The organism is Cellulomonas persica, assembly GCF_007989825.1.
Classification (GTDB): domain Bacteria; phylum Actinomycetota; class Actinomycetes; order Actinomycetales; family Cellulomonadaceae; genus Cellulomonas; species Cellulomonas persica.
On record NZ_BJUA01000008.1, the window covers coordinates 57016 to 113117 of the forward strand.

55 protein-coding genes (2 of these 55 only partly in view) are annotated in these 56102 nt (G+C 74.2%); 38 read left to right on the forward strand and 17 right to left on the reverse strand.

The features are described 5' to 3' along the window. Positions 1 to 128 carry the start of a hypothetical protein gene (locus CPE01_RS09440; protein ID WP_146806402.1) on the reverse strand. 787 nt of this gene lie to the left of the window's left edge, so the window shows 128 of its 915 coding nt (coding positions 1-128); it begins with the start codon at positions 126 to 128; the stop codon falls past the left edge of the window. Between the two features lie 51 nt (positions 129 to 179). Beyond that, positions 180 to 944: an ROK family protein gene (locus CPE01_RS09445; RefSeq protein WP_146806403.1), complete on the reverse strand. Its 765-nt coding sequence runs from the start codon at positions 942 to 944 to the stop codon at positions 180 to 182. Between the two features lie 185 nt (positions 945 to 1129). On the opposite strand from CPE01_RS09445, the gene truA reads away from it, so the two are divergent. Both truA and CPE01_RS09455 read left to right on the forward strand, forming a co-directional pair. Then, positions 1130 to 2023: a tRNA pseudouridine(38-40) synthase TruA gene (gene truA, locus CPE01_RS09450; RefSeq protein ID WP_146806404.1), complete on the forward strand. Its 894-nt coding sequence runs from the start codon at positions 1130 to 1132 to the stop codon at positions 2021 to 2023. 148 nt (positions 2024 to 2171) lie between these two features. Beyond that, positions 2172 to 4901, forward strand: a complete 2730-nt coding sequence (locus CPE01_RS09455; RefSeq protein ID WP_146806405.1) for a cation-translocating P-type ATPase — start codon at positions 2172 to 2174, stop codon at positions 4899 to 4901. Between the two features lie 48 nt (positions 4902 to 4949). Here the strand turns inward: CPE01_RS09455 and CPE01_RS09460 are convergent, their stop codons facing one another. Both CPE01_RS09460 and CPE01_RS09465 read right to left on the reverse strand, forming a co-directional pair. Next, on the reverse strand, positions 4950 to 5789 hold the full coding sequence (locus tag CPE01_RS09460) for a CAP domain-containing protein (RefSeq protein WP_186811485.1): 840 nt from the start codon (positions 5787 to 5789) through the stop codon (positions 4950 to 4952). Between the two features lie 118 nt (positions 5790 to 5907). Continuing rightward, positions 5908 to 6342, reverse strand: a complete 435-nt coding sequence (locus CPE01_RS09465; RefSeq protein WP_146806407.1) for a DUF5709 domain-containing protein — start codon at positions 6340 to 6342, stop codon at positions 5908 to 5910. Between the two features lie 103 nt (positions 6343 to 6445). Between CPE01_RS09465 and CPE01_RS09470 the strand changes: the two genes are divergently transcribed. Continuing rightward, the gene (locus tag CPE01_RS09470; protein WP_146806408.1) at positions 6446 to 8128 is read left to right on the forward strand and encodes an ABC-F family ATP-binding cassette domain-containing protein; all 1683 of its coding nucleotides are present in this window, start codon (positions 6446 to 6448) and stop codon (positions 8126 to 8128) included. Between the two features lie 21 nt (positions 8129 to 8149). Here the strand turns inward: CPE01_RS09470 and CPE01_RS09475 are convergent, their stop codons facing one another. Continuing rightward, positions 8150 to 8785, reverse strand: coding sequence for a LysE/ArgO family amino acid transporter (locus CPE01_RS09475; protein ID WP_222592895.1), 636 nt, complete (start codon positions 8783 to 8785; stop codon positions 8150 to 8152). 44 nt (positions 8786 to 8829) lie between these two features. On the opposite strand from CPE01_RS09475, the gene CPE01_RS09480 reads away from it, so the two are divergent. From CPE01_RS09480 to CPE01_RS09505, 6 genes are all read left to right on the forward strand, one after another. After that, complete coding sequence (locus CPE01_RS09480) at positions 8830 to 9717, forward strand: LysR family transcriptional regulator ArgP (RefSeq protein WP_146806409.1); 888 nt, start codon at positions 8830 to 8832, stop codon at positions 9715 to 9717. Between the two features lie 306 nt (positions 9718 to 10023). Next, positions 10024 to 10473, forward strand: coding sequence for a 50S ribosomal protein L13 (gene rplM / locus CPE01_RS09485; protein ID WP_146806410.1), 450 nt, complete (start codon positions 10024 to 10026; stop codon positions 10471 to 10473). Between the two features lie 33 nt (positions 10474 to 10506). Next, complete coding sequence (gene rpsI, locus CPE01_RS09490; RefSeq protein WP_146806411.1) at positions 10507 to 10992, forward strand: 30S ribosomal protein S9; 486 nt, start codon at positions 10507 to 10509, stop codon at positions 10990 to 10992. Positions 10993 to 11160: 168 nt separating this feature from the next. Next, entirely contained in the window at positions 11161 to 12507 is a 1347-nt protein-coding gene (gene glmM / locus CPE01_RS09495; protein ID WP_146806412.1) for a phosphoglucosamine mutase, read from the forward strand. Continuing rightward, a complete protein-coding gene (locus CPE01_RS09500) occupies positions 12504 to 13154 on the forward strand; it encodes a peptide deformylase (RefSeq protein WP_146806413.1) in 651 nt (216 codons plus the stop codon). The genes glmM and CPE01_RS09500 overlap by 4 nt, the downstream gene beginning before the upstream one ends. A gap of 222 nt (positions 13155 to 13376) precedes the next feature. Next, positions 13377 to 14090 carry a DedA family protein gene (locus CPE01_RS09505; protein ID WP_146806414.1) on the forward strand — a complete coding sequence of 238 codons (714 nt, stop codon included), beginning with the start codon at positions 13377 to 13379 and terminating at the stop codon, positions 14088 to 14090. 22 nt (positions 14091 to 14112) lie between these two features. On the opposite strand, the gene coaA is transcribed toward CPE01_RS09505, so the two are convergent. Continuing rightward, a complete protein-coding gene (gene coaA / locus CPE01_RS09510; protein WP_146806415.1) occupies positions 14113 to 15078 on the reverse strand; it encodes a type I pantothenate kinase in 966 nt (321 codons plus the stop codon). 104 nt (positions 15079 to 15182) lie between these two features. Here coaA and glmS point away from each other — a divergent pair, with 104 nt between their 5' ends. From glmS to CPE01_RS09540, 6 genes are all read left to right on the forward strand, one after another. After that, complete coding sequence (gene glmS, locus CPE01_RS09515; protein ID WP_146806416.1) at positions 15183 to 17039, forward strand: glutamine--fructose-6-phosphate transaminase (isomerizing); 1857 nt, start codon at positions 15183 to 15185, stop codon at positions 17037 to 17039. 3 nt (positions 17040 to 17042) lie between these two features. Continuing rightward, positions 17043 to 17378 carry a nucleoside triphosphate pyrophosphohydrolase family protein gene (locus tag CPE01_RS09520; RefSeq protein WP_146806417.1) on the forward strand — a complete coding sequence of 112 codons (336 nt, stop codon included), beginning with the start codon at positions 17043 to 17045 and terminating at the stop codon, positions 17376 to 17378. Next, a complete protein-coding gene (locus CPE01_RS09525) occupies positions 17375 to 17728 on the forward strand; it encodes a holo-ACP synthase (RefSeq protein ID WP_146806418.1) in 354 nt (117 codons plus the stop codon). The genes CPE01_RS09520 and CPE01_RS09525 overlap by 4 nt, the downstream gene beginning before the upstream one ends. 71 nt (positions 17729 to 17799) lie before the next feature. After that, positions 17800 to 18492 carry a TetR/AcrR family transcriptional regulator gene (locus tag CPE01_RS09530; RefSeq protein ID WP_222592896.1) on the forward strand — a complete coding sequence of 231 codons (693 nt, stop codon included), beginning with the start codon at positions 17800 to 17802 and terminating at the stop codon, positions 18490 to 18492. A 51-nt stretch (positions 18493 to 18543) separates the two neighbouring features. Continuing rightward, complete coding sequence (locus tag CPE01_RS09535) at positions 18544 to 19473, forward strand: ABC transporter ATP-binding protein (RefSeq protein ID WP_146806419.1); 930 nt, start codon at positions 18544 to 18546, stop codon at positions 19471 to 19473. Continuing rightward, the gene (locus CPE01_RS09540; RefSeq protein WP_146806420.1) at positions 19470 to 21125 is read left to right on the forward strand and encodes an ABC transporter permease; all 1656 of its coding nucleotides are present in this window, start codon (positions 19470 to 19472) and stop codon (positions 21123 to 21125) included. The genes CPE01_RS09535 and CPE01_RS09540 overlap by 4 nt, the downstream gene beginning before the upstream one ends. Before the next feature lie 148 nt (positions 21126 to 21273). Here CPE01_RS09540 and CPE01_RS09545 read toward each other — a convergent pair whose 3' ends face one another. The 6 genes from CPE01_RS09545 to CPE01_RS09570 all read right to left on the reverse strand — a co-directional run bounded on the left by CPE01_RS09545 (position 21274) and on the right by CPE01_RS09570 (position 28502). Continuing rightward, entirely contained in the window at positions 21274 to 22680 is a 1407-nt protein-coding gene (locus CPE01_RS09545) for a hypothetical protein (protein WP_146806421.1), read from the reverse strand. A 106-nt stretch (positions 22681 to 22786) separates the two neighbouring features. Beyond that, positions 22787 to 24163, reverse strand: a complete 1377-nt coding sequence (locus CPE01_RS09550; RefSeq protein ID WP_186811486.1) for a hypothetical protein — start codon at positions 24161 to 24163, stop codon at positions 22787 to 22789. Positions 24164 to 24354: 191 nt separating this feature from the next. Next, positions 24355 to 26553, reverse strand: coding sequence for a DEAD/DEAH box helicase (locus CPE01_RS09555; RefSeq protein WP_222592897.1), 2199 nt, complete (start codon positions 26551 to 26553; stop codon positions 24355 to 24357). A 10-nt stretch (positions 26554 to 26563) separates the two neighbouring features. Next, the gene (locus CPE01_RS09560; protein WP_307723689.1) at positions 26564 to 26983 is read right to left on the reverse strand and encodes an HNH endonuclease; all 420 of its coding nucleotides are present in this window, start codon (positions 26981 to 26983) and stop codon (positions 26564 to 26566) included. A 56-nt stretch (positions 26984 to 27039) separates the two neighbouring features. Next, positions 27040 to 28026, reverse strand: a complete 987-nt coding sequence (locus CPE01_RS09565; RefSeq protein WP_146806423.1) for an LLM class F420-dependent oxidoreductase — start codon at positions 28024 to 28026, stop codon at positions 27040 to 27042. Between the two features lie 44 nt (positions 28027 to 28070). Beyond that, positions 28071 to 28502, reverse strand: coding sequence for a hypothetical protein (locus CPE01_RS09570; protein WP_146806424.1), 432 nt, complete (start codon positions 28500 to 28502; stop codon positions 28071 to 28073). A gap of 233 nt (positions 28503 to 28735) precedes the next feature. Here CPE01_RS09570 and CPE01_RS09575 point away from each other — a divergent pair, with 233 nt between their 5' ends. The 7 genes from CPE01_RS09575 (at position 28736) to CPE01_RS09605 (ending at position 34971) form a co-directional block, all read left to right on the forward strand. Then, positions 28736 to 30292 (forward strand): bifunctional ADP-dependent NAD(P)H-hydrate dehydratase/NAD(P)H-hydrate epimerase, encoded by a 1557-nt coding sequence (locus CPE01_RS09575; protein ID WP_146806425.1) that lies wholly within the window; start codon positions 28736 to 28738, stop codon positions 30290 to 30292. Next, the gene (locus tag CPE01_RS09580; RefSeq protein WP_186811487.1) at positions 30289 to 30936 is read left to right on the forward strand and encodes a nucleoside/nucleotide kinase family protein; all 648 of its coding nucleotides are present in this window, start codon (positions 30289 to 30291) and stop codon (positions 30934 to 30936) included. The genes CPE01_RS09575 and CPE01_RS09580 overlap by 4 nt, the downstream gene beginning before the upstream one ends. An 88-nt stretch (positions 30937 to 31024) precedes the next feature. After that, positions 31025 to 32233 carry an alanine racemase gene (gene alr, locus CPE01_RS09585; RefSeq protein ID WP_146806426.1) on the forward strand — a complete coding sequence of 403 codons (1209 nt, stop codon included), beginning with the start codon at positions 31025 to 31027 and terminating at the stop codon, positions 32231 to 32233. After that, positions 32230 to 32889 (forward strand): tRNA (adenosine(37)-N6)-threonylcarbamoyltransferase complex ATPase subunit type 1 TsaE, encoded by a 660-nt coding sequence (gene tsaE / locus CPE01_RS09590; protein ID WP_146806427.1) that lies wholly within the window; start codon positions 32230 to 32232, stop codon positions 32887 to 32889. Before alr ends, tsaE begins: the two co-directional genes overlap by 4 nt. Before the next feature lie 5 nt (positions 32890 to 32894). Then, positions 32895 to 33581 carry a tRNA (adenosine(37)-N6)-threonylcarbamoyltransferase complex dimerization subunit type 1 TsaB gene (gene tsaB, locus CPE01_RS09595; protein ID WP_146806428.1) on the forward strand — a complete coding sequence of 229 codons (687 nt, stop codon included), beginning with the start codon at positions 32895 to 32897 and terminating at the stop codon, positions 33579 to 33581. Further along, positions 33578 to 34081, forward strand: a complete 504-nt coding sequence (gene rimI / locus CPE01_RS09600) for a ribosomal protein S18-alanine N-acetyltransferase (RefSeq protein WP_146806429.1) — start codon at positions 33578 to 33580, stop codon at positions 34079 to 34081. Before tsaB ends, rimI begins: the two co-directional genes overlap by 4 nt. Continuing rightward, complete coding sequence (locus CPE01_RS09605) at positions 34078 to 34971, forward strand: sulfurtransferase (RefSeq protein ID WP_146806430.1); 894 nt, start codon at positions 34078 to 34080, stop codon at positions 34969 to 34971. Before rimI ends, CPE01_RS09605 begins: the two co-directional genes overlap by 4 nt. 76 nt (positions 34972 to 35047) lie before the next feature. On the opposite strand, the gene CPE01_RS09610 is transcribed toward CPE01_RS09605, so the two are convergent. Then, positions 35048 to 35689: a malonic semialdehyde reductase gene (locus tag CPE01_RS09610; protein WP_146806431.1), complete on the reverse strand. Its 642-nt coding sequence runs from the start codon at positions 35687 to 35689 to the stop codon at positions 35048 to 35050. A 115-nt stretch (positions 35690 to 35804) separates the two neighbouring features. Here CPE01_RS09610 and tsaD point away from each other — a divergent pair, with 115 nt between their 5' ends. From tsaD to CPE01_RS09645, 7 genes are all read left to right on the forward strand, one after another. After that, positions 35805 to 36851, forward strand: coding sequence for a tRNA (adenosine(37)-N6)-threonylcarbamoyltransferase complex transferase subunit TsaD (gene tsaD / locus CPE01_RS09615; RefSeq protein ID WP_146806432.1), 1047 nt, complete (start codon positions 35805 to 35807; stop codon positions 36849 to 36851). A 210-nt stretch (positions 36852 to 37061) separates the two neighbouring features. Beyond that, on the forward strand, positions 37062 to 40325 hold the full coding sequence (locus CPE01_RS09620) for a [FeFe] hydrogenase, group A (protein WP_246783845.1): 3264 nt from the start codon (positions 37062 to 37064) through the stop codon (positions 40323 to 40325). Positions 40326 to 40363: 38 nt separating this feature from the next. Further along, on the forward strand, positions 40364 to 41434 hold the full coding sequence (locus tag CPE01_RS09625) for an ABC transporter substrate-binding protein (protein WP_246783846.1): 1071 nt from the start codon (positions 40364 to 40366) through the stop codon (positions 41432 to 41434). Between the two features lie 12 nt (positions 41435 to 41446). Then, on the forward strand, positions 41447 to 42298 hold the full coding sequence (locus CPE01_RS09630; RefSeq protein WP_222592898.1) for an ABC transporter permease: 852 nt from the start codon (positions 41447 to 41449) through the stop codon (positions 42296 to 42298). After that, entirely contained in the window at positions 42295 to 42936 is a 642-nt protein-coding gene (locus CPE01_RS09635) for an ATP-binding cassette domain-containing protein (protein ID WP_146806434.1), read from the forward strand. The genes CPE01_RS09630 and CPE01_RS09635 overlap by 4 nt, the downstream gene beginning before the upstream one ends. A 135-nt stretch (positions 42937 to 43071) precedes the next feature. Further along, on the forward strand, positions 43072 to 43473 hold the full coding sequence (locus CPE01_RS09640; RefSeq protein WP_146806435.1) for a hypothetical protein: 402 nt from the start codon (positions 43072 to 43074) through the stop codon (positions 43471 to 43473). Next, entirely contained in the window at positions 43470 to 44333 is an 864-nt protein-coding gene (locus CPE01_RS09645) for a hypothetical protein (protein ID WP_146806436.1), read from the forward strand. Before CPE01_RS09640 ends, CPE01_RS09645 begins: the two co-directional genes overlap by 4 nt. A gap of 59 nt (positions 44334 to 44392) precedes the next feature. Here the strand turns inward: CPE01_RS09645 and CPE01_RS09650 are convergent, their stop codons facing one another. Then, positions 44393 to 45073 (reverse strand): HAD family hydrolase, encoded by a 681-nt coding sequence (locus CPE01_RS09650; RefSeq protein WP_146806437.1) that lies wholly within the window; start codon positions 45071 to 45073, stop codon positions 44393 to 44395. Between the two features lie 39 nt (positions 45074 to 45112). On the opposite strand from CPE01_RS09650, the gene CPE01_RS09655 reads away from it, so the two are divergent. From CPE01_RS09655 to CPE01_RS09670, 4 genes are all read left to right on the forward strand, one after another. Further along, positions 45113 to 45727: an FMN-binding negative transcriptional regulator gene (locus CPE01_RS09655; protein ID WP_146806438.1), complete on the forward strand. Its 615-nt coding sequence runs from the start codon at positions 45113 to 45115 to the stop codon at positions 45725 to 45727. A gap of 124 nt (positions 45728 to 45851) precedes the next feature. Continuing rightward, positions 45852 to 46244: an ArsR/SmtB family transcription factor gene (locus CPE01_RS09660; protein WP_146806503.1), complete on the forward strand. Its 393-nt coding sequence runs from the start codon at positions 45852 to 45854 to the stop codon at positions 46242 to 46244. Between the two features lie 9 nt (positions 46245 to 46253). After that, positions 46254 to 46742, forward strand: a complete 489-nt coding sequence (locus CPE01_RS09665; RefSeq protein ID WP_146806439.1) for an SRPBCC family protein — start codon at positions 46254 to 46256, stop codon at positions 46740 to 46742. Positions 46743 to 46895: 153 nt separating this feature from the next. Next, on the forward strand, positions 46896 to 47483 hold the full coding sequence (locus tag CPE01_RS09670; RefSeq protein ID WP_146806440.1) for a hypothetical protein: 588 nt from the start codon (positions 46896 to 46898) through the stop codon (positions 47481 to 47483). A 27-nt stretch (positions 47484 to 47510) separates the two neighbouring features. On the opposite strand, the gene CPE01_RS09675 is transcribed toward CPE01_RS09670, so the two are convergent. Together CPE01_RS09675 and CPE01_RS09680 are read right to left on the reverse strand one after the other, a co-directional pair. Beyond that, positions 47511 to 48647: a glutamate--cysteine ligase gene (locus CPE01_RS09675; RefSeq protein WP_146806441.1), complete on the reverse strand. Its 1137-nt coding sequence runs from the start codon at positions 48645 to 48647 to the stop codon at positions 47511 to 47513. Further along, positions 48647 to 49858: a THUMP-like domain-containing protein gene (locus tag CPE01_RS09680; protein ID WP_146806442.1), complete on the reverse strand. Its 1212-nt coding sequence runs from the start codon at positions 49856 to 49858 to the stop codon at positions 48647 to 48649. The genes CPE01_RS09675 and CPE01_RS09680 overlap by 1 nt, the downstream gene beginning before the upstream one ends. 244 nt (positions 49859 to 50102) lie before the next feature. On the opposite strand from CPE01_RS09680, the gene groES reads away from it, so the two are divergent. Then, on the forward strand, positions 50103 to 50399 hold the full coding sequence (gene groES, locus CPE01_RS09685) for a co-chaperone GroES (RefSeq protein WP_146806443.1): 297 nt from the start codon (positions 50103 to 50105) through the stop codon (positions 50397 to 50399). Positions 50400 to 50606: 207 nt separating this feature from the next. Here the strand turns inward: groES and CPE01_RS09690 are convergent, their stop codons facing one another. Further along, positions 50607 to 50912 (reverse strand): WhiB family transcriptional regulator, encoded by a 306-nt coding sequence (locus CPE01_RS09690; protein ID WP_146806444.1) that lies wholly within the window; start codon positions 50910 to 50912, stop codon positions 50607 to 50609. Positions 50913 to 51294: 382 nt separating this feature from the next. On the opposite strand from CPE01_RS09690, the gene CPE01_RS09695 reads away from it, so the two are divergent. From CPE01_RS09695 to CPE01_RS16425, 4 genes are all read left to right on the forward strand, one after another. Continuing rightward, positions 51295 to 52302 (forward strand): MerR family transcriptional regulator, encoded by a 1008-nt coding sequence (locus CPE01_RS09695; protein ID WP_146806445.1) that lies wholly within the window; start codon positions 51295 to 51297, stop codon positions 52300 to 52302. A 203-nt stretch (positions 52303 to 52505) separates the two neighbouring features. Further along, on the forward strand, positions 52506 to 53177 hold the full coding sequence (locus CPE01_RS09700) for a response regulator transcription factor (RefSeq protein WP_146806446.1): 672 nt from the start codon (positions 52506 to 52508) through the stop codon (positions 53175 to 53177). A 132-nt stretch (positions 53178 to 53309) separates the two neighbouring features. Continuing rightward, positions 53310 to 54827 (forward strand): IMP dehydrogenase, encoded by a 1518-nt coding sequence (gene guaB / locus CPE01_RS09705; protein ID WP_146806447.1) that lies wholly within the window; start codon positions 53310 to 53312, stop codon positions 54825 to 54827. Between the two features lie 249 nt (positions 54828 to 55076). After that, positions 55077 to 56102: the 5' portion of a CE1 family esterase gene (locus tag CPE01_RS16425; protein ID WP_222592899.1), read on the forward strand. The gene runs 246 nt beyond the window's last position; the window shows 1026 of its 1272 coding nt (coding positions 1-1026); it begins with the start codon at positions 55077 to 55079; the stop codon falls past the right edge of the window.

The following is a 56102-nucleotide window of genomic DNA, read 5'->3' on the forward strand; positions in this document are numbered from 1 at the left end:
AACGCCTCGGCCGCGACCCCGCGCAACCAGTCCGCGTCGGCGCGGGTGAGGGGAGCGAGCGCGTCGTCGGGTGCGTCACCGCTCTGAGCAGGGGTGTCGTCGTCACGTCGTCGGGAGAACCAGCCCATGGCGAGACACCGTAACGCCCCGCCGCCCGCCGTCGGACATCACAGCGCGCGTCAGGGTCGCGTCAGCGTCCAGGCGCGCACCCCGCCGACGATCCCCGCCTGGTTCGGTACGACGACGACGTCGTCCCCGAGCCGCTCGAGCACTGTGGGCGTCACGTGGCGGGCGTTGCCCCCGCCCAGGTACAGGCGGTCCCAGTGGAACACCGGTCGGAAGCCTTCGACGACGCGCTGCACGCGCCGCGACCACAGCGCGTTGCCGAGCCGTCGGCGCTCCGGCTGCCCGATGAACTCGTCGTAGGTGACCAGTCGCCGCACGGGCGCGTGCGACAGCTCGAGGTGCGGGGCGATGGACCCGCCGTCGAACAGCGCCGAGCCGAGCCCGGTGCCGAGCGTGAGCACCAGCTCGAGCCCCGTCCCGGAGACCACGCCCGCGCCGTGCACCTCGGCGTCGTTCAGCACGATCGTCGGCAGCCCGAGCCCGTCCTCGAGCATCGCGCGCACGTCGCAGCCCGACCACGCGACGACGAGGTCGGGGTCGACCGCGGTGCGCGGCCCGTGCCGCGTGACGTAGTGCGGCGTCGCGACGACCACGCCGTGCCGGATCATCCCCGGCATCCCGACCGTCAGGCGGTCCGCGCGCGGCAGGTCCGCCGCGATACCCGCGATCGTGTCGACGAGCCGCTGGGGCGGCAGCGGGTACGGCGTGGGCACGCGCACCGCGGGCGCGTGCAACGTCCCGGCGGCGTCGAGCACCGACGCCTTGATGCCTCCCCCGCCGCAGTCCACGGCGAGCGTGTACGGATCGGTCCCAGGCACACCGCCACGCTAGACGACACCGCGCCCCGACGAGGCGGCGCATCCGGGCGGCAGGTCAGCGCGTCGTCACCGCGGGGAGTCGAGCTTCTTGGCAGCGGTGCCCGATCCGGCAGTCCCCGGAGGCGGCGTCCTCGGAGCGAGGTCGCGCGCGTCTGGGTGCGCGGGAGGGCCGGTAGCGTGGTGGGGTGACTGCCGTGCGCCTGCGTCTGGACCTCGCGTACGACGGGAGCGACTTCGCCGGGTGGGCGCGGCAGCCCGCGCTGCGCACCGTGCAGGGCACGCTCGAGGACGGGCTCGCGACGGTCCTGCGCACCGGACCGCGCGGGGTGGCGGCACCGCGGCTCGTCGTCGCGGGACGCACCGACGCCGGGGTGCACGCACGCGGGCAGGTCGCTCACGTGGACGTGGACGACGAGGCGCTCGCGGCGGCGCGCGGACGCAGCGAGCGCGACCCGCTCGACGCGCTGGTCACGCGCCTGGCGGGGGTGCTCCCGCCGGACCTCGTCGTGCACCGCGTGACGCTCGCGCCGGCGGGGTTCGACGCGCGGTTCTCCGCGCTGCGCCGCCGGTACACCTATCGCATCTGCGACGACGCCGCGGCGCGAGACCCCCTGACGCGCAGCCACGTGCTGTGGCACACCCGCGCGCTGGATGTCGACGCGATGCACGGGGCGGCCGCGCCGCTCGTCGGGCTGCACGACTTCGCGGCGTACTGCAAGCCGCGCCCGGAGGCGACGACGATCCGCACCCTCGAGCGCTTCGAGTGGGCCCGGCCGACGGACGGCGCCGACGCCGGCCTGGTCGTCGCGACCGTGCAGGCCGACGCGTTCTGCCACTCGATGGTCCGCTCGCTCGTCGGCGCGAGCCTCGCCGTGGGCGAGGGACGGCGAGCGGTGACGTGGCCCGCGGAGCTGCTCGAGGCGCGACGCCGGGACGCGGCCGCGCACGTCGTCGCGGCGCACGGGCTGACGCTCGAGGCGGTCGAGTACCCGCCCGACGACGAGCTCGAGGCGCGCGCCGGGCAGACGCGTGCGCGCCGCGGTGCCGACGAGGTGGCGCCGGCGGCCGGCTGCTGCTGACTCGCGGGGCGTGGCGGTCGACGCCGCACGCGGCCAGGATGAGGGATGAGTCACCTTCGGGTGTGCTGAGCCCGTCGTCCCACGTCCGACGCGCGACGGCGGGAGGGCCTGAAGGTGGACCGGTACCCGCACGTCGAGAGGTCACGCCATGACGGACGCGCCCGAGCTCGTCGCCCACGCCGAGACCCCGGACACGGTGCTCGCGACCCTCGGGACCACGCCCGACGGGCTCACGCAGGCGGAGGCCGAGCGTCGCCTCGCGCAGGTCGGGCCGAACCGGCTGCCGGAGCCGCCGCGCAAGAACGCCGTGGTGCGGTTCCTCGTGCACTTCGACGACGTGCTCATCTACATCCTGCTGGCCGCTGCGGTGCTCAAGGCGATCCTGGGCGACTGGGTCGACTTCGCGGTGATCCTCGCGGTCGCGGTCGCCAACGCGGTCGTCGGGTTCGTGCAGGAGGGGCGCGCGGACAAGGCGCTCGCGGGCATCGCGACGATGCTCTCGCTCGAGGCGGACGTGCGGCGCGACGGCGAGTGGCGCACGGTCGCCGCCGACGACCTGGTCCCCGGCGACGTGGTGCGTGTGCGGTCGGGCGACCGCGTGCCGGCGGACGCGCGGCTCGTCGAGGCGACGACGCTGCAGGTCGAGGAGGCCGCGCTCACGGGCGAGTCGGTGCCCGCCGACAAGGACGTCGAGCCCGTCGGCGCGGACGCGGGGGTCGGCGACCGGTCCTCGATGCTGTTCTCGGGGACGATCGTCACGACGGGCCGCGGGATCGCGGTCGTCACCGCCACGGCCGGGGCCACGGAGATCGGGCGCATCCAGCAGCTCGTCGCGGAGGTCGACCACCTCGACACCCCGCTCACGCGTCAGCTCGCGCGGCTCGGCAAGCAGCTGAGCTGGCTCATCCTGGCCATGGCCGCGGCGATGCTCGTGATCGGGCGCGTGATCCACAGCTTCGCGCTCGACGAGCTCGTGTCCGCGGCGATCGGGTTCGCGGTCGCCGCGGTCCCGGAGGGGCTGCCCGCGCTCGTGACCGTGACGCTCGCACTCGGCGTGCAGCAGATGGCCCGACGCAACGCGATCACGCGCAAGCTCACGTCCGTCGAGGGGCTCGGCTCGGTCACCACCGTCTGCTCGGACAAGACCGGCACGCTCACCCGCAACGAGATGACGGTGCGCACGGTCGTCACGCCAGAGGCCACGTACGACGTGGAGGGCCTCGGGTACGAGCCCGTCGGCGCGGTGCGCGTGCACGACGACGACGGGCCCGGGGCAGTGGTCGCGCTCGACGACCGCGCGGACCTGGCCGCGCTCGTCGCCGCGGGTGTCCTGTGCAACGACGCGCGTGCCGTGCACACCGACGGGCACTGGGGGATCGTCGGGCAGCCCACGGAGGGTGCGGTCGTGGTGCTCGGCGACAAGCTGGGCCACCGCGCGGCGGCCGAGCGGCTCGCGCAGGTCCCGTTCGAGTCGTCGACGAAGTTCGCCGCGACGCTCGACAAGCTGGGCGACGGCACGCGCGCCGTGCACGTGCTCGGCGCCCCCGACCGCCTGCTCGACCGTTGCACGACGCAGCGCGACGACTACGGCTCGGCGCCCCTGGACACCGCGTACTGGGAGCGGCAGATCGACGAGCTCGGTGGGCAGGGGCTGCGTGTGCTCGCCGCGGCCCGGCGCGACGCGACGGACGAGTCCGCGCTGACCGGCGACGACGTCGGCACCGAGCTCGAGCTGCTCGGCCTGTTCGGGATCGTCGACCCGCCGCGTCCCGAGGCGGTCGAGGCGATCGCCGACTGCCACCGCGCGGGCATCCGGGTCAAGATGATCACGGGCGACCACGCCGGCACCGCGCTGGCGATCGCGCGCGAGCTCGGCATCGTCGGCGGGCACGTCGCGGGGGTCGCCGACGAGGAGCGCGACGACGTCGACGTCCTCACGGGCGCCGAGCTCGAGGCCATGAGCAACGAGCAGCTGCGTCGGCGCGTGCGCGGCGTCGACGTGTTCGCGCGCACGTCGCCCGAGCACAAGATCCGGATCGTGCGCGCGCTGCAGTCGCACCGCGAGGTCGTCGCGATGACCGGCGACGGCGTCAACGACGCTCCCGCGCTCACGCGCGCGGACATCGGCATCGCGATGGGCATCAAGGGCACCGAGGCCACCAAGGAGGCCGCGGACATCGTCCTCGCGGACGACAACTTCGCGACGATCGAGCGCGCGGTCGAGGAGGGGCGGCGGATCTACGACAACATCCGCAAGTCCGTGGCGTTCCTGCTCCCGACGAACGGTGCGCAGTCGCTCGTCATCCTCGTCGCGGTGCTCCTGGGCCTGGCGCTGCCGCTGACGCCCGTGCAGATCCTGTGGGTCAACCTCATCACCGCGGTCACCCTGTCGCTCGCGCTCGCGGGCGAGCCCGCCGAGCCCGACATCATGAGCCGCCCGCCGCGCGCACCGGACGCGCACGTGGTCTCGCCGCGCTCGCTCGCGCTGATCCTCGTCGCGTCGGTGGTGATCGGCGCCTCGACCCTGGCGGTGTTCGTGCTCGAGAAGGAGCAGTTCGGGGTGACCGACGAGCGCGCGCAGACCTCCGCGGTCGCGATGCTCGCGCTCGGGCAGCTCGCGTACCTGCTCAACTGCCGGTTCCTGGGCACGACGAGCCTGACGTGGCGCGTCCTCGTCGGGAACCGGCTGGTGTGGCTCTCGGCCGGTGCGCTGCTCGTGCTGCAGCTCGTCTTCACGTATGCGCCGTTCATGCACGACTGGTTCGGGTCCGCGCCCATCGCGCCGCGCGACTGGGGGATCACCGTCGTCGGCGCGGTGATCGTGTTCCTGCTCGTCGAGGCCGCGAAGTCGGTGACCCGCCGCGCCCTGCCCGAGTGACTCGTCCTGCCGGATCGACACCCGGCCGGGCGGTCGGCGAGGAACCGGTCAGCCGAGGAACACCTGCGCGCACAGCGGGCCGTGCTCGCCGGTGACGCACCCGACGCCGATCGAGGTGTACCCGGGCCGCAGGATGTTCTCGCGGTGGCCGGTCGAGGCGAGCCAGCCCTCGACGGCGGCCTGCGCGTCCGGGTAGCCGAGCGCGAGGTTCTCGCCCACCGCGCCGGCGGCGCAGGACTTGACCACCGGGTCGAGCGGGTCGTGCTCGAAGCGGTCCTCGGCGACGAGGACGGCCGCCCGGCTCACCGCCTGCTCGGTCGCGCACGGCGACACCGCCAGCTCGGCCAGGCCCGCCTCGCGGCGCGCGGCGTTCGTGAGCTCGACCACCGCCTCGGCGTACGCGGTGTCGGCGGACGGCTCGTCGGGCTCGTCGGCGCGGGAGGTCGGCGCCGTCGTCGGTGCGCTCGTGGGCGCGGCCGGGTGCGCCGAGGTCGGTTCGGCGGCGGGTGACGTGGCGGCGCGCGCGGCGTCCTGCGCCGGGGCGGTCGCGGACGCGTCGGCGTCCGACGAGGGGGACGCGGACGGTGCCGGGTCCGCGGTGGTGCTCGGCTCGCCACGTCCAGCCGACCGGCTCGCCGTGCGGTCCGGACCGCGTCCGGCCGCGTCGCCGGTCGGACGGTCCCCGACGAGCTCGACGACGGCGGCGCCGATGTCGACCTCGTCGTGGCTCGGGCCGAGCAGCAGAGGAACGCCGAGCGCGGCCGCCACCGCGAGGGTGAGCGTGGCGGTCGCCTCGGCGAGCAGACGTCGACGCGTCGCGCGGGCACGCCGCCACCGGCGGTGTCGACGCAGGTCACGGCGGCGAGGGTCGCGAGCGGAAACCGGCACGAACCGGACGTTATCGGATCGTGACCTGGCGGGGGAACCTCTCGCGAGCCGCTCGTCCGGGTGCCTGCGGGTGTCCGCGGGTGTCTCCGGACGGGTCGGACGGGTCAGGTGGGTGCGGTCAGTCCTCGTCGCGGTACGACTGGTCGACGTACACCTCGTCGACCAGGTGCATCGCGGCCTCCTCGGCGCTGGCCGCGCCGCCCGAGACGCCCTCGTCGCGCGCGAACGCATCCGTCCCGCCCGCCTCGACGGCGTCGTCGTCGGCGCTCAGCCGGCCCGCGCGGTCCTGCTCGCGGTCACCCGCGACGCGCGGCGCGGCCTCCCAGATCTCGGGCTCCTCCTGCGTGATCCGCTGGTCGATCGTCTCGCGGTGCTTCTCCTCCCACGCGGTCTCGCCGTAGTGCGAGCGGTTGTCGCGCTCGGGCGGGGAGTAGCCCTCGTCGAGGAGGTCGTCGACGCCGCGGTCGACCAGCGTGTCCTCGCGCGGGAGCTGGTCGGTGTCCCCGTCGGAACCCGTGGCCGGGTCGAAGCTGGTGGCAGGCGTGTCGCTCATGTCACGACGATGTCACCGTGCGGGCGAGCCCGCCACCCCCGGGCGCCGGCCGCAGCGGCAAAGGCCTTGGTCGCGCCGACGTGCGGCCCGCACACTGGCCTGCATGGGCCACCTGGACGTGATGGGGGTCGGGTACGTGCTGCCCGACGGTCGACCGCTGCTGGACGACGTGACGTTCCGCGTCGCCGACGGCGCCCGCGTCGCGCTCATCGGGCCGAACGGCGTGGGCAAGTCGACGCTGCTGCGGATCATCACGGACGACGAGCAGGCGCACGCCGGCTCGGTGGCGCGCAGCGGCGGGCTCGGCGTCATGCGCCAGGACGTCGGTCGCATCGACGACGACCGCAGCATCCGTGACCTGCTCGCCTCGCTCGCCCCGGCGGCGGTGGCCGCAGCGGCGGCCGAGCTCACCGCCGCCGAGCTCGCGATGATGCAGGTCGACGACGAGCCCGCGCAGATGCGGTACGCGCAGGCGCTCGTCGACTGGGCGGACGTCGGGGGGTACGAGGCCGAGGCAGGGTGGGACCAGGTCACCGACGCGGTGCTGTCGATCCCGTTCGAGCGCGCGCAGTACCGCGAGGTGCGCACGCTGTCCGGCGGCGAGCAGAAGCGGCTGGTCCTGGAGGCGCTGCTGCGCGGTCCCGACGAGGTGCTGCTGCTCGACGAGCCCGACAACGCGCTCGACGTCCCGACCAAGCGCTGGCTCGAGGACCAGCTCGTCGCGTCGTCGAAGACGGTGCTGCTCGTGAGCCACGACCGTGAGCTGCTCTCGACGGTCGCCACGCACGTGGCCACGCTCGAGCCGTCACCCGCGGGAGCCTCCGTGTGGGTGCACGGCGGTTCGTTCGCGACGTACCACCAGGCGCGCGAGGACCGGCGCAGCCGGGCCGACGAGCTGCTGCGCCGCTGGGAGGAGGAGCACGCCAAGCTCAAGACGCTCGTGCTCACCCTCAAGCAGCGCGCGACGTTCAACGACGGCATGGCCTCGCGCTACCAGGCCGCGCAGACGCGCCTGCGCAAGTTCGAGGAGGCCGGGCCGCCCGCGGTGCGCGTGCGCGAGCAGTCGGTGCGGATGCGCCTGCGCGGCGGGCGCACGGCCAAGCGCGCGGTCGTGGCGCGCGGGCTCGAGCTCACGGGGCTCATGAAGCCGTTCGACCTCGAGGTCTTCTACGGCGAGCGCGTCGCGGTGCTCGGCTCGAACGGCTCGGGCAAGTCGCACTTCCTGCGGCTGCTGGCTGCGGGCGGCTCCGACCCGGGCCCCGAGCACGAGCCCGCCGACGACGTCGTCGTCGAGCCCGTGGCGCACACCGGCTCGGTGGTGCTCGGCTCGCGCGTGCGGCCCGGGTGGTTCGCGCAGAACCGCACGCACCTGGACCTCGTCGGGCAGACCCTGCTGGAGGTCCTGCACCGCGGGGACGGGCACCGCACCGGTCTGGGCCGTGAGCAGGCGAGCCGCGCGCTCGACCGCTACGAGCTCGTCGGCCAGGCCGAGCAGCGCTACGAGACGCTCTCGGGCGGGCAGCAGGCGCGGTTCCAGATCCTGCTGCTCGAGCTGGGCGGCGCGACGTTGCTGCTGCTCGACGAGCCCACGGACAACCTCGACCTGCACTCGGCCGAGGCGCTCGAGGAGGGTCTCGCGGCGTTCGAGGGGACCGTGCTGGCGGTGACGCACGACCGCTGGTTCACGCGCACGTTCGACCGGTTCCTGGTCTTCGGCTCCGACGGCACCGTGCGCGAGACGCCTGAGCCCGTGTGGGACGTCGCGCGCGTCGAGCGCGTGCGCTGACGCGTCCGCTCCGTACCGGGGTCACGCGACGACGAGCGTGACCGCGAGGGCCGCCATGACCGCGGCGACGGCGAGGTCGAGCACCTGCCACGCGCGCGGCCGGGCGAACAGGGGAGCGAGCCTGGTCGCGCCGAACCCCAGCGCGGTGAACCACGCGGTGCTCGCGAGGACGGCGCCCGCGCCGAACGCCCACGCGGCGGCCTGCTGGTGCGCGAGCGACCCGAGCAGCACCACGGTGTCGAGGTACACGTGCGGGTTCAGGAACGTCAGCGCGAGGCAGGTCAGGACGACCGCGCGCCGCGACGCGCGCTCGGTGCCGGACGCGGTGCCCGCGGGGTCGAGGCGCTCGGGGCGGCGGGCGCGGCGCACCGCCGCGACCGCGAGGTAGGCGAGGAACGCCGCGCCGAACCACCTGGCCGCGGTCAGCGCGGCCGGGCGCGACGCGACGAGCGGGCCGAGCCCGGCGATCCCCGCGGTCACGAGCACCAGGTCGCCCGCGGTGCACAGCACGACGACCGCGGCGACGTGCTCGCGCCGGATGCCCTGCCGCAGCACGAACGCGTTCTGCGCGCCGATGGCGACGATGAGGCCGAGGCACGCGAGGAAGCCCGCGACGAGGGAGGGGAGCACGACGAGGACGCTAGGCGCGCTCGTCATACCGCGTCCATCTCAGGTTTCTGCAGGAGCATTAGCCTTGCTTCATGAACTTCGACCGCGAGCAGCTGCGTGCGCTGTCCGCCGTGCTCGACGAGGGCACGTTCGAGGCCGCCGCCGCACGGCTGCACGTCACGCCGTCGGCGGTGAGCCAGCGCATCCGCGGGCTCGAGCAGCAGGTCGGGCGCGTCCTCGTGGTCCGCGCACGTCCGTGCCGGCCCACCGAGCCGGGCGCGGTGCTGGCCCGGCTCGCGTCGCAGCTCGCCGTGCTCGAGCACGACGCGACCGCCCTGCTGGGCGACGGAGGCCCCGAGGCGAGCTCGCCGACGCGCCTGGCGGTCGCGGTCAACGCCGACTCGTTGTCGAGCTGGTTCCCCGCCGCGCTCGTCGGCCTGCCCGACGGCGTCGTCGTCGACCTGCGACGCGAGGACCAGGACCGCACGGCCGAGCTCCTGCGCGACGGCACCGTGACCGCGGCGGTCACCGCCGACGCGCATGCCGTGCAGGGGTGCCGCGTCCGCCCGCTCGGCGCCATGCGCTACCTCGCGGTCGCCGCACCGCGCGTGCGCGAGCGCTGGTTCGCCGACGGCGTCGACGCGGCCGCGCTCGACCGGGCACCCGCGATCGCGTTCAACCGGCAGGACGCGCTGCAGCACCGGTTCGCGCAGCGCCTCGCCGGGCGCGCGGTGCACCCTCCCGTGCACCACGTGCCGTCGAACAGCGCGTTCGTCGCGACGCTCGTCGCGGGGCTCGGCTGGGGGATGGTGCCCGAGGCCGCCGCGGCCGGCCCGCTGGCTGCCGGCACGCTCGTCGAGCTCGCCCCCGAGCCGTGGCTCGACGTGCCGCTGTACTGGCAGCACTGGGCGCTGCGGACCGCCACGCTCGACGACCTCACGGAGCGCGTGGTGCGAGCAGCGGCCGCTGCGCTGCGGTGATGTGTGCGGGGGTGATGCGCGCGGGCGGGCTCCCGCGGAGCTCCAGGTGGCCGGAGCACCGGGGTGCGGGCTGCCGATGTGACGAAGACCTGTTTTGACCCCTGCCGACGCGCGCAGGTAGTCTGTTGAGTCGTTGTGCGTCCCTGTCGTGCGCCCGTGGCTTCTCACCACGCGGACCGATGGTAGGCCCGGTGCGTTCCCACTCTCCGGTCCGCGGATGCGCCACCGACAGCATCGACCGGTTCGGCGCGCCTGCGCGCTGGCCTCCGGTCGCCACAACGGCAACACGAGACGAAGGCAACGACCGTGCGTACGTACACCCCGAAGCCGGGCGAGATCGAGCGGAACTGGTACGTCATCGACGCGACCGATGTCGTCCTGGGCCGTCTGGCCACCCACGTGGCCACGCTGCTCCGCGGCAAGCACAAGGCCACCTTCGCGCCTCACGTCGACGGCGGTGACTTCGTCATCGTCATCAACGCGGAGAAGGTCGCCCTCACGGGCAACAAGCGCGAGAACAAGCTCGCGTACCGCCACTCCGGCTACCCGGGCGGTCTGCGGGCCACCCCGTACACGGAGCTCCTGGCCAAGCACCCCGAGCGCGCGATCGAGAAGGCCGTCCGCGGCATGCTCCCCAAGAGCTCGCTCGCCCGTCAGCAGCTCGGCAAGCTCAAGGTCTACGCGGGTGCCACGCACCCGCACCAGGCGCAGCAGCCGAAGCCGTTCGAGATCACCCAGGTCGCGCAGCAGGCCTGAGGCCGGCGCGAGTAGAGACGACAGGACATCCACGTGGCAGAGACGACGGTCGACATCGACCTCGAGGACGAGACGCCCACCAGCTACACCTCTGAGACGTCGGCCCCCACGGGCCGCGGACAGAGCATCACCGCCCCCGGTCAGGCCCTCGGCCGCCGCAAGGAGGCGATCGCCCGCGTTCGCCTGGTGCCCGGCACCGGCGAGTGGAAGATCAACGGCCGCACCCTCGAGGACTACTTCCCGAACAAGGTGCACCAGCAGCTCGTGAACTCCCCGCTCAAGGTCGTGGACGTCGAGGGTCGCTTCGACGTCATCGTCCGCGTGACGGGTGGCGGCGTGTCCGGCCAGGCCGGCGCGGTGCGCCTGGGCATCGCCCGCGCGCTCAACGCGATCGACGCCGAGCACAACCGTCCGGCGCTCAAGAAGGCCGGCTTCCTCACGCGTGACGCGCGTGTGGTCGAGCGCAAGAAGGCCGGTCTCAAGAAGGCCCGCAAGGCGCCCCAGTACTCGAAGCGCTGATCCAGCGCCAGCCCGATGGCCCCGCCGGTCACCCGACCGGAGGGGCCATCGGCATGTGCGGGCCGCGACGAGCCGTCCGCACCGCGGCCTGACCGGCCGCCCCCGGACACCCGGAGACGGGGTGCCCGGGCCAGTAACGTTGCACGCGCGACGACGAAGGGGTCTGACATGGGTCAGCTGTTCGGTACCGACGGGGTGCGCGGGCTCGCGAACCGCGACGTCACGGCGGAGCTCGCGCTCGACCTCGCGGTCGCCGCCGCCCACGTCCTCGGCTCGCTCGGCGAGTTCGAGGGCCACCGGCCACGTGCGGTCGTGGGACGCGACTCGCGGGCGTCGGGCGAGTTCCTCGCCGCGGCCATCTCCGCGGGGCTCGCCTCCGCAGGCGTCGACGTGCACAACGTCGGCGTGCTGCCCACGCCCGCGGTCGCCTACCTGACCGCGACCATGGGCGTCGACATCGGCGTCGTGCTCTCCGCGTCGCACAACCCCATGCCGGACAACGGCATCAAGTTCCTCGCGCGCGGCGGGCACAAGCTCGACGACGACCTCGAGGCGGCCATCGAGGCGCGCATCGGTGAGGACTGGGACCGGCCCGTCGGCGGCGCCGTGGGTCGCATCCGCGTCGACACGGGTGGCGCGGGCGACGCGTACGTCCAGCACCTCGTCGGCAGCATCTCGACGCCGCTCAAGGGCCTGCGGATCGCGGTCGACTGCGCGAACGGCGCGGCGAGCGAGGTCGGCCCGGTCGCGCTGCGCGAGGCAGGTGCGGACGTCGTCGTCATCAACGCCTCGCCCGACGGCCGCAACATCAACGAGCAGTGCGGCTCGACCCACCCCGAGCAGTTGCAGGCGTTCGTCGTGGCCTCGGGTGCGGATCTCGGTGTCGCGTTCGACGGCGACGCGGACCGCTGCCTCGCGGTCGACAGCTTCGGCACGCTCGTCGACGGCGACCAGATCATGGGCGTGCTCGCGGTCGCGCTGCGCGACCAGGGCGGGCTCGCCGAGGACACGCTCGTCGCGACCGTGATGAGCAACCTCGGTCTGCGGCTCGGCATGGACTCGGTCGGCATCCGCACGCTCGACACCGCGGTCGGCGACCGCTATGTGCTCGAGGCCATGCGCGCCGGCGGGTACACGCTCGGCGGCGAGCAGTCGGGCCACATCATCATGTCCAAGCACGCGACCACGGGTGACGGCGTGCTCACCGCGCTGCACCTGGCCTCGCGCGTCGCGCAGACCGGCACGCCGCTGCACGAGCTCGCCTCGATCGTGCAGCGCCTGCCGCAGACGCTCATCAACGTCCCGGGCGTGGACAAGAGCCGCACCGACGACGAGGCGCTCGCGGCCGCCGTCGCCGCGGCCGAGCAGCGCCTCGGACGCACGGGCCGCGTGCTGCTGCGCCCCAGCGGCACGGAGCCGCTCGTGCGCGTCATGGTCGAGGCCGCGACGCAGGACGACGCCGACGCGGTGGCCGGCGAGCTGGCGGACGTCGTCCGGGACCGGCTGGCCCTGTGACCACGCTCGACGCCCAGCTCCGCGACGAGGTGCTGCGGCTGCTCGAGCGCACCGGTGAGCGCCCGGCGCCGATCGTGCGCGCCGGGCACCCCGTGCTGCGCGCGGTCGCGCACCCGTACGACGGCCAGCTCCAGGCCGACGAGCTCGCGGCACTGCTCGACGTCATGCACCGGACCATGCGCGCCGCGCCCGGCGTGGGTCTCGCGGCACCGCAGATCGGCCTGCCGCTCGCGCTCGCCGTCGTCGAGGACGCCGGCGTGCCCGACGAGCGCGTCGCCGAGGTGCGCGAGCGCGCGCCGCTGCCGTTCCGCGTCCTGGTGAACCCGTCCTACGAGCCCGTGGGCGATGCGCTGTCGTCGTTCTACGAGGGGTGCCTGTCGGTGCCCGGCTACCAGGCGGTCGTCGCACGGCACCGGCAGGTGCGGCTCACGGGCGCCGACGAGACCGGCGCCGCGCTCGACGAGGTGGTCACGGGCTGGTCCGCGCGGATCGTGCAGCACGAGACCGACCACCTGCGCGGGACGCTGTACCTGGACCGGGCCGAGCTGCGCTCGCTCGCGGCCGCCGACGAGGTGGGTCTGCGCTGGGCGAGCGAGCCGCGTCCCGAGGCGGCATCCGCCGCGCTCGGCTTCACGCTCCCCACCTGAGCCCTCGCCCGACCGCCCGGCAGGGTGGCTGCGGTGCGCCGGCCTGCGGGTACGGAACTGCGGGCGTCCGGCGCGCGTTGGGACTGGGCAGGGCTCGCGTCGTCGGGGTGAACCGGGGGCGTCTCAGGGTGGTCACGGGTGCCGCCGCGGTCCGCGGCCACGTACGGTGGACCACGGGGCGATGCCCGTGGTCAGCGGACAGCCTCGGACGGACGGAGCGAGATGGGCTTGGAGCAGTGGGCGCTCGATCTCGCGGGATCGCCGTGGGTCTACCTGGCGATGTACCTGTTCGCGGCCATCGACGGCTTCTTCCCGCCGATCCCCAGCGAGTCGGTGGTGATCGCGCTGGCCGCGCTGGCGGTCGGTCCCGGCGGTGAGCCGAACCTCTGGCTCCTGGTCCCGGTCGCCGCGGCGGGGGCGTTCACGGGCGACCAGCTCGCGTACACGATCGGCACGCGCGTCAAGGTGCACGAGCTGCGCCTGTTCCGCTCCGGCAAGGCGCAGGCCGCGCTCGCGTGGGCCGAACGCGCGCTCGAACGCCGGGGTGCGTCGTTCATCATCGCCGCGCGCTACATCCCCGTGGGCCGCGTCGCGGTCAACATGACCGCGGGTGCCGTCCGCTACCCGCGCCGCCGGTTCACGCTGCTGGCGGGGATCGCGGCCGTGACGTGGGCCTGCTACTCGACCGCGATCGGGGTCAGCGCGGGCGCCGCGCTCCGCGACCACTCGCCGCTGTGGGGCGTGGTCGTCGGGGTCGTCGGTGGTGTGGTCATCGGGATCGTCGTCGACTGGCTGCTGCGCCGCTGGATGGGTGGCGACGCGCCGGACGAGGCGACGACCGTGGCGAGCACCGCGCCCGGCGACGAGGACGAGGTGACCGGACGGGCGTCGTCGGCACCCGATCACGAGCCCGGCACGCGGGTCCCGCCCGCCTGAGGCCCGCTCGCCTGACGCTCCGCTACAGCTTGCGCAGGCGCACGCGCTGGACGCTGTGGTCCGAGCCCTTCGTGAGCACGAGCGTCGCGCGACTGCGCGTCGGCAGGATGTTCTGCTCGAGGTTCGGCGCGTTGATGGAGTCCCAGATGGACTCGGCACGCTCGACGGCTTCGTCGTCGGACAGCGACGCGTACCGGTGGAAGTACGAGGCCGGGTCCGCGAACGCGGTCCGCCGCAGGCTCAGGAACCGGTCGACGTACCACTGCCGCACGTCGCGCGGCTTGGCGTCGACGTAGATCGAGAAGTCGAAGAAGTCGCTCACCGCGAGGCTCGACGTGCCCTCCGCGGACGGGCGCGCGGGCTGCAGCACGTTGAGCCCCTCGACGATCAGCACGTCGGGCCGCCGCACCACGGTCTGCTCGCCGGGCACGATGTCGTACGTGAGGTGGGAGTAGACGGGCGCGCTGACCTCGGGCCGGCCCGCCTTGACCTTGGACACGAAGCGCAGCAGCGCGCGCCGGTCGTACGACTCCGGGAAGCCCTTGCGCTGCATGAGGCCGCGGCGCTCGAGCTCCGCGTTCGGGTAGAGGAAGCCGTCGGTGGTCACGAGCTGCACGCGCGGCGTCGCGGGCCAGCGTGCGAGCAGCTCGCGCAGGAGGCGTGCCGTGGTGGACTTGCCGACCGCGACCGACCCCGCGACGCCGATGACGAACGGCGTCGGGGTGATGTCCTCGCGCAGGAAGGTCGAGGACGCGGCGTGCAGGCCGCGCGTCGCCTCGATGTACAGGTCGAGCAGGCGCGAGATGGGGCGGTAGATCGCGTCGACCTCCGCGAGGTCGATCGGGTCGCCGATGCCGGCGAGGCGGTCGACGTCCGCGTCGGTCAGCGGCAGGGGGGTGGACGCCGACAGGCGGCGCCACGCCTCGCGGTCGAGGTCGACGTAGGGCGTGGCGGGCGCCAGGGACGGCGTCGACGACGACGGGAGCACAGGTCGATTGTGCCGGACGAGGGCGCCGCGCACGTGACGCGGGCGACGCCCGAGTCGTCTCTTTCGCGGCCGGTGTCCCGACGCCGGCGGATAGACTCGCCGCCATGTGTGGAATCGTCGGCTACGTGGGTAGCCAGGTCGCCAGCGCCCGCCCGCTCGACGTGGTCCTGGAGGGACTGCGTCGACTCGAGTACCGCGGGTACGACTCGGCAGGCGTGGCGCTCGTCGGCCCGTCGCACGACCTCGCGACCGCCAAGAAGGCCGGCAAGCTCGCCAACCTCGTCGAGGAGATCGACGCGCACCCGCTGCCGGACGCGACCGCCGCGATCGGCCACACCCGCTGGGCGACGCACGGCGGACCCACCGACCTCAACGCGCACCCGCACGTCGCGGGCAAGCTCGCGGTGATCCACAACGGCATCGTCGAGAACTTCGCGATCCTCAAGGCCGAGCTCCTCGCCGAGGGCGTCGAGTTCCTCTCGGAGACGGACACCGAGGTCGCGGCCCAGCTCATCGCGCGCGCCTACGGGCAGACGGGCGACCTCACGGCGGCGATGGCGCACGTCGCGCGCACGCTCGAGGGCACGTTCACGCTGCTGGCCGTGCACGCCGACGACCCGGACACGGTGGTCGGTGCACGGCACGACTCGCCGCTCGTCGTCGGCCTGGGTGAGGGTGAGAACTTCCTGGGCTCGGACGTCGCGGCGTTCATCGCGCACACGCGCGAGGCCCTCGAGCTCGGCCAGGACCAGGTCGTGACGATCACGCCGGAGTCGGTCGAGGTCACGGACTTCGACGGCAAGCCCGCGCAGGCCCGCCGCTACACGGTCGACTGGGACGCCGCCGCCGCCGAGAAGGGCGGCTACCCGTCCTTCATGGACAAGGAGATCCACGACCAGCCGCACGCCGTCGCGGACACGCTGCTGGGCCGCACCGACGTCAGCGGTCGCCTCGTCCTCGACGAGGTCCGGATCGACGAGTCGCTGCTGCGTGCGGTCGACAAGATCGTCGTGATCGCGTGCGGCACGGCCGCGTACGCGGGCCACGTCGCCAAGTACGCGATCGAGCACTGGTGCCGCATCCCGGTCGAGGTCGAGCTCGCGCACGAGTTCCGCTACCGCGACCCGGTGGTCGACGAGCGCACGCTCGTCGTCGCGGTCTCGCAGTCCGGCGAGACCATGGACACCCTCATGGCCGTGCGCCACGCGCGCGAGCAGGGCGCCAAGGTCCTCGCGATCGTCAACACGCACGGCTCGACGATCCCGCGCGAGTCCGACGCGGTGCTCTACACGCACGCCGGCCCGGAGATCGCGGTCGCCTCGACCAAGGCGTTCCTCGCGCAGATCACGGCCGCGTACCTGCTGGGCCTCTACCTCGCGCAGCTGCGCGGAAACATGTACGCCGACGAGGTGAAGTCGATCCTCGACGAGCTGCGCGCGATCCCCGACAAGATCCAGCAGGTCCTCGACCGTGCCGGCCGCGTCCGCGAGATCGCGCGGTGGATGGCCGACACGCAGTCGGTGCTGTTCCTCGGACGGCACGTGGGCTTCCCGGTCGCGATGGAGGGTGCGCTCAAGCTCAAGGAGCTCGCGTACATCCACGCCGAGGGCTTCGCGGCGGGCGAGCTCAAGCACGGCCCGATCGCGCTCATCGAGCCCGGTCAGCCCGTGTTCGTCGTCGTGCCGTCCCCGCGCGGCCGTCACTCGTTGCACTCGAAGGTCGTCTCGAACATCCAGGAGATCCGCGCCCGCGGCGCGCGCACCCTGGTGATCGCGGAGGACGGCGACGAGGCGGTGCGTCCGTTCGCCGACGAGGTGTTCTACGTCCCGCAGGCGCCCACGCTGCTCGCGCCGCTGCTCGCGGTGGTGCCGCTGCAGGTCTTCGCGTGCGAGCTCGCGACCGCCAAGGGCCTCGACGTCGACCAGCCGCGCAACCTGGCGAAGTCCGTCACGGTCGAGTGACCGGTGGAGCTCGCCGACGCGCAGCGTGAGGTCGAGACCATCAGCCGCGTCTACGCGCGGCTGCACGGGATCGAGCGCACGGACGACTGGGCGGTGCTCAAGCTGGGCGAGGAGGTCGGCGAGCTGACGCGCGCCTACCTCGCGGCGACGGGTCGCTCACGCCACCAGGGCGACCCCGCCGAGCTCGCCGACGCCCTGCGCGACGAGGTCGCGGACGCGCTCGGCATGCTCATGATCGTCGCGCACCGCCTCGGCGTGGACCTCGACGAGGCCGTCGAGCGCAAGTGGCTGCGCTGGAAGCACCTGGTCGAGGAGCAGGACCTGGAGCCGCAGCCGTGATCGTCGGGGTCGGCATCGACGTCGTCGACGTCGCGCGGTTCGTCGCGACGCTGCACCGGGTCCCGGCGCTGCGCGAGCGGCTGTTCACGCCCGACGAGCGCCGCATGCCCGAGACGTCGCTCGCGGCGCGGTTCGCCGCGAAGGAGGCCATCGCCAAGGCGCTGGGCGCCCCGCCGGGAATGTCCTGGCAGGACGCGACCGTGCGCCGCGTCGTCGGTGCGCAGCCCGTCGTCGAGGTGACCGGCACGGTGCTCGCGCGGGCCGCCGAGCTCGGCGTCACGCGCTGGCACCTGTCGATCTCGCACGACGCGGGCATCGCCTCCGCGATGGTCGTCGCCGAGCGCGACTGACGCGAGGACTGCTCGGGGTCGATGGTCCCGAGGCGTTGTGCGCGGCTGGTTGCGCGTATAGCGTGCTGGTTGTGCGTACAGCATCGATGCCGGTCGACCGGCCGTCGAGCGAGCTCACCGCGTGGGCGAGGATTCGCGACGCGGCGATCGAGTGCTTCGCCGAGCAGGGGTTTGACGCGTCGTTCAAGGCCATCGCCGAGCGCGCGGGCGTCTCGCCGGCGCTGATCACCCACCACTTCCGGTCCAAGGCCGCGCTGCGCGAGCAGTGCGACGCCGAGGTGCTGCGCCGGTACGAAGCGCTGAAGACGAGCAGCCTCGGCGACCCCAGCGGGTTCCTCTTCGCGAACCTGACCGACCCGGGACCGGCGGCCGCGCTCGTCGTGTACATGCTGCGTGCCGTCCATGCCGGCGGCCCCGCGGCGCAGCGCTTCCTCGAGCACCTCGTCGAGAAGGCGCGGGAGGTGATGAGAGCGGCCGTGGAGTCGGGGCTGGTGCGCCCCTCGCGGGACGAGGAAGCCCGTGTGCGGTACCTCGTCCACCAGACGATGGGGGGGTTGCTGCTGCAGTTCCTCACGCTTCCCGAGTCCACCCCCAGCGCGTTCGTCCTGACGATGAGCAAGGGCAGCCGCGACCACGTCCTGCCGACCTTGGAGCTGTTCACGGAGGGTCTGCTGACCTCCCGGCGGATGCTCGACGACTACCTGCTGTACGTGGGCGACCCGCCCGGCGACGAGCAGGACCAGTCCGAGCCGCCGAGCGCGTGACGGCCACCGCCGTCCGCGTCACCACCCCGTCACCACGTCCAAGGACCACCCATGCCCACCACCAGCTCCATGGCCCTGCAGATCGAGGGCCTCCACAAGAGCTTCGGCCCCGTCCACGCGCTGCGCGGGCTGGACCTCGTCGTCCCGACCGGTCAGGTCACCGGCTTCCTCGGTCCGAACGGGGCCGGCAAGACGACCGCCATCCGCGTCCTGCTCGGCCTCCTGAAAGCCGACGCAGGCACCGTCACCGTCCTCGACGGCGACCCGTGGACGGACGCCGTCCGCCTGCACCGCCGCATCGCCTACGTCCCCGGGGACGTCACCCTGTGGCCGAACCTCACGGGCGGCGAGGCGATCGACATCCTCTGCCGCATCTCCGGACCGCTCGACCCCCGGCGCAAGCAGGCGATGCTCGAGCGCTTCGAGCTGGATCCCACCAAGAAGGCCCGCACGTACTCCAAGGGCAACCGGCAGAAGGTCGCGCTCGTCGCCGCCCTGGCGTCCGACGCCGAGCTGCTGCTGCTGGACGAACCCACGAGCGGTCTCGACCCGCTCATGGAGGCAGCGTTCACCGAGTCGATCCGCGAGGTGAAGGCGCAGGGTCGGTCCGTCCTGCTGTCCAGCCACATCTTCGCGGAGGTCGAGAAGCTCGCCGACCGGGTCACGATCATCCGCGAGGGCGCCACGGTCGAGTCCGGGACGATCGCAGAGCTGCGTCACCTCACGCGTACCCAGGTCACGGCGGTGCTCGACCGCGGCGTCGACGGGCTCGCAGGGCTGCCGGGGGTCCACGACCTGACGGTCGTCGACCGGCACGTCACCTTCGCGGTCGACGAGTCCGCGCTCCCGGCCGCGCTGGCCCGCGTCGCCGAGCTCGGCCCGCGTTCGCTCGTCGCCAACCCCCCGTCGCTGGAGGAGCTGTTCCTGCGCCACTACGGCGACGAGCTCGCGGCCCTCGCCGGCGACGGCGGTGCACGATGAGCGCTCCGACGACGCTCGGGCAGCGCCGCGCCGTGGCGTCGGCTCCTCGTCGCGCGTCCGACGCCCTCGCCGGCCTCGGGCCGATGGTGCGTCTCGTCCTGCGACGCAACCGGGTCCGGCTGGCGGTCTGGCTCGTCGCGCTCGTCGCGATGCTCGCCTACATCGCCTCCTACTACCAGGAGCTCTTCCCCACGCAGGAGGCGCTCGACGACTTCGCCGCCGTCTCCAACACCCCGGGCATCAAGGCGCTGACGGGCCTGTCCCCGGCCGCAGACACCCTGGGCGGCGCGGTCTGGACGAAGGGGTGGATGACCATCGCGCTGGCCCTGGCGATCGGCGTGGTCTTCCTCACGACGCGCAACGGTCGCGCCGACGAGGAAGCGGGCCGCACCGAGCTGCTGCGCTCGCGCATGCTGGGCCTGCACGCGCACACGGTGTCGTCGTGGCTCGTCCTCGCGGCGCTCTGCCTCCTCGTCGGGGCGGGAGTCGCGCTGGTGTCCGCCGTCGAGGGGCTCGACCCCGACGGGACCGGGATCGCCGGATCGCTCGTGCTCGGCGCGTCCGTCACGGGCGTCGGGCTGTTCGGGCTCGGCGTGGCGGCGGCGGCCGGGCAGGTCGCGTCCACCGCCCGGGGTGCGAACGCGCTCGGCTCGGTCGTCATCGTGGGCTGCTACGTCCTGCGCATGATCGGCGACCTCGGCAGCGGCGCGCTGACCTGGGCCTCGCCGATCGGCTGGGGTCAGAGGATGGAACCGTTCGCCGGCAACCGGTGGTGGCCGTTCGTGCTGCTCGTCGCCCTGACGGCCGCCTTGCTGGCAGGCGCCCTCGTCGTCGAGAGCAGGCGGGACCACGGTGCAGGGCTGGTCGCGGCCCGCCCCGGCCGCGGCTGGGCGCCGCGCCGGCTCGCCTCCCCTCTGGGGCTGGGCCTGCGTCTGCAGCGCGGCCCGATCATCGGATGGACCGGTGCCGTCGTCCTCGCGGCGTTGCTGTTCGGCTCCGTCGTCGAGGCGATGACCGACCTCGTGGACGACGTGGGCGGGGAGGCGGGGAGCTTCCTGCGTGGCGCCGGTGTCCCGGCTCTGCTCGCGATGCTCGCGAGCATGATCGCCCTGGTCACGGCGATCTTCGCGATCCAGTCGGCGGTCTCGCTCCGGACGGACGAGGCGAGCGGCATCATCGAGCCGCAGCTCGCCGGCGGCATCTCGCGCATCCGGTGGGCCGTCCAGCGGCTCCTCATCCCCGTCGTCGGGTCTGCCGTCCTGCTCGTCCTCGGCGGTGCCCTCCTGGGCGCGGTCTACGGCTCGACCGTGGACGACCCGTCGCAGGCGGGCGCGATGGCGGGCGCCACGCTCGCGTACTGGCCGGCGGTGATGGTGCTGGTCGGCCTGGCGGTCGCGCTGTTCGGCTGGGCGCCTCGGATCGCGGTGCCCGTCACGTGGGGCGTCATGGTCGCGATGTGGTTCACCACGATGCTGGGCGAGGTCTTCGGGCTGCCCGAGTGGCTGCTGGACGCCCTGCCGCTCGCCGCCGTGCCCTACCTTCCCGTGGAGGAGCTGTCCTGGACGCCGTTGGTGCTCCTGACCCTCGTCGGCGGCGCGCTCACCTGGGCCGGTCTCGATCGGTTCTCCCGGCGGGACATCCAGCCGGCGTGACGGTGCGGCGCGCGCCGCCGCCCGGCGCGCTGCGGCGCGCATCATCGACGACGACCCTGAGGTTCTCGTCAGAGACGGGACCGTCGGGGCCGCGCGCCGGGAACCACGAAGGCCCCGTCCCGGGTGGGGACGGGGCCTTCGGCGTGGGTCACCTCGCGACGGCGACCGTCGGGTTCGAACGGGCCGTGCCGGTGGTGTAGCCGGCCCTCGAGGCCGTGACCTTGACGCGGATCTTCTTGCCCGCGTCGGCCTTCGTCAGGACGTAGGTCGACTTCGTCGCGCCCGTGATGTCCTTGCCGTCCCGCTGCCAGCGGTAGGTGTAGGTCAGGCCGGTCAGCGACCAGGAGCCGCGGGTCGCGGTGAGCTTCTTGCCGACCTTCACGGTGCCGCTGATCTTCGGCAGCGTGGTCGCCTTCGGGGCGTCGCCGATCACGACCTTCGCGGTCTGCGCCGAGGACCTCACCGCGTGGCCGTAGCCCGGGGTGGTGGGCTTGAGCGTGGTGCGGACGGAGATCCTCTTGCCCTGGTCCGCGCTGCGCAGCGTGTAGGTCGACGCCGTCGCGCCCGAGATGGCCGCGCCGTTGCGCAGCCACTGGTAGGAGACCTTGCCGGCCATCGAGAACGTGCCCGCCTTGGCGGTGAGCGTCTTGCCGACCTTGGCGGTGCCGGAGATGGTCGGAGCCGTCTTCGCGGTCGCGCCCATGACGAGGACGTCGACCGTGACCGCGCCGCCTCGGAACGTCGCCGCGTTCGACAGGGAGCGGACCATCCCGCGGTCGACACCGCCGTAGAAGTAGGCGTCGTCCAGGCTGGGCTCCACGCCGTCCACGGACACCGGGATCGCGAACGTGTAGTCCACGCCCGAGACGAGCCCGCTCGTCGGCATGCTCATGCGCACCGCCTCCTGCGTCGAGGAGGCGGTCGCGGCGGCGGCGGCGAAGGCCCCGCTCGCGGCGGTCGCGCGCGCCTTCCGGTCGGCGAGGGACGGCAGGGCGCCGAGCGGTGCGACCGAGCCGGCGGACGTGAGGACGGCACGGTTGCCCGCGCTCGCGACGGCGCGACCGGTGCCCGCCTCGAGGACGATGAACTCCGCGGGGTTCCAGGACGGGTAGGTGTCCGGGGGGAGCACGACGCTGATGTCGGTCACGGGGGCGGCGGTGCGCGCCTTGATCGTCAGTCGGGAGGAGCCGGCCTTGACCATCGCGGCGTCGGTCGCCGTGGGCACGACCTTGCCCGACGCGTAGTAGCCCCAGCTGACCGTGCCGCTCGCGTCGTGGACGGCCACCTGGTAGGACGCGCCGGACGTCAGCCCGGTGAGCTCGAACGTCCCGTCCTCCTCGGGCTGGTCGACGCTCGTGGCGTCGTAGTACGTCTCACCCGGTGCCCAGGCGATCACCGAGATCGGGCCGTACTCGGCCCCGGAGGGGAGCTGGACGGTGCCGCTGATCGTCGTGCTGTCGGCGGCTGCGGCGGGTGCGGCGCTGATGACGCTGGCGGCGAGCACGGCGGCGAGCGTCGTGAGCGCCGCGGCCGCGCGGGGTCGGGTGAGGTGCATCGGGATCCTTCGTGTGTGCTGGAGGGGAAGGGGATCTGGTGGGGGATCGGGGAGTGCGCACGAGGGCCCCGTCCGCCGGCGTGCGTGGACGGGGCCCTCGCGGGGGTCACCTGGCGACGGTGGCGGTGCTCGCCGAGCGGGCGGTGCCGCTGGTGTACCCGGTCTTCTTCGCCGTGACGCGCACGGAGATCTTCTTGCCGGCGTCGGACTTCGTCAGGACGTACGTCGACTTCGTGGCGCCCGTGATCTCCTTGCCGTCGCGCAGCCAGCGGTAGGAGTAGCTCAGGCCGGTCAGCGACCAGGTGCCGCGGCTCGCGGTGAGCTTCTTGCCGACCTTCGCGGTGCCGGTGATCTTCGGCAGGGCGGTCGCCTTGGGAGCGGCACCCGCCTTGACCTTGGCGGTCTGCGCGGAGGACTTCACGGCCTGCCCGTAGCCCGCGGCCGTGGGCGACAGCGTCGTGCGCACGGAGACCTTGGCCCCGTGGTCCGCGCCGCGCAGCGTGTAGGTCGACGACGTCGCGCCGGAGATCGCCTTGCCGTTGCGCAGCCACTGGTAGGAGACCTTGCCGGCCATCGAGAACGTGCCCGCCTTGGCGGTGAGCTTCTTGCCGACCTGCGCGGTGCCCGAGATCGTCGGCGCCGTCTTCGCGGTGGCACCCAGCAGGTAGACGTCCACCGCGTTGCCGGCGACGAAGGACCCGGCGTCGGCCAGCGACGACGTCACGGCGCGCTTCGCCCCGCCGTAGTAGTAGGAGCGCGACAGGCTCGCGTCGCTCCCGTCCTGCACGAGCGCGAGCGCGTAGCCGACGCCCGGGAACAGGCCGCTCGTGGGGAGCCGGAGCACGTCGGTGCCGCCCGCGGCGGGCACGGCGGTGCGCGGCGCGTCGAGGCCGGCCGGCGCGCTCAGCGGCTGACCCGGCTGCGCGGACAGGCCCGAGCCGGGGGTGAAGCCGGACAGGCGGCCGGTCCCGGGCTCGATGACGTAGATGCCGAGGGTGTCCTCCCACCAGGAGGGCGCGACCCCCGCGGGCGCGACGACGCGCACGTTGGTCACCGGCGCCGAGGCCACCGGGGAGATGCGGATGTTGGTCGCACCCGGCGCGACGGTCTTCGCCCCCGACGACAGCCCGGTGACTTTGCCGGTCCCGGCGTAGTACGAGGTCGCCAGGACTCCGCTCGTGTCGAGCACGGAGAGCTGGTACGGGCCACCTGGTGCGAGGTCCCAGACCCGGAAGGTGCCGTCGCTCGCGACGTCGCCCGCGCCGGCGATGTCGAAGCCCCTCGCTCCCGGCACCCAGGCGAGCACGACGACGTCGTCGAGGTCGACCTCGACGCCGGACGGCGCGGTCACCTTCCCGGTGATCGTGTCGGCGTCGGCCGCCTCGGCGGGTGCCGCGCCGAGCAGGCTCGCGGCCACCAGGGCGGCGAGCGTCGTGGCAGCGGCGAGCAGTCGCTTGGGAGCTCGTGCAGAGAGCGAGGTCATGCGGGTCCTTTGGTCGGTGGTCAGGTGCGGGCGTGGGCCGCAAGCCGGGCGCATCGCCCCGCGCGAGGATGGCGCACTTCGCTGACCTGCGGGTTTACCGTCACTCAGACGGGTAGCCCGAGTTGTCGACTATGTCGGGAGCCTCGGCCGCGGGCGCGTTCACACCACCCGTTCGGCCCAGTCCGAAGGTCCTACCGGGTGGCGAGCCGCGTCTGCTCCTCGGCGACGACCGCGCGCGCCAGGTGCGGCGCCGAGACGTCGACCGCGGCTGCGGCCGCCTCCGTCAGCGCGGACTCGCGCACGTACGCGTCGAACACGCCGCGCTTGGTCTCGAGCGTCTCGAGCAGGCGCTGGTCCACGGAGTCCTCGACGACGAGCCGGTGGACGCGCACGGTCCGCACCTGACCCATGCGGTGGGTGCGGGCGATCGCCTGGGCCTCGAGCGCGGGGGACACCTGCGGCTCGCAGAGGACGACGACGGAGGCCGCCTGGATGTTGAGGCCCACGCCACCGGCCCGCACCTGCGCGACGAGCACCGCGCCACCGGGTGCCGCGGTGAACTCGTCGACGAGGCGCTGGCGCCCTGCGGCGGACGTGGACCCCGTGAGCGGTCCGAACGTGCGCGTCGTCGGCGACAGCGCCGCGTGCACGACGTCCAGCACCTCGCGGAACCACGAGAACACCATGACCTTGTCCCCGTTCGCGCCGGCCTCGGCGCAGATCTCCAGGAGCCGCTCGAGCTTCGCGCTCTCGTGCGGGTCGCCCGACGCGAACGCGGCGCGGCGCATCGCGGGGAAGCTCCCGGCCTCGACCGCGGCGCGGTAGGCGGCGCCGTCGACCGCGCCGAACTCCTCCCACTCGTCGACCTGCACGAGCGGCGGCAGCTCGGTGAGCACGTCGTCGAGGTTGCGGCGCAGGTACACGGGAGCGACCGCGGACCGGAACGCGTCCGCGCCCGCCGCTCCCGCACCCGGGTCGATCGTGTCCGCGAGGTCGGGCCGCAGGTGGCGCACGAGCGAGCAGAACTCGTCGACCGTGTGCTCCATCGGCGTGCCCGTGAGGAACAGCACGCGCTCGGAGCGCTGCGCCACGCGGGCGACGGCCCGGCTGCGCTTGGCGTCGGGGTTCTTGACGAAGTGGGCCTCGTCGACGACGAGCATCGCGGGGCTCACGTCGTCGAGGGCGAGCCGGCGCAGCGTGCTGAACGTCGTGACCGCGACCCCGCCGCGCGCCGCCCAGTGCGCCGCGGCCTCGTCGCGCTGCTCGCCGTGCAGCAGCAGGGCCGTCAGGGCGCTGTGCGTCGCGATCTCGCGCACCCAGCTGTGGAGCACGGACGCGGGGGCGACCACGAGCACGTGCGTCGCGCCGCCCGCGACCAGGTGCGCCATCGCGGCGATCGCCTGGACCGTCTTGCCGAGCCCCATCTCGTCGCCGACGATCACGCGGCGCTGCACGAGCGCGAACCGCGCGCCGAACGCCTGGTAGCCGCGCAGGGAGGCGCGCAGCAGCGACTCGTCGAGGTGCTGGGCCTCGATGCGCTCGACGATCTCTGAGGGCAGGAACCCGGTGGCCGCCGCGACGTCCTCGCGCAGGTCGACCAGCGGGGCGAGCAGCGCGTAGTACGTCGCGGAGCGCCGCTCGAAGTCGGCCCAGGCCGCGGGTGCCGGCACGACGTGGCGGACCGTCTGCGCGACGCGCGTCGCGGCGGCGGCCAGATCGGCGGACCGCGCCCACCGCACGAGGTCGGTCAGGTGGCCGACCGCCTCGTCGGCGGCGGCCTTGCGGGCTCCCGCGATGAACAGGCGACGCAGCGGGTGCGCCGCCGCGGGGGCCGCGGCGAGGGTCGCGAGCGCCACGTCGCCGACGAACCGCCGGAGCTGCGGGACGAGCGTCTCGTCGTCCGCGACGACGGACTCCCACGTGCGCACCGCCTGCAGCAGCTCGGTCGCGAGCCGGTCGGACGGGTCGACCTCGATGCGCAGCTGCACGCTCTCGCGCGCGGCACGCTCGATCTGCTCGGCCGCGGCGACGACCCGCGCGGCCGTCTGCGGCCCGATCCCCGGTGCCGCCTGCAGGCCGTGGGTGCCGGCGCGCAGCACGTCGGCGATCGTGCGCACGCCGTGCGCGGCCAGGCCGTCGAGCGAGAGCCGCCCCTCGGTCACGTCGCGCACGCGGTCGACGGGGACGCGCGCGAGATCGGCCTCGGCGCGCCGTGCCCGCATGGCCTCGAACGCGCTCACGACCCCGGAGCGGGCGGCGTCCACGTCGGCGACGAGCGCCGCCGCCCAGGCCGCCTGCGCCTGCGCCTCGCCGAGCACCGCGACCACGTCGGCGCGGCTCGCCCGACGCGGTCGCCCGACCTCGCCGCGCACCTCGTCCTGCGTGATCACGGGCCCGAACCTAGCCGCCGGGTGCCTCGTCGACGTGCGCGGGTGCCGGCTCCGGGCGCTCGAGCTCGGCAGCAGTCAGGTCGGCACGGATCAGCTCGGCGCTGATCGCCTGGTGACGCAGCAGGAACGCGGCCTCGTCGAGACGCTTGACCCGCAGCCAGTGCGTGACCTCCTGGTTGCACTTGCTCGCGTTGCACGAGCGGCACGCGGGCACGACGTTCTCGAGCGTGTAGCGGCCGCCTCGCGACAGCGGCAGCACGCAGTCCTTCTGCAGCGGGACGTCGTGCGCACCGCAGTACGCGCACCCCGACCACGCGGCGCGCAGCGCGCCCCACTGCGCCGGCGTGAGGTCGTTGTCCGCGCGCGCCATCCGCGAGCTGCGGCGCCGCGCGTACCGCGCCGCTGCTGCCCGGCTGCGCACCTTCTTCACGCGGGCAGGCTAGCGGCCCGCAGGCGCGCCGCCGGGCAGGCGGGCGAGCAGGCGCGTCAGCGCAGCTCGGGGATCACCTGCTGCTCGAACAGCTCGATGCTCGAACGGTCGTAGGCCGCGTCGGCGAAGTACGTGATCGCGTACTGCAGGCCGAGGCCGCGCAGCTCCTGGAGCGTGGCGACGACCTGCTCGGGCGTGCCGACGAGCGGGCCCTTGCGCAGGTCGGACGTGGTGCTCGCCGCCTTCTCGGGGATCGTCAGGGACAGATGCTCCTCGATCCACGCGAACTTGTCGTCCACCTCGGCCTGCGTCTCACCGATGACGACGTTGTAGTTGGCCGAGCGCGTGATCTCCGCGGGATCGCGCCCGATCGCGGCGCAGTGCTCGGCGAGCACCGCCGACTTGTGCGCGAACCCCTCGGGCGTGCCGTCGAAGTTCGTGTACTGCGCGTGCTCGGCCGCGATGCGCAGCGTCTTGCGCTCGCCGCCGCCCGCGATCCACAGCGGCGGTCCGTCGACCTGCAGGGGCAGCGGCGACAGCTGCGCGCCGTCGACGTGGTAGTGCTCGCCGGCGAACGTCGCGACGCCGTTCGTCCAGAGCTGCTTGAAGATCTGCACACCCTCGTCGAGCATCGCGATCCGCTCGCCCGCCCGCGGGAACCCGTACCCGTACGCGCGCCACTCGTGCTCGTACCAGCCCGCGCCGATCCCCATCTCGACGCGCCCGCCCGAGATCACGTCGGCGGTCGTCGCGACCTTCGCCAGGTAGGCCGGGTTCCGGTACGCCATGCACGTGCACATCTGCCCGAGCCGCACGCGCGACGTGCTCGCCGCGAACGCGTTGATCAGGCTCCACGCCTCGTGCGTCGCCTCGCCGTTCGGCTCCGGGACCGCGTGGAAGTGGTCGTAGACCCAGATCGACTCCCACGCGTCGCCCTCGTCGGCGTGGCGGGCGAGCCCGCTCATCACCGCCCAGTGCTCGCGTGCGTCGATGCCCGTGAGGTCCTGCCGCCAGCCCTGCGGGATGAAGAGTCCGAATCGCATGGTCGGCACGTTACCCGCGCTCGGGCGGTCGTCGACCTGTCCGGTCAGCCGGGGAACGACTCCCCGAGCCGCACGACGAGCGACGCGAGCCCGGTCCCGAGGGCCCCGGCCGCCGCGATCGCGGCGACGACCAGCGTGAGCGTCGCGCGCGTCGTGCGGCCCTGACGGCGGGGCGTCACGTCGGTCGGGTCGGTGGGGTCCACCCACACGCTGCCGTCGAACGTGTACGGCACGCCCGGCGCACGCACGAGCCAGACGAAGATCTGCGTCCGCAGAGGGCGGCCGTGCGGGTCGGGGTACTCCACGTCGACGAACGTGCCGGGCCCGACCCATGTGCTGGACAGCTCACGTGCGGGGACCCGGACGCGCGCGACCCGGCGGGCGGCCGCCAGGGCGCGGAAGCCGACGACGGCGAGCACGACGGCGAGAACGACGCACACGGCGCAGACGATCGCGAGAACGGACGAAGCGGGCACGGGCCACACCGTACGGGCTTGCGGCGCTGCCGACCCAGGTCGTCCGCGCTGCCTCGACGCGGTCCCGGCGGTGCGCACTGTGTGTCGGTGGTGCCTCCGCGGGGTGTCGGTGGTGCCTCCGCACGGTGTCGGTGGTGCGTCCGCACGGTGTCGGTGGTGCCTCCGCGCGATTCCGGTGGTGCGTCCGCACGACGTCGGTGGTGCCTCCGCACGAAGGGCGCGAGGATGGTCCCGTGCTGCAGTCCTGGACGTCCGCGCAGGTCCGCGCCGCGGAGGAGCCGCTGCTTGCTGCCGGTGTGCCGTTGATGCAGCACGCGGCGTTCGCGCTCGCGGGCGTCGTCGCGCGCGTGCTGCGCGAGCGACGCGGGCGTGTCGTCGGTGGGCAGGTCGTGCTGCTCGTCGGGCCGGGGAACAACGGGGGAGACGCGCTGCACGCGGGCGCGTTCCTGCGGCGCCGCGGCGTGGACGTGGTCGCCCTCGCGCTCGCGCCGCGCGTGCACGACGAAGGCCGCGCGGCGCTGCTCGCAGCCGGCGGACGCGTGCACGAGGTGACGGACGCCGTCGACGGGGCGGCGCGCGCCGGACGCGCGGACGTCCTGGTCGACGGGATTCTCGGCATCGGCACGCGCGACGGCGGCCTCACCGGTCTCGCCGGGGCACTCGTCGCCGCGCTCGCAGGCGGAGCGGTCGAGGGCGACGCGCGCGGGGACGGCTCGCGCGGCGGCGTCGTCGGGCTCGGCGCCCACGGGGCCGACCGGCCCGCGGTCGTCGCGGTCGACACGCCGTCGGGCATCGGGGTCGACGACGGCACCGTGAGCGGCCCGGTCCTGCCGGCGGACGTCACGGTCACGTTCGGCGGCGCCAAGCCGGGCCTGCTGATCCCACCCGCGGCACACCTCGTCGGCCGGCTCGAGGTGATCGACCTCGACCTGCCGCTGCCCGACCACCACCCCGCGGTCGTGCGCCTGGCCGACCGCGACGCCGCGGCGCTCTGGCCCGTGCCGACCCGCTCCGCGCACAAGTACTCGCGCGGCGTCGTCGGCGTCGTGGCCGGTGCGCGGCGCTACCCCGGCGCCGCGGTGCTCGCGACCTCGGCCGCGGTGCTCGCGGGCGTCGGCATGGTGCGCTACCTCGGCGACGTCGCCGACCTCGTCGTCGCCCGGCGGCCCGAGGTGGTCACCGGGCCGGGACGCGTGCAGGCGTGGGTGTTCGGGCCGGGGGTCTCGCCCGACGACGCCGCGCAGCGTCGGCGCATCGAGCACGCCTTCGAGGGCGTGCTGCAGCGCGGCGAGCCGGCCGTCGTCGACGCCGGTGCGCTCGAGCTGCTGCCGCCGACCGTCCCGACGCACGTGGTGCTGACGCCGCACGCGGGTGAGCTCGCGCGGCTGCTCACCGACCGCGGGCACCGGCTGACGCGCGCGGACGTCGAGCGCGAGCCGCTGCGCTGGACGCGGCTCGCGCACGAGATGACGGGCGCGACCGTGCTGCTCAAGGGGCACGTCACGCTCGTCGTCGGTGCGGGTGGCGCGGTGTACGCGCAGGCCGACGCGCCGCCGTGGCTCGCGACCGCGGGGGCCGGCGACGTGCTCGCGGGTCTGATGGGCGCGATGCTCGCGGGCCGCGCCGACGACGTGCTCGACGACCCGACGCTCACCGCGGCGGTCGCGGCCGCAGCCGCGCTCGTGCACGGCCGCGCGGCGCACACGGCCAACCCCGACGGCCCGGTCACCGCGCGCGGCGTCGCGCTCGCGCTGCCCGAGACCATCCGCACGCTCCTGGCGAGCGCGTGACGGCGGCGCTGGTCGCGCCCGACGCGCCGCTCGACCCGGTGCTCGCGGGCCGCGTCGAGGCGCTGCTCGCGACGGGCGGACGGCGCGTGCTGGGGATCGTCGGGCCGCCGGGCGCGGGCAAGTCGACGCTGGGCGCGCAGGTGCTCGCGGCGTTCGGGCCGCGCGCCGTCGTCGTCCCGATGGACGGGTTCCACCTGGCCCAGACCGAGCTCGAACGGCTCGGGCGCGCGGACCGCAAGGGCGCACCGGACACGTTCGACGCCGCGGGCTTCGTCGCGCTGCTGACGCGGTTGCGGCACCCGGTCGACGGCGAGGTCGTGTACGCACCCGAGTACCGGCGCGACCTGCGCAACGGCGTCGCCGGGGCGATCGCGGTGCCGCCCGACGTGCCGCTCGTCGTCACGGAGGGCAACTACCTCCTGCTCGACGAGCACGGGTTCGGACCCGTCGCGGCGCTCCTGGACGAGTCCTGGTACCTCGCACCGGACGACGAGGTGCGGCTCGCGCGCCTCGTCGAGCGGCACGAGCGGTTCGGCAAGTCCGCCGACGCGGCGCGCGCGTGGTCGCACGGGCCCGACGAGCGCAACGCGGCGGTCATCGCCACGACGCGCAGCCGGGCCACGCTCGTCGTGCGTCCCACCTGACCTCCGGACGACCGGACCGCCGCACGACCGGAGCGCCGGACCCGCCGGTCGCCGTCGTCCGGGAGCGGCGCGGTGCGAGGATGGACGCGTGAGCTTCCCCGCGAGAGCAGTCGTCGACCTGTCCGCCATCGCCTCCAACGTGCGCTCGCTGCGCGCCCACGCGCCCACCGCGCAGGTCCTGGCAGTCGTCAAGGCCGACGCGTACGGGCACGGGCTGGTGCCGGCGGCGCGCGCGGCGGTCGCCGGGGGCGCGACGTGGCTCGGCACGGCGCAGCTCGGCGAGGCGATCGCGCTGCGCACCGCGGGCGTGACCGAGCCTCGCGTCCTCACCTGGCTGTACGCGCCGGGAGCGCCGCTGGCCCGCGCGATCGAGCTCGACGTCGACCTCGCGGTCTCGTCGGCGTCGGCGCTCACGGAGGTCGTCGCGGCCGCGCGCCTCGTGGGACGGACCGCGCGCGTGCACCTCAAGGTCGACACGGGCCTCGGCCGCAACGGCCTGACACCCGTGGACCTCGCCGACCTGCTGCCCGCCGCCCTGCGGGTGCAGGCGGAGGAGGCCGTCGCGCTCGTCGGGATCTGGTCGCACCTCGCGTTCGCCGACGAGCCCGAGCACGCGACCGTGCGCGCGCAGCACGAGGTGTTCGCCGACGCGGTCCGTCTCGCCGAGTCCGCCGGTGCGCGGCTCGAGGTGCGCCACCTCGCCAACTCCGCCGCGACCCTGACCTCGCCGCAGGTGCACTACGACCTCGTGCGGCCCGGTCTCGCGGTGTACGGACTGTCGCCCCTGCCGCAGCTCGGCGGCCCCGAGGACTTCGGGCTGGTACCCGCGATGACGCTCGAGGCCGAGCTCGCGACCGTCAAGCGCGTGCCCGCGGGGCACGGCGTCTCGTACGCGCACCAGTACGTCACGCCCGTCGACACCGTGCTCGGCGTCGTGCCGCTCGGGTACGCCGACGGCATCCCGCGCCACGCGTCGGGCCGGCCGGACCGGATGGGGGCGCCGATGCGCGTCGGCGACCGCACGCTCGGCATCGCCGGACGCGTGTGCATGGACCAGGTCGTGCTCGACCTCGGGCCCGACGCGAGCGAGCAGGCGGGCGACCGCGTCGAGCTGTTCGGGACCGGCCTCGAGGGCGGACCGACCGCGCAGGACTGGGCGCTCGCGGCCGACACGATCTCGTACGAGATCGTGTCCCGCCTGTCGACCTCGGTGCCGCGCGAGTACGTGGGGCTCGACCCGCAGACCGGCGCGGTCGTCGGCCAGGTCGAGGACGTGACGGCGGGTGACGCGCGATGAGCGGGCACCTGGCCGACGCGGGCGCGGCGCAGGGGGCGGCCGTGCAGACGGTCGTCGTCCGGCTGCCCGACGCGGGCACGACGCGCGCGTTCGGGCGGGCGCTCGCCGCGCAGCTGCGCGCCGGTGACCTCGTGATCCTCACGGGCGACCTCGGTGCGGGCAAGACCACGCTCACGCAGGGGATCGGCGCGGGTCTGGGCGTGCGCGGGCAGGTCGCGTCGCCCACGTTCATCATCGCGCGCGAGCACCCGGCGCTGCCGCGCCCCGACGGAACGCGCGGACCCGATCTCGTGCACGTCGACGCGTACCGGCTGGGCTCGCTCGACGAGGTCGAGGCGCTCGACCTCGAGTCGAGCCTCGACGAGGCGGTGACCGTGGTCGAATGGGGTGCGGGCTGGGTCGAGTCGCTGGCGACGGACCGGCTCGAGGTCGCGCTCACGCGCCCGCGCGGCGCGCAGCAGGAGCAGGCGAGGCCCGACGAGGACGACGCGGCCGAGGACGACGGCGGCGGCGGTGAGCGGGTCGCCACCGTGCGGGCGGTCGGAGAGCGGTGGACGGACGTCCCGCTCGCACAGGTGCTCGACCCGGCAGCCGCGGGTATCACCGCGGGGGACGCGGCCGGTGCGGCCGGGTCCGCCGGACCCGTGGCAGGCTGAGCGCCGTGCCTCTGCTCGCTCTCGACACCTCGTCGTCCGTCTCCGTCGCCGTCACGGACGACGACGGCCGGGCCCTGTCCCGCCGCCGCGCCGACCTGCCGCGGCACCACGCCGAGCTGCTCGCGCCGCTGGTCACCGAGGCGCTCGCGGACGCGGGCGTCGACCGCCTCGAGCTGTCCGCGGTCGTCGTCGGGACAGGCCCCGCGCCGTTCACCGGGCTGCGCGTCGGCCTCGTCACCGCGCGCACGCTCGCGCTCGCCCTCGGGATCGAGGCGCTCGGCGTGCCGAGCCTGGACGCGATCGCCGCGGCCGCGCTGCGGTTCGTGCCTGCGGACGTGCCGCTCGTCGTCGCGACCGATGCGCGTCGTCGTGAGGTCTACTGGGCCGCGTACCGGCGCGACGAGGCGGGGACGCTCGACGTCGTCGTCGACCCGCGCGTCGGGCCCGCCTCCGACGTGGCGGGTGAGCCATCCGTCGCGGGCGCCTGGGTCACGGGCGCCGGTGCGGCGCTGTACCCGGACGCGTTCGCCGGCCTGACGCGCGTGGACGCGACCGACGACCTCGACGCGGCCGAGCTCGTGCCGCTCGCGCTCGCTCGTCGTGCCGCAGGGCTCGACCAGCCCACGACCCCGCTCTACCTGCGCCGGCCGGACGCCGTGCCGTCGGCCGGCGCCAAGCGCGTCCTGGGATGAGCGCGGAGCCGCGGACGGGACGGGCCCTGCTGCGGCTGCGCCCGCTGACACCCGACGACGTGCCCGCGCTCGACATCCTCGAGAAGGAGCTCTTCGGTGCGGCGGCCTGGTCGACGGAGTCGCTCGCGCAGGAGGTGGTCGGCCCCGGGCGGTGGTACGTCGGTGCGCAGTACGACGCCGGTCCGCTCGTCGGGTACGCCGGGCTGTGGTTCGACGGCCTCGACGCGCAGGTGATGACCATCGGGACGGCCGCCGCCTACCAGGGCAGGGGTGTGGGCCGGGCGTTGCTCGACGCGCTCCTGGACCGTGCGCGCGAGCTCGGCGCGACGTCCGTGCTGCTCGAGGTGCGCGTCGACAACGAACCCGCGCTGCGGCTGTACCAGGGGGTGGGATTCACCCGGCTGGGCTTGCGCCGCGGGTACTACCAGCCGGAGAACAAGGACGCGTGGACCATGCGGCTCGACCTGGCCGCGACGCACGGGACGGGGGATCAGGGATGACGGACACGACCGACCGGACGGGCGCCGACGACGTGCGGGGCGCCGACGACGCCGCGCGCGCCGCGGTGCTGGTGGACGCGGTGACGCTCGCGGCGGCGCTGGGTGGCGACGAGCCGCCCGTGCTGCTGGACGTGCGCTGGGCGCTGGGCCGCACCGACGGGCACGAGCAGTACCTCGCGGGGCACCTGCCGGGTGCCGTGTACGTCGACCTCGACACCGAGCTCGCGGCGCCCCCGAGTGCCGAGCACGGGCGCCACCCGCTGCCGGACGTGGCCGCGCTCGAGGCCGCGGCGCGCCGCTGGGGCGTGCGCGAGGGTGCCGCGGTCGTCGCGTACGACGCGTCGGGCGGCACGTCCGCGGCGCGCGCGTGGTGGCTGCTGCGCTGGGCGGGCGTGCGCGACGTGCGCCTGCTCGACGGCGGCCTGGCCGCGTGGACCGCCGCCGGTCTGTCGCTCGAGCCCGGCGAGGTCGTGGTCGAGTCGGGTGACGTGGTGCTCGCGCCCGGCGCGCTGCCGACGATCGACGCGGACACCGCGGCCGGCTGGGTCCAGGACGGTGCGCTGCTCGACGCGCGTGCGGGCGAGCGGTACGCGGGCGACGTCGAGCCCGTGGACCCGCGGGCCGGTCACATCCCCGGTGCGGTCAGCGCGCCGACGGGGGAGAACCTCACCGAGCACGGCACGTTCCTGCCCGCCGACCGGCTGCGCGAGCGGTTCCGCGCGCTCGGGGCCGCCGCGGGCGCCCCGGTCGCGGTGTACTGCGGGTCGGGGGTCACGGCCGCGCACGAGGTCGCGGCGCTCGCGTCGATCGGCGTCGAGGCCGCGCTGTACCCCGGATCCTGGTCGCAGTGGTCGAACGACCCGAGCCGTCCGGTCGCCACCGGGCGCTGAGACGACGGACGCGCACGTCCCGCGGCGGGGACGTGCGCGTCCGGCTGCCGGGTCGGTCGTCGGCGGACGGTGGGTGTCAGGCCGTGGTGGAGACGTCCGCCCACGTGAGGCGCGGCGCGCGCGGGTAGGCGGTGCCCACGCCGTCGCGGTGGCCGACGAGCACGACGAGCTGCGACTGCCAGCCGGACTCGGCGAAGAACTCCGCGTCGATGCCCGCGGTGTCGACGCCGCCCATCGGGCCCGCGTCGAGGCCCGTCGCCCGCAGCGCGGTGATGAGGTAGCCGGTCTGGATCAGGGTGTTGGTCCGGGCGATGGTCGACCGCTGCTCGTCCTGGTCCTCGAGCGCGTCGGCCAGTGCGGTCAGGTGCGGCGCGAGCACGGGCATGTGGCGGTGGAACCCGGGGTCCGCGGCGACGACGAGGGTGAGCGGCGCGGCGAGGATCCGGTCGCGGTTGCCTTCGGCGGCGTGCGCGGCGAGCCGCGCCTTGGCGTCGTCGGAGCGCACGACGAGCAGGCGCATCGGCGTGGTGTTCATGGCCGTCGGACCCCACTTGAGCAGGTCGTAGACCGCTGCGAGCTCCTCGTCGGAGACGGGCTCGTCGGTGAAGGCGCCCACGGTGCGCGCCTCGCGGAACAGGAGGTCGGCGACCTCGTCGGCGACCGCGTACGGCGGTGCCGGGAAGTCGAGGGCGTCGATCGTCGAGGTCTCAGTCGTCATAGTTCACTTGAAGCGTCAAGTAAGTTGCGGTCTTCCCGCTCGTGCTGTGACGCTCGTCACGCGGCGTCGTGCGCTCGGTTCGGGCGCCGTCGCTCGGGGACCTACAGTGGTCGCCATGCCTGTCAGCGAGCCGCTCGTCCTGGGGATCGAGACGTCGTGCGACGAGACCGGGGTCGCGCTCGTGCGCGGGTACGACCTCCTGGTCGACGCGGTCGCGTCGTCGGTCGACGAGCACGCGAGGTTCGGCGGGATCATCCCCGAGATCGCCTCGCGCGCCCACCTCGAGGCGATGGTCCCGACGATCGAGCGTGCGCTGACGACCGCCGAGGTCACGCTCGACCAGGTGGACGCGATCGCCGTGACCGCCGGTCCCGGGCTCGTCGGCCCGCTCACGGTGGGCGCCTCGGCCGCCAAGGCGCTCGCGATCGGGCTCGACAAGCCGCTGTACGGGGTGAACCACGTGATCGGCCACGCGGTCGTCGACGAGCTCGTCGACGGCCCGTTCCCCGAGCGGGTCATGGCGCTCGTCGTGTCCGGCGGTCACTCGTCGCTCCTGCTGATCGACGACACGGTGAACGTCACCGAGCTCGGCTCGACGCTCGACGACGCAGCGGGGGAGGCGTTCGACAAGGTCGGCCGCCTGCTCGGCCTGCCCTACCCGGGCGGGCCCCACATCGACCGGCTCGCGCGCGAGGGCGACCCCGAGGCGATCCGCTTCCCGCGCGGCCTGACCGCCGCCAAGGACCAGGCCGAGCACGCCACGGACTTCTCCTTCTCGGGCCTCAAGACGGCCGTCGCGCGCTGGGTCGAGGCGCGCCAGGACGCGGGCGAGGAGCTCCCCCTCGCGGACGTGTCCGCGTCGTTCGCCGCGGCCGTCGCGGACGTGCTCACCGCCAAGACGATCGCCGCGTGCCGCGCGCACGACGTGCGCACGCTCGTCGTCGGCGGCGGCTTCTCCGCCAACTCCCAGCTGCGCGACATGGCCGCGGCGCGCTGCGCCGAGGCGGGCATCGAGTTGCGCATCCCGCCGATCCGGTTCTGCACCGACAACGGCGCGATGATCGCCGCGCTCGGCTCGGCCGTCGTGCGGCGCGGGATGCGCCCGTCGTCGCTCGAGATCCCGGTCGACTCCTCGATGCCGCTCACGCAGGTCCTCGTCTAGGTCCGCCCCGCACCGTCGTCGGGCCGGCGCCGACGACGCTGACCCGGCGCGCCCGGCGGGGGTGCAGATCCGCACAGTTAGGTCGGAAGTCACTCGCGACGCGCGGTGCTGCGTTCCTAGCGTGGCGGTGGGCGCAACGTGGTGTCCCACGTGCGCGGTGCGCGGGCGACGAGGCTCGCGTGCTGTCGTCCCGGCGACGAGGAGGCGTACGTGAGCGTGCACCACCCCACCGGCCGCGAGCGGATCACCGTGACGGTCGACGGGCACGAGGTCGAGGCCGGCGCCGGCCTGACGATCCTGCAGGCGCTCGCGGCCGAGGGGATCGCGATCCCCTCGCTGTGCCACGACGTACGGCTCGAGCGGTCGAACGCAAGCTGCGGCCTGTGCGTGGTCGAGGTGGCGACGGGGCAGGCGGGCGCGGGCTCCGGGCAGGTGCGCGACGTCAAGGCCTGCCTGACGCCGCTGACGCCGGGCATGGTCGTCACGACGAGGTCGTCGCGCCTGGAGGCCTACCGCAAGGTCCGGCTCGAGCAGCTGCTCGCCGACCACAACGCGGACTGCGTCGCGCCGTGCGTGCAGACGTGCCCGGCGAACGTCGACGTGCAGACCTACCTCCAGCACGTCGCGGACGGCAACTACGAGGCCGCCGTGCGGGTCATCAAGGACCGCAACCCGTTCCCGTCGGTGTGCGGGCGCGTGTGCCCCCACCTGTGCGAGTCCGCGTGCCGACGCAACCTCGTCGACGAGCCCGTGGCGATCAACTACGTCAAGCGGTTCGCGACCGACTGGGACATGGCGCGCGAGACACCGTGGATCCCGCGGACCGCGCCGGCCACGGGCAAGCGGATCGCCGTGATCGGTGCGGGACCGTCGGGCCTGTCCGCGGCGTACTACAGCGCGCTCGCGGGGCACGCGGTCACGGTGTTCGAGAAGCAGGAGCACGCCGGCGGGATGATGCGCTACGGCATCCCCGAGTACCGGCTGCCCAAGGCGACGCTCGAGGCGGAGATCGACGTCATCCGCGCCCTCGGCGTGCGGGTCGTGACCGGCAAGGCGCTCGGCACCCACCTGAGCCTCGAGGACCTGCGTCGCGACTTCGACGCGGTGTTCCTGGCGATCGGCTCGTGGCGTGCGACGCCGCTGCGCATCGACGGGGAGAACCTCGACGGCGTGTGGCTCGGCATCCAGTACCTCGAGCGCGTCGCGAAGGGCGACGAGATCCCGCTGGGCCGCACGGTCGTCATCGGCGGCGGCAACACCGCGATCGACTGCGCACGCACCGCGCTGCGCACGGGTGCGTCGCACGTGCGGCTCGTCTACCGGCGCACGCGCGAGGAGATGCCCGCCGAGCCGTTCGAGGTCGAGGAGGCCGTCGCCGAGGGCGTCGAGATGCTCTACCTGACGGCGCCCGAGCGGATCAGCGCCGACGAGTCCGGCACCAAGCGCCTCACGTGCCTGCGCATGGAGCTGGGCGAGGCAGACCGCACCGGCCGGCGCCGTCCCGTGCCGGTCGAGGGCAGCGAGTTCGACATCGAGGCCGACACGATCATCGGCGCGATCGGCCAGAGCACCGACACGGGCTTCCTGTACTACGAGAACCCCGTGCACATCAGCTCGTGGGTGCGCGGCCGCCCCGCGCACGGCGCCGAGGAGGCCGCGTACGCGGACCTGCCCGTGCGGCTCAACCAGTGGGGCGACGTCGAGGTCGACGGCCGGACCATGCAGTCCTCCGAGGACAAGATCTTCGCGGGCGGCGACTGCGTCACCGGCCCCGCCACGGTCATCCAGGCCGTCGCGGCCGGGCGCCGGGCCGCCGCGGCGATGTCGGACTTCGTCCTGCGCGGCTACGTGCGACCCGGCCACGAGGACTACTCGTGCTCGCGCGGCACGCTCGAGGACCTGCCGCGCCACGAGTTCGAGGACGTCGTGCGCGTGGCGCGCGCGAGCATGCCGTCGATCCCGCTCGCCGAGCGGCTCGCCGGCTTCGACGAGGTCGAGACCGGGCTGACCGAGGAGCAGGCGCGCACCGAGGCGGCGCGCTGCCTGTCGTGCGGCTGCGCCAAGCAGGACTGCTGCCAGCTGCGCGACGAGGCGACCGCGCACGGCGTCGTCTTCGAGACCCCGCTGCACGTGCGGCCCTACGAGCCCGTCGTCGCGGACCACCCGTTCATCGTGCGCGACAACAACAAGTGCATCGCGTGCGGCCGGTGCGTCACGGCGTGCGCCGAGATCGAGGGACCCGGGGTCCTCGCGTTCCAGTACCACGAGGGCCGCCTCGTCGTCGGCACGCACAACGGGCTGCCGCTCGACCAGACCGACTGCGTCTCGTGCGGGCAGTGCGTGCGCGCGTGCCCGTGCGGCGCGCTCGACTACGTGCGCGAGCGCGGCGACGTGTTCACCGCGATCAACGACCCGAACACGGTCGTCGTCGGCTTCGTCGCGCCTGCCGTGCGCTCGGTGATCGCCGCGGAGTACGGCATCGAGCCGGCCGAGGCGAGCGCGTTCATCGCCGGGATGATGCGCAAGGTCGGCTTCGACAAGGTCTTCGACTTCTCGTTCGCGGCGGACCTGACGATCCTCGAGGAGACCACCGAGTTCCTCGACCGGGTGGGGCGCGGGGGCGTGCTGCCGCAGTTCACGTCGTGCTGCCCGGGCTGGGTCAACCTCGTCGAACGGCGCTACCCCGAGCTCATCGACCACCTGTCGAGCTGCAAGAGCCCGCAGCAGATGATGGGCACGACCGTGAAGCACCACTTCGCGCAGCAGGCCGGGATCGCGCTCGACGACCTGTACGTCGTGTCGATCGTGCCGTGCATCGCCAAGAAGTACGAGGCCGCGCGTCCCGAGTTCGCGCGCGACGGCGTGCGTGACGTCGACGCGGTCCTCACCACGACCGAGTTCCTCGAGATGATGCAGATGCTGCGGCTCGAGCCCGCGGACGTCGAGCCGGGCGAGTTCGACGAGCCCTACGCGCGCGTCTCGGGCGCGGGCGTGCTGTTCGGCGCGTCGGGCGGTGTCGCCGAGGCGGCGCTGCGCATGGCGGTCGAGAAGCTCACGGACGAGCCGCTCGTCGAGCACCTCGACTTCCACGAGCTGCGCGGCACGGCGGGCCTCAAGGAGGCGACCGTCAGCGCAGGGGGAGTCGACGTACGCGTCGCGGTCGTCTCGGGGCTGGGCAACGCCGAGCCGCTCATCCGGCGCGTGATCGCGGGCGAGGACGTCGGGTACGACCTCGTCGAGATCATGGCGTGCCCCGGCGGCTGCGTGAGCGGTGCGGGCCACCCCGTGCCGACGTGCGCCGACGAGACGCCCGGCCGCCAGCAGGTGCTCGTCGACATCGACCAGCTCTCGCCGATCCGCAAGTCGCAGGAGAACCCCGACATCCTGCGGCTCTACGACGAGTTCTACGGCGCGCCGGCCTCGCCGCTCGCGCACGAGCTCCTGCACACGACGTACGCGCCGTTCCGCGGGTGACCCCGCCCGAGGTGAGGAGGACCGGCATGGTGCGGACCGTGCGGTGGAGCCGAGGACTGGTCGCGGTCGCGTCGGCACTCGCGCTGCTCGTCGGGTGCGGGACGGCCCCGTCGTCCCCGGGCGCGTTGGCGTCGGCGACCGAGGCCGGACCGACGCCATTCGCGGCGCCATCCGCGACGCCGTCCGAGCAGGTGGCCGAGCGGGTCACCGTCCGGGTAGCCGCGCTGTCCGGGCCGACGACGATCGGGCTCGTCGGGCTCATGCGCGAGGCCGACGCCGGGACGGGCCGGCAGGACTACGAGGTCACCACCTACGGGACGCCCGACGAGGTCGTCCCGCTGCTCGTCAAGGGTGAGGTGGACGTCGCGCTGCTGCCGGCGAACCTCGCGGCGGTCGTGCACCAGCAGACCCGGACCGACGACGGACCCGCGGTCCAGGCGGTCGCGGTCAACACGCTCGGCGTCCTGTCGGTGCTCGAGCACGGCACGGCCGTGGCCTCGCTGTCCGACCTGCGCGGCCGGACCGTGTACTCGACGGGCAAGGGCGCGAGCCCGCAGTACGTGCTCGAGCACCTGCTGCGCCAGTCCGGCCTGACGCCCGGCACCGACGTGACGGTCGAGTACAGGTCGGAGGCCACCGAGGTCGCGGCGCTGCTGGCCGCGACACCGGGTGCCGTCGGGGTCCTGCCGCAGCCGTACGCCACGGGCGTCGTCGCCGGGCACGCCGACGTGCGCGTCGCGATCGACCTCACGCAGGCGTGGACGGACCTCGGCAACACGTCCCGGCTCGTCACCGGCGTGACCGTGGTCCGCACGGCGTTCGCCGCCGAGCACCCGCAGGCGCTCGCGGACTTCCTCGCGGACGACGAGGAGTCGGTCGCGTTCGTCAACGACTCACCCGCGCAGGCGGCCGAGCTCGTGGTCGCGGCGGGCATCGTCCAGGCGGCGCCCGTCGCGCAGGCCGCGATCCCCGCGTGCCACGTCGTGCACCTGACGGGCGACGAGCTGCGCCCCGCGCTCGAGGGCTACCTGAGCGTGCTGCACGCGGCGCAGCCGAAGTCCGTCGGCGGCGCGATGCCCGGCGACGACTTCTACCTCGACGTGGGCTAGCGGGTGCTCGACGTGGGCGGCACGGGCGGCGTGCGCGACCGGACCGGTCGCACGGGCGTCGGCGCGAGGCCGCCCCGGCTCACGCGGCGCGTGCGAGCGGTCGTGGCCGTCGGGTGCTGGCTCGTCGTGTGGCAGGTCGCCTCGGTGGCACTGGACCAGCCGATCCTGCTCGTCGGGCCGTGGGAGGTCCTGGTCCGGCTCGTCGAGCTCGTCCCGACGGGCGCGTTCTGGGCGACCGTCGGGCGCACCTTGGCGGACGTCGTCCTCGGCTTCACGGCCGCCGCGCTCGTCGCCGTCGCGCTCGCGGCCGCGGCAGCCGCCTCGCGCTGGGTGGACGCGCTGCTCGCGCCGCTCATCGCCACGACCCGTGCGACGCCCGTCGTGGCGTTCATCATCCTGGTCCTGCTGTGGACCGACGCGTCGCACCTGGCGACCGTCGTCGCGTTCCTCATGGCGCTGCCGGTCCTGTACACGAACGTGCTCGAGGGCATCGCCCACCGCGACGCGCGGCTGCTCGAGATGACGCGGGTGTTCGCGGTGCCGTGGCCGCGCCGGGTCGCGGCCGTGGACGTACCCGGTGTGCTGCCGTACTTCGTCGCGGGCTGCCGCACGGGCATCGGGCTCGCGTGGAAGAGCGGGATCGCGGCCGAGGTGATCGGGCTGCCCGTCGGCACCATCGGCGAGCAGATGTACCAGGCCAAGCTCTTCCTGGCGACGGCCGACCTGTTCGCGTGGACGGTCGTGGTCGTCGTCCTCGCCGCGCTCACCGAACGCGTGGTGCTCGCGCTGCTGGAACGCGCGCGGCGACGGCTCGCGGGCGAGCCCGCGCCGCCGCTCGTCGACCCGGCGGGAGGTGCGCGATGAGTGCTCCGCGCGACGCCAGCGCGCGGCACGAGGCGATCGCGCTGCACGACGTCACCGTGCGCTACGGCGCGCAGGTGGTCCTGGACCGCGTCTCGCTCGAGCTGCCCACCGGCACGACGACCGCACTGACAGGCCCCAACGGCGTCGGGAAGACGACGACCGTGCGCGTGCTCCTCGGGCTGGTGCGGCCCTCGTCGGGCCGGGTGTCCGGCCTGGACACGTGCACGCGGGCCGCCGCGTTCCAGGAGGACCGGCTGTGCGAGCACCTGTCCGCCGCGGCGAACGTGCGGCTCGTCCTGCCGCGGTCCGCCGGGTCCGCGGTCGAGGACGGGCTGCGCGCGGTCGGGCTCGACGAGGCCGCGTGGCACGTCCGGGTGCGCGCGTTGTCGGGCGGGCAGCGACGACGCGTCGCGCTCGTCCGCGCGCTGCTGCCACCGGCCGACCTGGTCGTGCTCGACGAGCCGTTCGTCGGGATCGACGCCGCGAGCCGCGACGCGGTGCTGGCCTGGACCCGCGAGCGGCTGGCCGGGCGCACCGCGCTCGTGGTGACCCACGACCCCGCCGAGGTCGCCGCCCTCGGTGCGACGCTCGTGCGACTCGACGCGCCGCGCACGGTGCGCGACCAGGACGTTGCCTAGCAGCCCCTCGGCGTGCGTCCGCGCGTGCTGCGCAGGTGCCGGTCCCCGGTTGTCCACAGGTCGGGGGACGTGCCCGACCGCGCGCGGCCGGACCCCGTTAGCGTGACGCCCCGGACCGATCCGGCAGGGGGACGCATGCGGGTGGAGATCGACTCGGAGACGGTGGCACGCAGCGTGCGCACGCTCGACCGGACGGTCGACCGGCTCGACGAGATCGTGGCACGGACGCGGGCGCTCGCGGCGGACCAGAGCGCGGCGACGTGGTCGACGCTGCCCGCGGCCGAGCGGTTCGCCGCGACGTACGGCGAGGGGATCGACGCGCTCGCGGACCGGCTCGCCGCCGCACGGACCGCCGCCGCCGACGCACGGAGCGCGCTCACCGGCTCGGTGCGTGCGCTCGTGGGGCTCGACGAGACGATCTTCGCCGAGCTCCAGCGCCTCGCCGCGGGCACGTCTGGCTCGTCGGTGCGCGACACGCGCCCGGTGCTCCGGGTGTACCCGGGCGCCGCGACGGCGTCCGTGGGTGGGCTGTCGTGACGAGCGTGAACCGTGCGCCGTCGTCCGACGGGCCGGCGGCGCGCGAGCTCGCCGGCGCGCTGGACGGTGCGCCGGCGCAGGCGCACGCCGACGCGGGGCAGCTCGAGGGCGTGGCCACGGCCCTCGAGGAGGTCGGGGCGACGCTCCGGCGGCTCGCGGGCGACCTCGGCATCGGCGGCACGTCCGCGCAGGCGGCGCGGGACGGCGTCGCGAGCCTGGCGGCGAGCGTGCTCGGCGCCGCCGACACCGCGGACGCGCTCGGTGCGGCGGCGGCGCGCGCCGCGGGAGCCCTCGCACGTGCCCGCACCGACTACGAGACCCTGCCTGCGGGCGAGCTGACCGCCGCGGAGCGTCAGGCGCTGATCGAGTCGGGTGCGGGCCCCGGCCTCTCGTCGATCGTGGCGGCGCGTGCTGCCGAGCGCGAGCGCGTCGCGACCACCGCGCTCGCGACCGTCGGCGCGGCGATGGACGACGCCTCCGACCGTGTCCGGGCGGTGGCGCCGGGCGACGCGGGCACTGCGCGGGGCGCCGCGCCGGACGAGCCCCGCGACGGTCGACCCGGTGGTGCGTCGCCCGTGCCGGTCGTGCCTGGTGTGCCGACGCCGGTGACGGGACCCGTCCCGCACCCGCCTATCCCGCACCCGCCCGTCCCGCACCCGCCCGTCCCGCACCCGCCCGTCCCGCACCCGCCCGTGCTGCGGCCACCTGCGCCGACCGGCCCCGAGCCAGTCGGCGCACCGCCGACGTTCGGGATGGAGCCGCCCGCGCCGGTGCACCGGACCGAGCCGGTCGAGCGGCCGGTCCCACTCGACCGGCTCCCGCCGCTCGCTCCCGGCCTCTCCGTCGTGCCCCCGGCGTAAGGGTCGACCTGCTCGCGTCGTGAGGCATCCGCTGTGCCGACGGTCGCGGACAGCCGTCGTCAGGTCTGAGCGCGGACCAGGTCGCGCAGCGGGTGCAGGTCGGGGATCGTCCACGTCGGTGCGTGGTCGCCGCTCGGCGCGTCGCGACCCGTCCGGTCCACCCACACGCTGCGGATCCCCAGGCCGTGCGCGCCCGCGACGTCGCTCGTGAGCGAGTCGCCGACGTGCACGACCTCGTCGGGGCCGAGCCCGAGCAGCCCGAGCGCGTGCTCGAACGACGGCGCCGCGGGCTTGTAGGCGCGCGACTGCTCGCTCGTGACCCGCAGCGGCACGTCGAGGCGAAGATGGGCGAGCGCGGCGAGCAGGACGTCGTCGTCGACGTCCGAGACGAGGCACACCGGGACGGGAGGGTCGGCCAGGAGCTCGAGCGCGTCGGGGTAGGCCTGCGGCGCGGTCCACTGCGCGTACAGGGTGTCGAGCAGCGCGTCGAGGTCGAGGTCCTGCTCGCGCGAGCGGAGCGTGCGGGCGAGCGAGTCCCGTGCGAGGTCGCGCAGACGGCGGAACGCGTCCCCGTGCGCCTCGTCGGCCAGCCGCTGGTACTCCTGCGACCACGCGGTCGAGACCTCGTGGCGGGGGATCCCGGTCGCGGCGGCGACGTCGGCGCACACCGCGGCGAACCGCTCGTCGTCGTCGTGCACGACCGTCCCGTAGAAGTCGAGCAGCAGCCCCCTGATCGTCACTCCGGAAAACCTAGCGACAGCGCTGGCTAGTCTCGCCGCATGTACGTCCCCGTGTTCAACGCGATCACCGACGACGACGCGCGTGCGCTGGTGGGGGAGGTCGGCTCGGCCGAGCTCGTGACGGTCGGACCGGACGGCTTCCCGCTCGCGACGCTCCTGCCCGTGCTGTGGCACGACGACCGGCTCGTCGCGCACATGGCGCGCGGGAACCCGCAGTGGCGGTCGATCGAGCCGGGCGCGCCGGGCCTCGCGATCGTCGCGGGACCGCAGGCGTACGTCTCGCCGTCCTGGTACGCCTCCAAGGCGGAGCACGGCCGGGTCGTGCCCACGTGGAACTACTCCGCGGTGCACCTGACGGGCCGCGTCACGGTGCACGACGACCCGGCGTGGCTGCGCGACCTGCTGACGCGGCTGACCGACGCGCACGAGGCCCACCGCGCTCAGCCGTGGGCCGTGACGGACGCGCCGGAGGTCTTCGTGGCCAAGCAGCTGCGCGCGATCGTGGGCATCGAGCTCGTCGTCGAGCGGGTCGAGGGCAAGGCGAAGCTCAGCCAGAACCGCTCGGACGCCGACCAGGCGGGTGTCGTCGCGGGCCTGCGTGCGCAGGGCGGGCACGACGCGGTCGCGGACGCCATGGTGGCGGCTCGTCGGTGACCCCGCGGCTGCGGCGACGGGGCCACCGCGCGCCGCCGCACGCGCGGCCCACCGGTGTGCGACGTCGCACCCGTTCGCCCGAGGGGCTTGCGTCCGGGTGTCATCCCGCCTAACGTACAACCACATGGTTGTAGAAAAGCTGGACCGCAGAGAGCTCGACGACGAGGAGGTCGACCGCCTCTTCGGTGCGCTCGCGGATGCCACGCGGCGCGACATCGTCGCCCGCGTGCTGCGGGAGGAGCACTCGGTCTCCGCGCTCGCGCGGCGGTACGAGATGAGCTTCGCGGCGGTCCAGAAGCACGTGGCCGTGCTCGAGCGGGCAGCGCTCGTGCACAAGCGGCGGCGAGGGCGTGAGCAGATGGTCAGCGGCGACGTCGAGGCGATCCGGGCGGCAGCCCGGTACCTCGACGCGTACGAGGCGATCTGGCGCGGCCGCGTCGACCGCATCGTCGACCTCCTGGCGCAGGACGCCCGGCCGGACGACCCGAGGGATGCACAGGACGAGCAGCACGACTAGGGAGCACCGATGACCGTCGTCAGCACGACCCAGGACACCGAGGCGCTGAGCCTCGTGATCGTCAGCGAGCTCACGGCCCCGCCGCAGCGGGTCTGGCAGGTGTGGGCCGACCCGCGCCAGCTCGAGCGGTGGTGGGGACCGCCGGAGTGGCCCGCGACGGTCGTCGACCACGACCTGCGCGCCGGCGGTCGCACGTCGTACTACATGACGGGCCCGGACGGCTCGAAGGCCCACGGCTGGTGGACGGTGGTGTCCGTCGACGAGCCGCGCTCCATCGCGTTCGACGACGGGTTCGCCGACGACTCCGGCCACCCCGCGCAGGACATGCCCGTCACGAGGGTCGAGGTGGCCTTCGAGGAGATCCCGACCGGCACGCGCATGAGCGTGACCTCACGGTTCCCGACGCTCGAGGCGCTCGAGCAGATGGTCGGCATGGGCATGCTCGAGGGCATGACGCTGGCGCTCGGCCAGATCGACGCCGTCCTCGCCGACGCCTGAGCACGACGAACCGGCCCCGCGCGACGCGCCCGACGGTGCGTCGCGCGGGGTTGCGCGCGCCACGACTCGTCCGCTCGGGTGACGTCTCGGGTCGCCGCGCCGCCGTGAGCCGGAGTTCCTCGACATCGCCGCCGGGCTGACGATCAGGAGGGCATGAGCCTCGACCTGCTGCTCGTCGTGCCCGCGGCGGTGCTCGCCTTCTGGTGCATCGCGACCGCCGTCGCGCCGCGCTCGCGGCGCACCGCGACCGTGCGGCCCGTCCACCGCGCGACGCTGGGCGCGGGCGACGACCGGCCAGGCCTCGGCATCCTGGTGCCGGACGCCGAGGCGGTCGTCGAGGGCCCGCGGATGATCGCGGCCGACCTCGACGGGGGAGCGCTCACGATCGAGCTCCTCGGTCCCGTCGAGCGACCGTGCGACGCCACGCAGCCGCCGGGCGGCCTGCCCGCCGCGGAGGACCGCGCGCGCTCGTCGGCGCGCGACCCGTGGGGCGAGCCCGACGACCTGGCGCCGGCGACGGTCGAGCAGATCGTCACGGCCGCGGGGCAGATGTGGCGCCGCACGGTCGAGACCGCGCTCGCGACGACCGTGACCGACCTGCACGTGGACCACGCCGGGTGGGCGTTCGTCGTGCGGCTCGTCGGCGGGCCCGACCACGCGCACCTGCTGGCCGCGGCCGAGGGCGTGCTCGCGAGCTGGCGCTGGCTCGACCCGGTCCCCGCGCGCCGCACGGTGGACTGAGGCCTCCACCCGGCTCCCGGACCGGCGTCAGAGCGGGCGGCCCGCTCGGAGCTCGGCGACGAGCGAGGCCACGACCGCGTCGAGCTCGCCCGCGTTACGACGCGCGACGGCGCGCTGGCGCTGGTAGGACGCGCCACGGCGCAGGATCACGCGGACCCGCTCGAGCTCGGCCGAGCACCCGAGGCGCTCGGCGACCGGGGCGAGCACGGTCAGCCAGTGCGCGACCGAGTCCGTGACGAGCTCCTCGTCGCCCTCGCCGTTCGTGATGATGATCGCGTCCATGCCGTAGCGCGCCGAGCGCCACTTGTTCTCCTGCACGAACCACGTGGGCATCGAGGGCAGCGGCTCGCCCGCGTCGACGAGCGACGAGAAGTACTCGACGAAGCAGTGGGTGAGAGCTGCGATCGCGGTGACCTCGAGCAGGTTCGTCGCGCCGTCGGCGATGCGCATCTCGAGCGTGCCGAACCGCGGTGCGGGCCGCACGTCCCAGCGCACCTCGTCGAACTGGTCGATCACGCCTGTGTGCAGCATGTCCCCGACGTACTGCTCGAGCTGCGCCCACTCGTCGAACTGGTACGGCAGCCCCGCGGTCGGCAGCTGCTGGAACAGCAGCGCGCGGTTCGAGGCGTACCCGGTGTCCTTGCCGCCCCAGAACGGCGACGAGGCCGACAGCGACTGGATGTGCGCGAAGACCGTGAGCATCGCGCGCGAGATCGGCAGCACCTTGGCGCGGTCCTCGATGCCGACGTGCACGTGCACGCCGTAGATGAGCATCTGCCGACCCCACCACTGCGTGCGGTCGATGAGGGTCGCGTAGCGCTGCTTGTCGCTGACCTTCTGCGTGCTCCACTGGGCGAACGGGTGCGTGCCGCCGCCCATGAGCTCGATGCGCAGGGGTGCGGCCGCCGCGGCGACCTCGTCGAGCGCGCGCTTGAGGTCCGCGCCCGCCTCACCGACGGTGCGGCACTTGCCGGACGACACCTCGACCGTGTTGCGCAGCAGCTCCTGCGTGATGTTCGGGTGGTCGGTCCCGACGATGTCGAAGATCGCCTGCGCGGCCTGGCGCAGGTCGCCGGAGTCGGCGTCGACGAGCGCGACCTCCCACTCCAGGCCCACGGTCGACCGCTCGCTGTGCGCGAACGGCAGCGGGACGGGTGCGGCCATCAGGAGCCTCCCGGAGCGTTCGTGCTCGTGACCTCGTCCCCGACGGGCTCGACGACGAGGACGGTCTGGTGACCGGCGACGCGCGTGAGGACGATCGTGCCCGTCGCGTCGCCGCGCAGGTCGAGCTGGCGGCGCAGCTGCTCGGGCACGACGGCCGTGCCGCGCTTCTTGATCGTGAGGCGTCCGACGCCGCGCTCGCGCAGGTAGGTGCGCAGGCGCTTGAGCCCGAACGGCATCCGGTCCAGCACCCGGTAGGCCGTCGCGAACGGGGTCGCCGCGAGCTCGTCGGACGTCACGTAGGCGATGGTGGGGTCGACGAGTCTGCCCCGCACCTCGAGCGCGACGTCGCCGACCAGGCCCGCGCGGATGACCGCGCCGTCGGGCTCGTACAGGTACGTGCCGACCTCACCGACGTGCGCGTGCGCGACCTCGTCGGGCGCGAGGACGTGCGGCTGCCCGCCGACGAGCACGAGCGCCGACCGGCCCGGCCCCTCGGGTGCGAGCGGACCGAACCAGAGCCCCAGCTCGACGACGTCCCCGTCGACCGAGACCCACTGCGCCCGCGCGTCGTCGGGCAGGTCGCGGTGTGCGATGCCCGGGCCGAGCTTGAGGCCGAGCGCGGGGACGCGCTCGCGGACGGCGAGGACCGCGTCCAGGGGCGGCGCGTACGCCGCGGGGTCGAAGACGCGTGAGCCGCCGGCGCGGCGGGCCGGGTCGGCGTACACACCGTCGACGCCCGTGAGGTCGAGCGTGAGCCCGTCGGTGTGCCGCACCTCGACCTCGGGGAAGTGGCGCAGGTTCACGGTGGCGATCGCCGCGGTCATCTCGTCGAGCTCGGCGGCCGTGACGCGCAGGCCGACCCCGGCGAACGCGAGCGCGTCCGCGCCGATGCCGCACGTGAGGTCCGCGACGTGCGCGAGTCCCGCGTCGCGGTACCGACGCGCGTGGTGCGCGCCGACCTCGAGGCGGGTGGCCTGCTCGAGCCCCGCGGGGGTGAAGAGCATGCCGTCGGCGAAGTCGCCGAGCTTGGCGCGCGCCTTGCCCCGCAGCCGCGACTGCGTGAGCGCGGCCGCGACGAGCGAGGGGTGCAGCCCCTCGGCGCGCAGGCGCTCGCCCAGCGGCATCGCGAGGCGCTCGTCGTACGGCGGCAGGGCGGACAGCAGCGCCCACCCGTCCGGGGTGAGCAGCCGGCTGAGGCCGTCGGCATCCATGACGGCGATCCTTGCACCCGCGGGGTGGTGCGCGGGACCTGCACGGTCGTCGCGGACGGATCAGGCCGACGCCCGTCGCGGAGGATTAGCACTCACCTTGACCGAGTGCCAGGCGGTTCCTAGAGTGAGGAACTGGCACTCTCGCTTCGAGTGTGCCAGCGCGCCAGGTCTCCGGCACCCGCGACGACGGTGGCTGAGCGCGACCCCACGGAACCACTCAACACACGCGAAGGGGAGGTCCGCAGTGTCGGTCTCCATCAAGCCGCTCGAGGACCGGATCGTCGTGAAGCCCCTGGAGGCGGAGACGACGACGGCCTCGGGTCTGGTCATCCCGGACTCCGCCAAGGAGAAGCCCCAGGAGGGCGAGGTCCTCGCGATCGGTCCGGGTCGGATCGACGACAAGGGCAACCGCGTCCCGCTCGACGTCGCTGTCGGTGACAAGGTCATCTACTCGAAGTACGGCGGCACCGAGGTCAAGTACGCCGGCGAGGAGTACCTCATCCTCTCGGCGCGCGACGTCCTGGCGGTCGTCGTCAAGTGATCCTGCGCCGGCCCGCGTGAGCGGGTCGGACGACGCGAAGGCCCCCGTCCTGCTGGACGGGGGCCTTCGTGGTTCCCCGGTGGGTCCGGAGCTGTGGGGCGCGGTGAGCGCCGGGTCCGGCCGTGACGGCCGGGTGGTTCAGGTCACGCAGTGGCGCAGCAGGCCGTGGTGCGGTCAGGCCGTGGTGCAGTCAGGCCGTGGTGCAGGTCAGGCCGTGGTGCGGGCGACGACGGTGCGGCCGCGCTGGGCGAGCAGCGCCGCTCGCTCGTCCTCCGACAGCCCGCCCCAGACGCCGTAGGGCTCGCGGACCGCGAGCGACTGCTCACGGCACTGCTCGATCACGGGGCACGTGGCGCACACGGCCTTGGCGGCCTCGGCGCGACGACGGCGAGCCGACCCGCGCTCGCCCTCGGGGTGGAAGAACAGGTCCTGGTCTGCGTCGCGGCAGGCTCCTTCGAACTGCCACTCCCACAGGTCCATCACGGGTCCGGGCAAGCGCGAGATCTCGGCCATGGGTCCTCCTCGTCGGTCGTCCGGCTGCGGATCCGGGCGATCGGTTGGCTGCAGTGATGCAGGCGGTGCTCGTCAGGGTGCTGCGTGATGCGGTGCTGCTCGGTGCTTCAGGCGGTGAGGTGCTGCTGTGTGCCGGCTCGTGGTGTCGGGAGCCGCCGGTGGTGCGTGGTACCAGGTTCGTGTTGTCAAGAGCCGTCGGACCTACCTCGTCGCGACGTGTGACCAGACGCTACAACCGCGCCAGAATCCGGTCAAGAGTCGTTCGCAAGATGGTCGTTGACGCGATCTGCTGCCCATCCTTGTCCCGATTTGACACGATCGGGTGACGCGATCCGAGTTGCCGCGCGCGATCCTGACGCGTTCGGGCTGGCAGAATCGCGCCATGACCTTGTCGCCGGACGACGGCTCAGTCGTGCCCGAGCACGACGACGGCGACCCCACCCCCGAGGTCGCTGCCCCCGTGCACCACGCCGCACCCCTGACGGTCGCGGCGGTCGCCGCGCGCCTCGGGGTCGCCCCCGCGACGCTGCGCACGTGGGACCGTCGCTACGGGCTCGGGCCGTCCGAGCGCTCGGCCGGGTCGCACCGGCGCTACTCGGTCGCCGACGTCGAGCGGCTGCTCGTCATGCGCCGGCTGACCCTCGACGGCGTCGCGCCCGGGGACGCCGCGCGGATCGCGAGCGTCGCGGACGTCGACGTGCCCGCGGCGGGGACCGGACGTCGAGCCGCGGTGTCACCCGTCCGAGGCCGCGCGGTGGCGGCTGCGGTCGTGGGCACGCCGACCGCGCTGGTGGACGCCGCGCTCGAGGACGACGCCGCGACGTGCCGCGCGATCGTGTCCCTCGCGCACGGCGCCGGGACCCAGGAGCTCGAACGGTGGTGGACCGAGCTGCTCGAGCCCGCCCTGACCGAGCTCAGCCGCCGCACCGTCGTCGACCGCCCGGGCGCCGACGCGGCACTCACGGTGCGAGCCGCGGCCGTCGACGCGCTGCGCGACTGGCTGCCGCCCGCGCCGCGCGGCGGCGGCGTCGTGCTCGTGCTCGTGCCGGGCGGTCAGGAGCGACCCCTGCTCGTGCACGCGCTGGCCGCGGCGCTCGTCGCCGCCGGCATCGACGCGCGCGCCGTCGGGGGACCGACGAGCGTGCACCACGCGCTCGAGCTCGTCGTGATGACCCGGCCCGGTGCGGTCGTGACGGTGTCCCGCCGGGCCGACGTCGACCTGAGCCACGTCGCCGAGATCGCCCGGGCGCACCCGTCGCTCGCGCAGTTCGTCATGCTGCCCGACGGGGCGACGGACGTGCCAGCGGGGTCGTCCGTGGCTCGCTCGCGCACGTTCCGCGGGCTCCTGCACGAGGTTCTCGCGGTGGCCGTGCGTGCTCCGAACGGGTGAACTCTCGGGCGCCGCTCGCCGGGTGAGCACGGGGGATTTGGGGCGGTGTCGGACCGTGTCATTTCGCCCAGAGGTGTCCACCTGAGCACGAAGCGCCCCGTGTGTGCGCACCCGCACCCCGCTCGGAGCCGCTAACGTCGCACTTCCGAGTGGCCGATAGCACAACGAAGGCCCGAAGGGAACGCCGCTAGAAGGAGGACACCATGGCAGGGGTGGTCGTCTGTCATGCCTCGACCGCAGTGCGCGAGCGACTGGTCGTGACATCGATCGGAGTGCCGACGCTGAGCCCGGTGCGTGCAGCGGCCACGGTGGACGAGCTGCTCGCCCACGCGCGTCGCGTCCCGCCGACGGTCGTGCTGCTCGACGCGCACATCCCGGCGCCCGGTGCGGGTGAGGCCATCCGCCGCCTGCGTGCCGTGGCGCCCGGCGTCGCGGTGGTCCTGCTCGCCCAGCCCGACGACTCCGCGGCGCTCGACCGGGCGCTCGCGCTCGGTGCCCGCGGCTTCCTCGCGCCCGATGTGGGCCGCGCCGAGCTGTCCGCCGTCGCCGCGCACGTCCTGGCGAGCCCCGTGCTCACAGGCAGCCAGCGCGCGGTCGTCGACGTGCCGCGTCCGTCCGTGCCGTCGTCCGACGGCGAGCTCGCGCCCGTTGCCGCGCCCGAGGAGCCCGTGCGTCCCGCGGTCACGCTCACGAAGCGTGAGATCGAGGTGCTCGTCGGGATGAGCAACGGCCGCTCGAACGCTCAGATCGGCGCCGAGCTGTTCCTCTCGGAGGACACCGTCAAGACCCACGCGCGGCGCCTGTTCCGCAAGCTCGGCGCGAACGACCGCGCCCAGGCCGTGGCGATCGGGCTGCGGGGCGGGCTGATCCGCTGACCTGCCGTGCCTCGCGGGCGCGTCACGACCCTCGTCGTGGCGCGCTCGCTTCTTCCCGGGGTGACGAACCGGACGGTCCCGGCGCCTGGACGGGACCGCGGAGCACCATCCCGGTCGACGTATCCTGATCGGATGACGGGACCCGACTCGCCGGCCGACCCCTTCTCGAGGATCGGCCTCACGTACGACGACGTCCTCCTGCTCCCGGGGGAGACCGACGTCATCCCGAGCGAGGTCGACACGACCTCCCGGCTCACGCGCGAGATCGACGTGCGCGTGCCCCTGCTGTCCGCCGCGATGGACACGGTCACCGAGTCGCGCATGGCGATCGCGATGGCCCGCCAGGGCGGTGTCGGCATCCTGCACCGGAACCTGTCGATCGCCGACCAGGCGCACCAGGTGGATCGCGTCAAGCGGTCGGAGTCCGGGATGGTGTCCGACCCGGTGACGGTCGGTCCCGACGCGACGCTGGCCGAGCTCGACGAGCTGTGCGGGCAGTACCGGGTGTCCGGTCTGCCGGTCGTCGACGGCGAGCGTCGCCTGCTGGGCATCATCACCAACCGCGACCTGCGGTTCGTGCCGCCGGGCGAGTTCGAGACGCGCCGCGTGCGCGAGGTCATGACGCCCATGCCGCTCGTGACCGCGCCCGTGGGCATCGAGCGGGACGACGCCGCGGCGCTGCTCGCCAAGCACAAGATCGAGAAGCTGCCGCTGGTCGACGCCGCGGGCGTGCTGCGCGGCCTCATCACGGTCAAGGACTTCGTGAAGTCCGAGCAGTACCCGCTGTCGACCAAGGACAGCGAGGGGCGCCTCGTCGTGGGTGCCGCGATCGGGTTCTTCGGCGACGCGTGGGAGCGCGCGACCGCGCTCACCGAGGCGGGCGCCGACGTGCTCGTCGTCGACACGGCGAACGGTCACGCGCGCCTCATGCTCGACATGGTCCGGCGCCTCAAGTCCGACCCGGCGACGCGGCACGTGCAGGTCATCGGCGGCAACGTCGCGACGCGCGAGGGTGCCCAGGCGCTCGTCGACGCGGGTGTCGACGCCGTCAAGGTCGGCGTGGGTCCGGGCTCGATCTGCACGACGCGCGTCGTCGCGGGCGTCGGCGTGCCGCAGGTGACCGCGATCTACGACGCGTCGCTCGCGTGCAAGCCCGCGGGCGTGCCCGTGATCGGCGACGGCGGCCTGCAGTACTCGGGCGACATCGCCAAGGCGCTCGTCGCGGGTGCGGACACGGTCATGCTCGGCTCGCTGCTCGCCGGCTGCGAGGAGTCGCCCGGCGACCTCGTGTTCGTCAACGGCAAGCAGTTCAAGCACTACCGCGGCATGGGCTCGCTCGGGGCGATGGCCTCGCGCGGTCGCATCTCGTACTCCAAGGACCGCTACTTCCAGGCGGACGTGGCCTCCGACGAGAAGATCGTGCCCGAGGGCATCGAGGGCCAGGTGCCCTACCGCGGCCCGCTCGCGGCCGTCGCGCACCAGCTCATCGGCGGCCTGCACCAGTCGATGTTCTACGTCGGCGCGCACACCATCCCCGAGCTGCAGCAGCGCGGGAAGTTCGTGCGGATCACCGCGGCGGGGCTCAAGGAGTCGCACCCGCACGACATCCAGATGACGGTCGAGGCGCCGAACTACTCCTCGCGTCGCTGACCTCACGCCACGCGAACGACGGCGGTCGTCCCCGGGCTCGGGGCGGCCGCCGTCGTGCGTCTGCGCACGCCGGGACCGGTGCCGGTCCGAGCCTCAACGTTTCAGCCCTGGGACGGCTCGACGAGCCGTGGATACCGTCCTCCATCTCGACGACGCCGGACCGGGTGCCCACCCCATGTGAGCGCGCTCATCCGGCGGCGCAGCCCTCGCACGCTGCGGTGCGGCGCGTGCGCGACGGAAGGAGCAGGGGTGTCCTACGGACGACCGGTCCGACGAGCGGGAGCGGGGCTGCTGGCAGCACTCGCCCTCGTGCTCGGGTCCTTGACGGTGGCGGCGGCGCCGACGAGCGCCGCCACGACGAGCGGGTGCGGCACCACGCCGAACCTCTCCACGGGTGAGCACACCATCCAGAGCGGCGGCCAGAACCGCACGTTCCGGCTCGACGTGCCGGCCGGCTACGACCGCAACAAGCCGTACCGGCTCGTGGTCGGCATCCACTGGTGGTACGGCAAGTCGAGCGACGTGGTCAACGAGAACTACTACGGCCTGAAGCCGCTCTCGAACAACACGACGATCTTCGTGGCGCCGCAGGGCATCGACGACGCCTGGCCCAACACCAACGGTCGGGACCTGGCGTTCATCGACGCCATCCTGCAGCGCGTCGAGTCGACCCTGTGCGTCGACACCACGCAGCGGTTCGCACTCGGCTTCAGCTACGGCGGTGGCATGAGCAACGCGATCGCGTGCGCGCGGGCCAACGTGTTCCGAGCCGTGGCCATCCTCAACGGCGCGCAGCTGTCCGGCTGCGACGGCGGCACGCAGCCCATCGCGTTCCTCGGCTCGCACGGCGTGAGCGACGACGTGCTCAACATCTCGATGGGTCGCCAGCTGCGCGACCGTGCACTGCGGAACAACGGCTGCACCGCGCAGAACGCGCCCGAACCCGCACCCGGCAGCGGCACGCACACGCGGACGGCCTACCAGTGCCGCGACGGCTACCCGGTCGAGTGGTTCGCGTTCGACGGCGGGCACGCGTGGGCCGCGCGGGACCGCGGGCAGGGCCAGTCGTGGGTCCCGGGTGAGGTGTGGCGGTTCTTCACGTCGCTGACGTCGACGACCCAGACGCCGACCCCGACCCCGACGCCGACCCCGACGCCGACCCCGACGCCGACCCCGACCTCGACGCCGACCCCGACGCCCACGTCCGGGCCGACGACGCCGCCGACCGGCGGGTGCGTGGCCGCGTACCGCACGGTCAACTCGTGGCCGGGCGGC

Bases quoted from the DNA above. Each gene is read 5' to 3' on its own strand.
- rimI (WP_146806429.1), top strand. From the start codon at position 33,578: ATGAGCGCGGAGCCGCGGACGGGACGGGCCCTGCTGCGGCTGCGCCCG.
- CPE01_RS09680 (WP_146806442.1), bottom strand. From the start codon at position 49,858: ATGGATGCCGACGGCCTCAGCCGGCTGCTCACCCCGGACGGGTGGGCG.
- CPE01_RS09465 (WP_146806407.1), bottom strand. From the start codon at position 6,342: ATGAGCGACACGCCTGCCACCAGCTTCGACCCGGCCACGGGTTCCGAC.
- CPE01_RS09455 (WP_146806405.1), top strand. From the start codon at position 2,172: ATGACGGACGCGCCCGAGCTCGTCGCCCACGCCGAGACCCCGGACACG.
- CPE01_RS09535 (WP_146806419.1), top strand. From the start codon at position 18,544: ATGCCCACCACCAGCTCCATGGCCCTGCAGATCGAGGGCCTCCACAAG.
- CPE01_RS09635 (WP_146806434.1), top strand. From the start codon at position 42,295: ATGAGTGCTCCGCGCGACGCCAGCGCGCGGCACGAGGCGATCGCGCTG.
- CPE01_RS09545 (WP_146806421.1), bottom strand. From the start codon at position 22,680: ATGCACCTCACCCGACCCCGCGCGGCCGCGGCGCTCACGACGCTCGCC.
- CPE01_RS09470 (WP_146806408.1), top strand. From the start codon at position 6,446: ATGGGCCACCTGGACGTGATGGGGGTCGGGTACGTGCTGCCCGACGGT.
- CPE01_RS09550 (WP_186811486.1), bottom strand. From the start codon at position 24,163: ATGACCTCGCTCTCTGCACGAGCTCCCAAGCGACTGCTCGCCGCTGCC.
- CPE01_RS09505 (WP_146806414.1), top strand. From the start codon at position 13,377: ATGGGCTTGGAGCAGTGGGCGCTCGATCTCGCGGGATCGCCGTGGGTC.
- CPE01_RS09655 (WP_146806438.1), top strand. From the start codon at position 45,113: ATGTACGTCCCCGTGTTCAACGCGATCACCGACGACGACGCGCGTGCG.
- CPE01_RS09565 (WP_146806423.1), bottom strand. From the start codon at position 28,026: ATGCGATTCGGACTCTTCATCCCGCAGGGCTGGCGGCAGGACCTCACG.
- glmM (WP_146806412.1), top strand. From the start codon at position 11,161: ATGGGTCAGCTGTTCGGTACCGACGGGGTGCGCGGGCTCGCGAACCGC.
- CPE01_RS09610 (WP_146806431.1), bottom strand. From the start codon at position 35,689: ATGACGACTGAGACCTCGACGATCGACGCCCTCGACTTCCCGGCACCG.
- CPE01_RS09640 (WP_146806435.1), top strand. From the start codon at position 43,072: ATGCGGGTGGAGATCGACTCGGAGACGGTGGCACGCAGCGTGCGCACG.
- CPE01_RS09700 (WP_146806446.1), top strand. From the start codon at position 52,506: ATGGCAGGGGTGGTCGTCTGTCATGCCTCGACCGCAGTGCGCGAGCGA.
- CPE01_RS09675 (WP_146806441.1), bottom strand. From the start codon at position 48,647: ATGGCCGCACCCGTCCCGCTGCCGTTCGCGCACAGCGAGCGGTCGACC.
- CPE01_RS09690 (WP_146806444.1), bottom strand. From the start codon at position 50,912: ATGGCCGAGATCTCGCGCTTGCCCGGACCCGTGATGGACCTGTGGGAG.
- CPE01_RS09475 (WP_222592895.1), bottom strand. From the start codon at position 8,785: ATGACGAGCGCGCCTAGCGTCCTCGTCGTGCTCCCCTCCCTCGTCGCG.
- tsaD (WP_146806432.1), top strand. From the start codon at position 35,805: ATGCCTGTCAGCGAGCCGCTCGTCCTGGGGATCGAGACGTCGTGCGAC.
- CPE01_RS09540 (WP_146806420.1), top strand. From the start codon at position 19,470: ATGAGCGCTCCGACGACGCTCGGGCAGCGCCGCGCCGTGGCGTCGGCT.
- glmS (WP_146806416.1), top strand. From the start codon at position 15,183: ATGTGTGGAATCGTCGGCTACGTGGGTAGCCAGGTCGCCAGCGCCCGC.
- CPE01_RS09605 (WP_146806430.1), top strand. From the start codon at position 34,078: ATGACGGACACGACCGACCGGACGGGCGCCGACGACGTGCGGGGCGCC.
- CPE01_RS09695 (WP_146806445.1), top strand. From the start codon at position 51,295: ATGACCTTGTCGCCGGACGACGGCTCAGTCGTGCCCGAGCACGACGAC.
- CPE01_RS09665 (WP_146806439.1), top strand. From the start codon at position 46,254: ATGACCGTCGTCAGCACGACCCAGGACACCGAGGCGCTGAGCCTCGTG.
- tsaE (WP_146806427.1), top strand. From the start codon at position 32,230: ATGAGCGGGCACCTGGCCGACGCGGGCGCGGCGCAGGGGGCGGCCGTG.
- CPE01_RS09480 (WP_146806409.1), top strand. From the start codon at position 8,830: ATGAACTTCGACCGCGAGCAGCTGCGTGCGCTGTCCGCCGTGCTCGAC.
- CPE01_RS09670 (WP_146806440.1), top strand. From the start codon at position 46,896: ATGAGCCTCGACCTGCTGCTCGTCGTGCCCGCGGCGGTGCTCGCCTTC.
- CPE01_RS09660 (WP_146806503.1), top strand. From the start codon at position 45,852: ATGGTTGTAGAAAAGCTGGACCGCAGAGAGCTCGACGACGAGGAGGTC.
- guaB (WP_146806447.1), top strand. From the start codon at position 53,310: ATGACGGGACCCGACTCGCCGGCCGACCCCTTCTCGAGGATCGGCCTC.